Origin of the sequence: Alloalcanivorax balearicus MACL04, assembly GCF_025532145.1 — a bacterium.
GTDB classification, from domain to species: Bacteria; Pseudomonadota; Gammaproteobacteria; order Pseudomonadales; family Alcanivoracaceae; genus Alloalcanivorax; species Alloalcanivorax balearicus.
Genome location: NZ_ARXS01000015.1, coordinates 56,872 through 110,207 on the forward strand (window position 1 = coordinate 56,872; position 53,336 = coordinate 110,207).

General features: G+C 62.6%; 47 protein-coding genes and 1 pseudogene (1 of these 48 running past the window's edge). 26 read left to right on the forward strand and 22 right to left on the reverse strand.

What is annotated here, in order from left to right; all coding sequences use genetic code 11:
• Nucleotides 1-501 carry the 5' portion of a Crp/Fnr family transcriptional regulator gene (locus MA04_RS13515; RefSeq protein ID WP_014992920.1) on the reverse strand. The gene continues 189 nt to the left of window position 1, outside the view, so only the first 501 of its 690 coding nucleotides appear in the window; it begins with the start codon at nucleotides 499-501; the stop codon falls past the left edge of the window.
• Nucleotides 502-761: 260 nt separating this feature from the next.
• Here MA04_RS13515 and MA04_RS13520 point away from each other — a divergent pair, with 260 nt between their 5' ends.
• Together MA04_RS13520 and MA04_RS13525 are read left to right on the forward strand one after the other, a co-directional pair.
• The gene (locus MA04_RS13520) at nucleotides 762-1,370 is read left to right on the forward strand and encodes an HD domain-containing protein (protein ID WP_163122914.1); all 609 of its coding nucleotides are present in this window, start codon (nucleotides 762-764) and stop codon (nucleotides 1,368-1,370) included.
• A 148-nt stretch (nucleotides 1,371-1,518) separates the two neighbouring features.
• Nucleotides 1,519-3,441: a LamG-like jellyroll fold domain-containing protein gene (locus MA04_RS13525; RefSeq protein ID WP_262460958.1), complete on the forward strand. Its 1,923-nt coding sequence runs from the start codon at nucleotides 1,519-1,521 to the stop codon at nucleotides 3,439-3,441.
• Between the two features lie 57 nt (nucleotides 3,442-3,498).
• Here the strand turns inward: MA04_RS13525 and MA04_RS13530 are convergent, their stop codons facing one another.
• The 9 genes from MA04_RS13530 to MA04_RS13570 form a co-directional block, all read right to left on the reverse strand.
• Entirely contained in the window at nucleotides 3,499-3,939 is a 441-nt protein-coding gene (locus tag MA04_RS13530) for a MarR family winged helix-turn-helix transcriptional regulator (RefSeq protein WP_163122920.1), read from the reverse strand.
• A 201-nt stretch (nucleotides 3,940-4,140) separates the two neighbouring features.
• Complete coding sequence (locus MA04_RS13535; protein WP_262460961.1) at nucleotides 4,141-6,027, reverse strand: choice-of-anchor I family protein; 1,887 nt, start codon at nucleotides 6,025-6,027, stop codon at nucleotides 4,141-4,143.
• 111 nt (nucleotides 6,028-6,138) lie between these two features.
• Nucleotides 6,139-7,812: a class I adenylate-forming enzyme family protein gene (locus MA04_RS13540; RefSeq protein ID WP_262460962.1), complete on the reverse strand. Its 1,674-nt coding sequence runs from the start codon at nucleotides 7,810-7,812 to the stop codon at nucleotides 6,139-6,141.
• 163 nt (nucleotides 7,813-7,975) lie between these two features.
• Nucleotides 7,976-8,872 carry an ABC transporter permease gene (locus MA04_RS13545; RefSeq protein ID WP_262460964.1) on the reverse strand — a complete coding sequence of 299 codons (897 nt, stop codon included), beginning with the start codon at nucleotides 8,870-8,872 and terminating at the stop codon, nucleotides 7,976-7,978.
• Nucleotides 8,869-9,828: an ABC transporter permease gene (locus MA04_RS13550; RefSeq protein ID WP_014992929.1), complete on the reverse strand. Its 960-nt coding sequence runs from the start codon at nucleotides 9,826-9,828 to the stop codon at nucleotides 8,869-8,871. Before MA04_RS13550 ends, MA04_RS13545 begins: the two co-directional genes overlap by 4 nt.
• Before the next feature lie 49 nt (nucleotides 9,829-9,877).
• On the reverse strand, nucleotides 9,878-11,476 hold the full coding sequence (locus tag MA04_RS13555) for an ABC transporter substrate-binding protein (protein WP_262460966.1): 1,599 nt from the start codon (nucleotides 11,474-11,476) through the stop codon (nucleotides 9,878-9,880).
• Between the two features lie 6 nt (nucleotides 11,477-11,482).
• Nucleotides 11,483-12,523, reverse strand: coding sequence for an ABC transporter ATP-binding protein (locus tag MA04_RS13560; protein WP_262460968.1), 1,041 nt, complete (start codon nucleotides 12,521-12,523; stop codon nucleotides 11,483-11,485).
• A gap of 2 nt (nucleotides 12,524-12,525) precedes the next feature.
• The gene (locus MA04_RS13565; RefSeq protein WP_163122936.1) at nucleotides 12,526-13,536 is read right to left on the reverse strand and encodes an ABC transporter ATP-binding protein; all 1,011 of its coding nucleotides are present in this window, start codon (nucleotides 13,534-13,536) and stop codon (nucleotides 12,526-12,528) included.
• A gap of 85 nt (nucleotides 13,537-13,621) precedes the next feature.
• Complete coding sequence (locus tag MA04_RS13570; protein ID WP_163122938.1) at nucleotides 13,622-14,266, reverse strand: TetR/AcrR family transcriptional regulator; 645 nt, start codon at nucleotides 14,264-14,266, stop codon at nucleotides 13,622-13,624.
• Between the two features lie 163 nt (nucleotides 14,267-14,429).
• On the opposite strand from MA04_RS13570, the gene MA04_RS13575 reads away from it, so the two are divergent.
• Nucleotides 14,430-17,726 carry a carboxyl transferase domain-containing protein gene (locus MA04_RS13575; RefSeq protein ID WP_262460972.1) on the forward strand — a complete coding sequence of 1,099 codons (3,297 nt, stop codon included), beginning with the start codon at nucleotides 14,430-14,432 and terminating at the stop codon, nucleotides 17,724-17,726.
• Between the two features lie 108 nt (nucleotides 17,727-17,834).
• Here the strand turns inward: MA04_RS13575 and MA04_RS13580 are convergent, their stop codons facing one another.
• The gene (locus MA04_RS13580; RefSeq protein WP_240342675.1) at nucleotides 17,835-18,764 is read right to left on the reverse strand and encodes a 2-hydroxyacid dehydrogenase; all 930 of its coding nucleotides are present in this window, start codon (nucleotides 18,762-18,764) and stop codon (nucleotides 17,835-17,837) included.
• A 243-nt stretch (nucleotides 18,765-19,007) separates the two neighbouring features.
• Here MA04_RS13580 and MA04_RS13585 point away from each other — a divergent pair, with 243 nt between their 5' ends.
• Nucleotides 19,008-20,096 carry an aminotransferase class V-fold PLP-dependent enzyme gene (locus MA04_RS13585; RefSeq protein WP_262460974.1) on the forward strand — a complete coding sequence of 363 codons (1,089 nt, stop codon included), beginning with the start codon at nucleotides 19,008-19,010 and terminating at the stop codon, nucleotides 20,094-20,096.
• A 96-nt stretch (nucleotides 20,097-20,192) separates the two neighbouring features.
• Nucleotides 20,193-20,642 (forward strand): DUF2147 domain-containing protein, encoded by a 450-nt coding sequence (locus MA04_RS13590; RefSeq protein ID WP_262460976.1) that lies wholly within the window; start codon nucleotides 20,193-20,195, stop codon nucleotides 20,640-20,642.
• 112 nt (nucleotides 20,643-20,754) lie between these two features.
• Here MA04_RS13590 and MA04_RS13595 read toward each other — a convergent pair whose 3' ends face one another.
• Entirely contained in the window at nucleotides 20,755-21,366 is a 612-nt protein-coding gene (locus MA04_RS13595) for a TetR/AcrR family transcriptional regulator (RefSeq protein WP_262460978.1), read from the reverse strand.
• Between the two features lie 119 nt (nucleotides 21,367-21,485).
• Between MA04_RS13595 and MA04_RS13600 the strand changes: the two genes are divergently transcribed.
• The 5 genes from MA04_RS13600 to MA04_RS13620 all read left to right on the forward strand — a co-directional run bounded on the left by MA04_RS13600 (nucleotide 21,486) and on the right by MA04_RS13620 (nucleotide 26,259).
• Nucleotides 21,486-22,331 carry an SDR family NAD(P)-dependent oxidoreductase gene (locus tag MA04_RS13600; RefSeq protein ID WP_262460980.1) on the forward strand — a complete coding sequence of 282 codons (846 nt, stop codon included), beginning with the start codon at nucleotides 21,486-21,488 and terminating at the stop codon, nucleotides 22,329-22,331.
• A gap of 29 nt (nucleotides 22,332-22,360) precedes the next feature.
• Complete coding sequence (locus MA04_RS13605; protein ID WP_262460982.1) at nucleotides 22,361-23,290, forward strand: ferritin-like domain-containing protein; 930 nt, start codon at nucleotides 22,361-22,363, stop codon at nucleotides 23,288-23,290.
• Between the two features lie 52 nt (nucleotides 23,291-23,342).
• Nucleotides 23,343-25,010: a flavin-containing monooxygenase gene (locus MA04_RS13610; protein WP_262460984.1), complete on the forward strand. Its 1,668-nt coding sequence runs from the start codon at nucleotides 23,343-23,345 to the stop codon at nucleotides 25,008-25,010.
• A 454-nt stretch (nucleotides 25,011-25,464) separates the two neighbouring features.
• A complete protein-coding gene (locus tag MA04_RS13615; RefSeq protein ID WP_163122955.1) occupies nucleotides 25,465-25,689 on the forward strand; it encodes a hypothetical protein in 225 nt (74 codons plus the stop codon).
• 27 nt (nucleotides 25,690-25,716) lie between these two features.
• The gene (locus MA04_RS13620; protein WP_163122957.1) at nucleotides 25,717-26,259 is read left to right on the forward strand and encodes a CbrC family protein; all 543 of its coding nucleotides are present in this window, start codon (nucleotides 25,717-25,719) and stop codon (nucleotides 26,257-26,259) included.
• A 14-nt stretch (nucleotides 26,260-26,273) separates the two neighbouring features.
• On the opposite strand, the gene MA04_RS13625 is transcribed toward MA04_RS13620, so the two are convergent.
• From MA04_RS13625 to MA04_RS13635, 3 genes are all read right to left on the reverse strand, one after another.
• Nucleotides 26,274-26,591, reverse strand: a complete 318-nt coding sequence (locus MA04_RS13625) for a CcdB family protein (RefSeq protein WP_163122959.1) — start codon at nucleotides 26,589-26,591, stop codon at nucleotides 26,274-26,276.
• Nucleotides 26,591-26,836, reverse strand: a complete 246-nt coding sequence (locus tag MA04_RS13630) for a type II toxin-antitoxin system CcdA family antitoxin (RefSeq protein WP_163122961.1) — start codon at nucleotides 26,834-26,836, stop codon at nucleotides 26,591-26,593. Before MA04_RS13630 ends, MA04_RS13625 begins: the two co-directional genes overlap by 1 nt.
• Nucleotides 26,837-26,937: 101 nt before the next feature.
• On the reverse strand, nucleotides 26,938-28,182 hold the full coding sequence (locus MA04_RS13635; RefSeq protein ID WP_262460988.1) for an acyl-CoA dehydrogenase family protein: 1,245 nt from the start codon (nucleotides 28,180-28,182) through the stop codon (nucleotides 26,938-26,940).
• Nucleotides 28,183-28,389: 207 nt separating this feature from the next.
• Here MA04_RS13635 and MA04_RS13640 point away from each other — a divergent pair, with 207 nt between their 5' ends.
• Together MA04_RS13640 and MA04_RS13645 are read left to right on the forward strand one after the other, a co-directional pair.
• On the forward strand, nucleotides 28,390-29,259 hold the full coding sequence (locus tag MA04_RS13640) for a CHAD domain-containing protein (protein ID WP_262460990.1): 870 nt from the start codon (nucleotides 28,390-28,392) through the stop codon (nucleotides 29,257-29,259).
• Between the two features lie 269 nt (nucleotides 29,260-29,528).
• A complete protein-coding gene (locus MA04_RS13645; protein WP_262460992.1) occupies nucleotides 29,529-31,028 on the forward strand; it encodes a flavin-containing monooxygenase in 1,500 nt (499 codons plus the stop codon).
• A 3-nt stretch (nucleotides 31,029-31,031) separates the two neighbouring features.
• On the opposite strand, the gene MA04_RS13650 is transcribed toward MA04_RS13645, so the two are convergent.
• The 5 genes from MA04_RS13650 to serB form a co-directional block, all read right to left on the reverse strand.
• Nucleotides 31,032-31,892: an alpha/beta hydrolase gene (locus MA04_RS13650; RefSeq protein ID WP_262460994.1), complete on the reverse strand. Its 861-nt coding sequence runs from the start codon at nucleotides 31,890-31,892 to the stop codon at nucleotides 31,032-31,034.
• 9 nt (nucleotides 31,893-31,901) lie between these two features.
• Nucleotides 31,902-34,310: a TonB-dependent siderophore receptor gene (locus MA04_RS13655; RefSeq protein WP_262460996.1), complete on the reverse strand. Its 2,409-nt coding sequence runs from the start codon at nucleotides 34,308-34,310 to the stop codon at nucleotides 31,902-31,904.
• Between the two features lie 224 nt (nucleotides 34,311-34,534).
• Nucleotides 34,535-35,509 carry a FecR domain-containing protein gene (locus MA04_RS13660; RefSeq protein WP_262460998.1) on the reverse strand — a complete coding sequence of 325 codons (975 nt, stop codon included), beginning with the start codon at nucleotides 35,507-35,509 and terminating at the stop codon, nucleotides 34,535-34,537.
• 2 nt (nucleotides 35,510-35,511) lie between these two features.
• Entirely contained in the window at nucleotides 35,512-36,087 is a 576-nt protein-coding gene (locus tag MA04_RS13665; RefSeq protein WP_394356153.1) for a sigma-70 family RNA polymerase sigma factor, read from the reverse strand.
• A gap of 175 nt (nucleotides 36,088-36,262) precedes the next feature.
• Nucleotides 36,263-37,492 (reverse strand): phosphoserine phosphatase SerB, encoded by a 1,230-nt coding sequence (gene serB / locus MA04_RS13670; protein WP_014992952.1) that lies wholly within the window; start codon nucleotides 37,490-37,492, stop codon nucleotides 36,263-36,265.
• Between the two features lie 152 nt (nucleotides 37,493-37,644).
• On the opposite strand from serB, the gene MA04_RS13675 reads away from it, so the two are divergent.
• A complete protein-coding gene (locus tag MA04_RS13675) occupies nucleotides 37,645-38,868 on the forward strand; it encodes a hypothetical protein (protein ID WP_262460999.1) in 1,224 nt (407 codons plus the stop codon).
• On the opposite strand, the gene MA04_RS13680 is transcribed toward MA04_RS13675, so the two are convergent.
• Together MA04_RS13680 and MA04_RS13685 are read right to left on the reverse strand one after the other, a co-directional pair.
• A complete protein-coding gene (locus tag MA04_RS13680; protein WP_262461001.1) occupies nucleotides 38,793-39,608 on the reverse strand; it encodes an ATP-grasp domain-containing protein in 816 nt (271 codons plus the stop codon). The two genes, MA04_RS13675 and MA04_RS13680, sit on opposite strands and share 76 nt — an antisense overlap.
• A 94-nt stretch (nucleotides 39,609-39,702) precedes the next feature.
• Nucleotides 39,703-40,011, reverse strand: a complete 309-nt coding sequence (locus MA04_RS13685) for a GNAT family N-acetyltransferase (protein WP_022994360.1) — start codon at nucleotides 40,009-40,011, stop codon at nucleotides 39,703-39,705.
• A gap of 113 nt (nucleotides 40,012-40,124) precedes the next feature.
• On the opposite strand from MA04_RS13685, the gene hisB reads away from it, so the two are divergent.
• The 13 genes and pseudogenes from hisB to MA04_RS13750 form a co-directional block, all read left to right on the forward strand.
• Nucleotides 40,125-40,730 (forward strand): imidazoleglycerol-phosphate dehydratase HisB, encoded by a 606-nt coding sequence (gene hisB, locus MA04_RS13690; protein ID WP_014992956.1) that lies wholly within the window; start codon nucleotides 40,125-40,127, stop codon nucleotides 40,728-40,730.
• A gap of 11 nt (nucleotides 40,731-40,741) precedes the next feature.
• The gene (gene hisH / locus MA04_RS13695; RefSeq protein ID WP_262461005.1) at nucleotides 40,742-41,383 is read left to right on the forward strand and encodes an imidazole glycerol phosphate synthase subunit HisH; all 642 of its coding nucleotides are present in this window, start codon (nucleotides 40,742-40,744) and stop codon (nucleotides 41,381-41,383) included.
• A 51-nt stretch (nucleotides 41,384-41,434) separates the two neighbouring features.
• Nucleotides 41,435-42,175, forward strand: coding sequence for a 1-(5-phosphoribosyl)-5-[(5-phosphoribosylamino)methylideneamino]imidazole-4-carboxamide isomerase (gene hisA, locus MA04_RS13700; protein WP_262461006.1), 741 nt, complete (start codon nucleotides 41,435-41,437; stop codon nucleotides 42,173-42,175).
• Between the two features lie 14 nt (nucleotides 42,176-42,189).
• The gene (hisF, locus tag MA04_RS13705) at nucleotides 42,190-42,963 is read left to right on the forward strand and encodes an imidazole glycerol phosphate synthase subunit HisF (RefSeq protein ID WP_163122995.1); all 774 of its coding nucleotides are present in this window, start codon (nucleotides 42,190-42,192) and stop codon (nucleotides 42,961-42,963) included.
• The gene (locus MA04_RS13710; protein WP_262461007.1) at nucleotides 42,960-43,424 is read left to right on the forward strand and encodes a YaiI/YqxD family protein; all 465 of its coding nucleotides are present in this window, start codon (nucleotides 42,960-42,962) and stop codon (nucleotides 43,422-43,424) included. Before hisF ends, MA04_RS13710 begins: the two co-directional genes overlap by 4 nt.
• Before the next feature lie 93 nt (nucleotides 43,425-43,517).
• Nucleotides 43,518-43,931: an alternative ribosome rescue aminoacyl-tRNA hydrolase ArfB gene (gene arfB / locus MA04_RS13715; RefSeq protein WP_163123001.1), complete on the forward strand. Its 414-nt coding sequence runs from the start codon at nucleotides 43,518-43,520 to the stop codon at nucleotides 43,929-43,931.
• A gap of 40 nt (nucleotides 43,932-43,971) precedes the next feature.
• Nucleotides 43,972-45,765, forward strand: a complete 1,794-nt coding sequence (locus MA04_RS13720; RefSeq protein WP_262461009.1) for a toxin-antitoxin system YwqK family antitoxin — start codon at nucleotides 43,972-43,974, stop codon at nucleotides 45,763-45,765.
• 65 nt (nucleotides 45,766-45,830) lie between these two features.
• The gene (locus MA04_RS13725; protein WP_262461011.1) at nucleotides 45,831-46,712 is read left to right on the forward strand and encodes a bile acid:sodium symporter family protein; all 882 of its coding nucleotides are present in this window, start codon (nucleotides 45,831-45,833) and stop codon (nucleotides 46,710-46,712) included.
• Nucleotides 46,713-46,989: 277 nt separating this feature from the next.
• Nucleotides 46,990-48,333 carry an MFS transporter gene (locus MA04_RS13730; protein ID WP_262461013.1) on the forward strand — a complete coding sequence of 448 codons (1,344 nt, stop codon included), beginning with the start codon at nucleotides 46,990-46,992 and terminating at the stop codon, nucleotides 48,331-48,333.
• Between the two features lie 25 nt (nucleotides 48,334-48,358).
• On the forward strand, nucleotides 48,359-49,825 hold the full coding sequence (nirB, locus tag MA04_RS13735) for a nitrite reductase large subunit NirB (protein ID WP_262461014.1): 1,467 nt from the start codon (nucleotides 48,359-48,361) through the stop codon (nucleotides 49,823-49,825).
• Complete coding sequence (locus MA04_RS13740; protein WP_262461016.1) at nucleotides 49,822-52,518, forward strand: nitrate reductase; 2,697 nt, start codon at nucleotides 49,822-49,824, stop codon at nucleotides 52,516-52,518. Before nirB ends, MA04_RS13740 begins: the two co-directional genes overlap by 4 nt.
• Nucleotides 52,518-53,111 (forward strand): molybdenum cofactor guanylyltransferase MobA, encoded by a 594-nt coding sequence (mobA, locus tag MA04_RS13745; protein ID WP_163123017.1) that lies wholly within the window; start codon nucleotides 52,518-52,520, stop codon nucleotides 53,109-53,111. Before MA04_RS13740 ends, mobA begins: the two co-directional genes overlap by 1 nt.
• Before the next feature lie 2 nt (nucleotides 53,112-53,113).
• A pseudogene (locus MA04_RS13750) lies at nucleotides 53,114-53,336 on the forward strand (GTP 3',8-cyclase MoaA); the annotation flags it as partial.

The window sequence follows — 53,336 nt, forward strand, 5'->3', positions numbered from 1 at the left end:
GCCGTCCAGGGTTTCCGCCAGAAACAACAGGCGCCGGCCAAGCCGGCCCGGCATATCGCGCAGAGCGTTGTCCTCGATCACGGAAATGGCCGACCACAGACGACGGCTGAGCATATCCAGAGTACGGGGATAGGCCTCTGGATAGCGGCTCAGCAGGGCCCGATAATCCTGGCCGGGGATTTCCAGCAGTTCGCCATCGCTGTGGGCGGTGGCGCCGAACACCCGGGGCATACCCGGTGAGAACACGGTGTCGCCGAACCAGGCGCCGGCCTGGAACAGGGTCAGGATGACTTCGCGCCCCTCGGGATTGGTGGAACTGATCCGCACATTACCGGTGCCCACCACCGACAGGGTCGATTGCACCTCACCCCGCTCGTACAGCACCTGGCCGGTCCGGAACGGCCGGATGCGGGCCGCCGTGGCGGCTTCCCGCAAGGCCGATTCGGGTAATCCGGAGAGTAAGGAACAGCTGCGCAGAATGGCCAGGGCCCGGTCACTCATGGTCGTTTCCCCGTCGCTCTCTTGCCATTCTTTCCGCCTCTTCTTTTGTCATCTCCCAAGTGTAAAGAAATTGACAGTTTGTCGCCGCCCCCGGACCTAGACTGAACCCACGGTTCCATTGTTTGGCGCCCACCGTGGCGCGGACCGATACCCAATAACGTTCAACAATGACCCGTCGCGCCAGCCCGCCGCCACCGCGACCCGCTCTCCGGGCCGTGTCATCGGTGGCCCCCCGCGCCGGGGTTCGGGAGAACCACATCATGCAAGGTCAGCACGACGAACTCAGAGCCGGCTTCACTCACATGGAAGACGGCAAGGCCGAAGACTGGCAGATCATTTCCGATGCCTTTGGCGGTTTCGCCCGGGAACTGCCGGACCGGGTGATCGAACACCTGCGTCTGCTGGAAGGCGATTGCGGCGGCTTCCCGGTGGACCGTCTCACCCATTGCCTGCAGACCGCCACTCTGGCTCATCAGGACGGCAAGGATGAGGAGTATGTGGTGTGCGCGCTGCTGCATGATATTGGCGACACCCTTGGTCCGTACAACCACGCCGACATTGCCGCCTCCCTGCTGGAGCCGTTCGTCAGCGAAGAAAATCACTGGATGGTGAAACACCATGCCATTTTCCAGGGCTACTATTTCTTCCATCATCTGGGGCTGGATCGCAACCTGCGTGACCAGTTCCGGGACCATCCGTGCTTCGAACGTACCGTGGAGTTTTGCGCGAAATACGACGGTGCCGCCTTCGATCCGGAAGCGGAAACCCTGCCTTTGTCGTTCTTCGAGCCGATGCTGCGGCGGGTAATGGAAAAACCAAAACGCTCCCTGTACAAAAAGACCTTCGATAAACAGGAAGCCACCGCCTGATCATCGCCCGCCTGATCGCCAATACCGATGGACATACCTGTCGGTATTGGCACTTCTGTTATTGAAATGACATTTCATCGTCACTGCTTGGTCACCTCCGTTTTCTAAAGTACGCGCCCTGTCCTTATCGTGATTGCGGAGCTTGCTGATGAATGCGTTGAGACCCGTCGGGTGGCGTGCCACCTGGCTCGTTATTCTTTTGTCTTTGTTTCTGACCGCCTGTGGCGGCGACAGTAGCGGCCATTCCGGAGGTGAGCCTACGCCACCGGATAGCGGGAACGGCGACAATGGTGGTGATGGAGACGGTGGCGGTGATGACGGTGGGGAAACCGGCCAGAACTTCACCGTGGCGGTGATCCCGGATACCCAGAAGTATTCCCGTTATTCTCCGGAACGTTACATCGCCCAGACGCAGTGGATCGCGGACAATTACCAGGAATACAACATTCCCTTCACTCTGCATCTGGGGGACGTGGTCGACCTGCCCCGCGAGGATTCCGAATGGGCGGCGGCGATGGAAGCCATGCAGATTCTCGACGTCAATCCGGAAACACCGTACAGCATCCTCGCTGGCAACCACGATGTGCTGAACAGCGGGCAGTGGGACGCGGACCGGGATCTGGCCGCCGAACCTTTCCCGCGGTACTTCTCCGCGGCCCGCCAGGCCGGCAACTTCTCCACCTTTCAGGGTGCGGACAATACTGGCTTCAACAGTTATCACATCTTCGAAGCCGAAGGGCGTGAGTATCTGGTGCTGGCCCTGGACTGGCGTGTATCCGATCAGTCGCTGGAGTGGGCCCGTGGTGTGCTGGACGCGCATCCGGATGTCCCCACCATTCTGACCACGCACCAGTTGCTTAACATCGCCGGTGATGGCGAAACCGCCATTTTCACCGAGCATGGCGCGCTTTTGTGGGAGCAGCTGATTCGCAGCCACGATCAGATTTTCCTGACTTTCAACGGCCACCACCACGGCGAAGCCATGATGGTGGGCAAGAACGACTACGGCCGTGACGTGGTCATGGTGGTGGTGGATTACCAATCCGGCTTCTGGGGCGGTAATGGCATGATGCAACTGGTGACGTTCGACCTCACCAACGACGAACTGGATTTCATGTCCTACTCCCCCTGGGTGGCGGCCATCGACGAAGCCAGCCGTCAGCCCCAGGACGAATTGTCGCGCTGGGAATTCAGCGTGCCGATGGATTTTGAGCAGCGCTTCGCCGATCTGAACCAGGGCGAGGGGATCGTGGCGCCGGGCAGCATCGAGGGCACTCAGGCCTACTGGATTCTGGATTCGGAGCACCAGATCACCGCCACCGACAACAGCGTGAAGTTCATGGATGCGTCCGGTAACGGCAACACCATGACGCTGGTGCCCTATAACGATTCGGAAGGTAACGATCCGCAAGGTGCACTCTCCGACTTCTTCCAGGTCACCGCGGACGCGCCCGCGTTCGGCTACGCCACCGGCAGCGCCCGCTTCATGGGGCGCAACGAAATCGGAGGCTATTACCTGACCACCGACGGCCCGGGCCTGACCTTCGAGCAGAGTGCAGCTGGCGAGCAGGGCTTCCTGCCCCAGTACACCATCGAAGCCATCGTCCGTCTGCCTGGAGACTGGACTCCCGAGAACAATCAGTGGTCCGGTATCCTCAACCACCAACCGGGCATTACCCAGGTGTGTAACTATCACTCGGTTTCCTGCTCAGGCAGCGACGCTTCCCTGGGCCTGAATGTCTCTTCCCTGAAAGAGTTCCAGTGGGTGAGTACCTCCCAGAACGGCAAGGGCCAGGACAACTGGTCCTGGGAAGTGAGCAACGGGTACTGGTATCACATCGCGTTGGTAAATGACGGTGAGCGGGTGCAGATGTATGTGGACGGCTCCCTGGTCATGCGCACCGGTGTCGATGAGCAACAGGGTCTGCTGGTGGAGCCGGGCCAGCCCTGGTCCATCGGCGTGAACAGCTGGCAGGGCAACCCCAGCAATCTGTTCGCCGGCGATATCGCTGAGATCCGTATTAACAACCGCGCCTTGGGACGGGACGAGTGGTTGTATAACCAGAGATAACCATAAAAGTAACTACCCTCATTTTCAGGGCGCCAGATGGCGCCCTTTTTTTCAGACTCAGCCGCCCAATCGCCGTGCCATGGCCTCCATGACACGGCGCCAGCCTTCGTGATCATCGCCGGTCTCGGCGAAGGACTCTCTTAACAACTGGTGCTGGATGCCGGTGAGATGGGCCTGCAGGGCCTTGCCTTGCTCGGTCAGGGACAGGCGCTTGATGCGTTTGTCGTTGTCGTCCCGGCGCACGTCCACGTAACCCTGCTCGGCCAGAGTCTTCAGAGGTTTGTGAATGGCCTGCTTGGTGAGGCGCATGGCTTCCACTAGCTCATTGACGCTGAGGTCGTTGTAGCGGTTGATAAAGAACAGCAGACGGTGATGGATACGGGACAGGCCATAGGTCTTGAGGATGGCGTCGGGTTCCGCGACCAGGCCGCGAAAGGCGAAATGGAGGGTCTCCAGGGTGGCGTCCAGATCTTCGGGGGAAAGGCTCTCTGTCATCATCGACTCACTGTCTCGATTGGCTGAGGGTCATTGGTCAGAATGATTGACTTTCTTGGGGGTATTATGCAACCCGGTTGGGGCTAAAAGATGAGTCAGGAGCGTGCGCGGACAAGTAAATAATACGATATTAATGAAATGCGGGAGTAAAAATAGGGGGCGGCGCCGGTGGTAACCGGCCGCCGCCCTGGGCAGGATCGGGTATTAGTCCGCCAGCTTGGACTCTACCCGGTAGATGGCGGTGGTGCCGCTGACTTCGTTGCCCACGATTAGCAGCGCCTCTTCATTGGGAGACTGATCCGCGGGGATGAATGCCAGACCTTCCGGGCCCAGATCGCCGGCTTCCACCGTGGAAGGGTCTTCGGTTGTCCAGTCTTCACGGGTGTTCAGATAGTCCTGGAAGATCGGCGCGGCGGGGTCGGTGATGTCATACACCAGAATGCCGCCCATGCGCTCCAGGCCCAGGAACAGGAAGTGCTTTTCGCCGATCTGGCCGATGGTCAGACCTTCCGGCTCCGGCCCTTTGTTGTCACTGCGGCTTTCCAGGGCGTTGCCTTCGTCGTGATTGCTGTTGAAGAAGTCCTTGCACGGAATATCGCGATTGCTGCCCAGCATGCACTCCTCGCCGGCCAGGAACTGTTCGATGGCGTCGCCGGAATCCCATACCAGAGCGCCTTGTTCGTCCCAGATGGAGAACGAGCGGCCGCCAAAGGCGTACAGGTTGTCGTACATGAGGCGGTCGCCGTTGGCGTCTTCCAGACCCTGGTCGTTGAACATCACCGGGTTGCCAGCCTCGTCGGTGCGATAGCCTTCGGTCCAGGTGATGTTGAGACGGCCGAGTTTTTCATCGTCACGGCAGGTGCCCGGGTCGCCGGCGGTGGCGCCGCAGTAGCTGAAGGTTTCCGGATTGAGCAGTGCTCCAGCGGCCAGGGCGCGCAGGTGGGCCGGCAGGTCGTCGCCGCAGCGGCGATCGAAGCCGTTGGCGTGCACCAGATGTTTGACGCGCCATTCCTCGACGAAGCCCTGGGTGACGTCGCCGTCGCAGGGCGCGGCGTCCTCGGTGCCGAAGTAGGCGGCGTTGTCTTCGCCCCAGGCGCGGGCGTCACCTTCGTTGGCGGTGACCAGATAGGTGGCGCCACCGGATGGGTAGGCGGCGATGGCATCCGGCAGGTACAGACCTTTGACACCGGGCCAGGTGGTGATGTTGATGGCGCCGTCGTCATCGGAGACGTCGAGCCCGTTGCCGTCTTCACCATGGTCCTTGGCGCCCAGCGCTACAATGTTGGTGACCTTGGCGTCGGCGATGTCGACAATCGCCAGAGCGTTGTTTTCCTGCAGGGTGACCCAGGCCTTGCCGCTGTCGGTGGAAACCGCGATGTATTCCGGTTCCAGGTCCATGGCCACGGAGGCGCCGGGGCCGTAGATGCGCACGCCGGCGGCCAATAGCTCGTCCTTGCGGTCATCAAAGCCGGTGAAATCCGCGGTGTTTTCCTGCGGGCTGGCCGGGTCGGTGATGTCCACGACACTGATGGAGCCTTCCGGATCCACGCTGTAGTCATCGCTGGGTTCGCCTTCGTTGGCGAGCAGAACGTACCGGCCGTTCGGAGTGAAGGTCACCATGTCCGGTTGAGCGCCAACCGATGTGGTGGAGATCAGGTCGAAAGTATTGGCGTCATACAGCGCCAGATGGCCAGGATCGGTCTTGGTGGGGGCCTCCACCGCCAGAGCCACCAGATCGCCATGCACGGCGACGCTGTTGACCACGGTGCCCTCGCCAATGTTTTCGGTGGTCAGGGTGTCGGCGTGAACCGGGTTGGCCGGATCGCTCAGATCCAGCACATCCACCGCGCCTTTCTGTGCGTTGACCACGAAGGCTCGCTTGGTGCCGGCATGATAGGCGGTGATTTCCGCCGCGCTGACGCCGAATTCCTGGCTGCTGTAGCGGCCCAGCAGTTGCAGGCTGATGCTTTCCGGGGTGATTACCGGCGGATCCACCGGTCCCGGGTTGTCGTTGTTGTCACTGTCTCCCCCACAGGCACTGAGGGCGGCAGCCAGTACCGTGGTGGTGGCCAGAAGTCGCCAAGTCGCCATGAATCGTCTCCAGTTGTCATTTTGGTCGCCCTTGGGGTGTACAGAACGGCGATGACAATGGCGTGACGAAACGGTGACCGCCGCATGACGGCGGCCACCGTGAACAGGCTCTTAATCCTTCAGTAGACGGCGCAGTACCTTGCCGGCGGGGGTGGCCGGCAGACTGTCGATAAAGGCAATGTGGCGCGGGTACTTGTACGCCGCCATGTGCTCCCTGGCCCAGTCGATCAGGTCCTGCTCGCTGACCTTGCCCTTGTGGTCGGGTTTGAGCACCACGAACAGTTTTACCGTCTCGCCGCGTTTGTCATCGGGGATACCGATGGCGGCGCTCTGGGCGATGGCGGGGTGGTCCTGCATCAGCGCTTCCACATCCTCGGGGAACACGCTGTAGCCCGAGCACTTGATCATTTCCTTCACCCGGCCGGTGAAGAACAGGTAACCGTCCTCGTCCAGGTAACCGACATCGCCGGTGTGCACCCAGCCGTCACGCAGCGTCTCCGCGGTGGCTTCGTCCCGCTTCCAGTAGCCTTTGAACACCGCCGGGTTGCGCACCACGATCTCGCCGCTCTGGGTGGGCCCCAGTGGCACTTTGCTTTCCATATCGAGAATGCGGATCTCGTTGCCCGCCACCGGTACACCGCAACTGCCCCACTTGATGCGATCCTTGGGCATGAAGGTGTCGGAAGTGTGGGTTTCGCTCAGGCCATAGGAGGCTTCGTGCATCTGACAGCCGGTCAGCGCCTTCCATTCCTCGGCCAGTTTTTCCGTCACCGGCATGCCGAAGCTGGTGGCCGGGTTATTGATCAGGCTGCTCAGGTCGTAGTCGCGGATGTTGGGCATGTCCAGCAGTGCCCGATTCATCGGCGCGATGGAGTACCACATGTCGCAACGGTATTGGTGCAATGCCTTGGCGGTGGTTTCCGGATCGAAGCGTGCCAGGATCACGGTGGTGCGTCGGGCGTATACCGGCATGTACACGCCCATGTTCATGCCGGCGATATGGCACAGCGGCGCGATGGCCAGACCAATGCCATCCGCCTTCAGGCGGTTGGCCTGGAATGACGCCGCCATTTTGAACAGGCTGCTGCCGTAGCTGAGCATGGCGCCCTTGGGGCGGCCGGTGGTGCCGGAGGTGAAGGTCATCAGGCCGATGCCGTTCCACAGATCGGCGGGCGGCAGTTCGGCCAGCGGCGCGGTGTCACGCAGTACCTGGCTCAGGTCCACGGTATCCGCCGGTGCCTGGTCCGGTTCGTCCAGCAGTTCGCCGGGAATTTCCAGGGTGGGCTCCGTCGGCAGGTAATCGCCATAGGCGACGGTCAGGATGGTGTTCAGGGTCGGGACCTGATCCCGTGCCTGCGCCACGTTCGGGTACAGATTGCGCGCGGCGATCAGAGCGCAAACCTCGGCGTTGCTCAACTGGTAGGCAATTTCCGCCGCTTTGTACTGCGGGTTCACCGGTGTCACGATGCCGCCCAGGCTTTGTACCGCGTAGTGCGCAATGATGTATTGCGGACAGTTCTGCATGTACAGCGCTACCCGGTCACCTTTGCCGACGCCTTGCTGGCTCAGGTAGGCGGCAAGGCGCCGTACCTTGTCACCAATCTCTCCCCAGGTCAGTTCGGTGCCGTAATAGATGTAGGCGCGGCGATCGGGCACCTCCTCGGCGTGCTGTTGCAGGTATTCATGCAATGGCTTTTCACCGCGCAGGTACTCCACGGTTTCCCCGGCCCAGGCGGAACCGGGGACCGCTACCGGATTGAATTCGGCTTGGGTCTGGCTGGACATCTGCTTGCTCTCCTTATCGGCCTCATCGGCCTCGATCAATACAAAGAGCGCCCCGACCTGCCTCTGACGGCGGGGCGCTAAAAAATGGCCGGGAGCCATTTTCAACGTCGCTTCAGCGACGGCCCTATGGGTGGCCGTCATGGACGGCGGCCATAAAAAGGGGTTATCCGTGGCCCTGGGTGGTTGGGTCGAGGGCCGATCGCAGGGACTCGCCGAGGGCGTTGAAGGCCACCGCGGTGATCATGATCAATACCCCGGGGGCGTACATTTGCTCAGGCACGATGGACATGTACAGGTAGCCACGGGCGATCATCGAGCCCCAACTCACCTCGGGCAGCTGCACGCCGAGGCCAAGAAAACTCAGGCTCGCTTCGGCCAGCAGGGCCACGGCCAGCAGTAGGGTGCTCTGCACGATCACCGGCTGTACCGCATTGGGCAGTACGTGTTTGATCAGCAGCCGTGCCGGCGAGGCGCCGAAGCAGCGGGCGGCGTCGACATAAAGTTCCTGTCGTACCACCAGGGTGCGGGCGCGAATCAGGCGGGCTATCTGCGGCGCGAACACCAGTCCCACGGAAAACATGGCGTTGGTCAGGCCAATTCCCATGGCGCCGGTCACCGCCACGGCCAGGATGATGGCCGGGAAGGACAGGAAGGTATCGACCAGGCGACTGATGGCGGAATCCACCCAGCCGCCGGTGAAGCCGGCGATCAGTCCCAGCGGCAGGCCGATAGCCAGCGCCACGGAAACCGCCAGGAGCGCCGCATAGAGAGAATTGGCGCCACCATGGATCAGACGGCTTAACACATCACGGCCGAGGTCGTCGGTGCCGAGCCAGTGCGCGGCGCTGGGACCGGCCAGTATCAGTTCGTCGTTCTGATCCGTGGGTGAATAGGGGGCGATCCACGGCGCCAGCAAAGCGGCGCCAAGAATGATCACCAGAATACCGAGGCTGATGGCGGCGCGGGGATCGCGACGCAGCCAGCGCAGCAGGCGAACTGGCAACGCCGGCTCTTCCCAGTGCGACAAAGGTTCCGCTTCGGATAGCGTCAGATTGGTCATGATGCGTTAATCCTCGGGTCAAGAAGAGTGCACAGCAGGTCGGTCAACAGGTTGACCACGATGACGGTGACCACCATGGCCAGTACCGCGCCCTGCACCACCGGGAAATCACCCTGCAGTACCGCGTTGACGATGCTGCTGCCGATGCCGGGGATGGCGAACACCGCTTCCACCACCACGGTGGCGGCGAGGATTTTGTTGAACAGCAGCCCGACCACGGTGAGCAGATTGACGCTGACGTTCTTCAAACCGTGCAGCCAGAGGATACGCGCCGGGCTCAAACCCTTGGCGTGCAGGGTGCGTACATGTTGGGAGGACTGGATTTCCACCAGGGAGCTGCGGAGCTGTCGCGCCACCTCGGCGATGCCATTGGTGCACAAGGCCAGGGCCGGCAGAGTGGCGTACCACAGCGCCTGGCTAAAGTCCTCAAACGGAGAAACGAAGCCGGTGGCCGGGAACCAGCGCAGGGTCAGCGCGAAGAACAGCACCAGGATCATGCCGAACCAGAAATTGGGCAGGGCCACGCCGAGCGAGGCGGCGCCCATGATGCCGCCATCCAGTTTGGAACCGGAGCGGGTGGCGGCGAGTATGCCCAGTGGTACGCCGATCACTATCGACAGCAGGGTAGCGTATACGGCCACCAGCAGAGTGTTGGGGAAGGTCCGGGCAATGGTTTGCGCCACCGGCTCACCAGACAGCAGCGCCGTGCCAAGATCGCCGCTGGCGGCTTGCCACAACCATTGGCCGTATTGCACGAAGAACGGCTGATCCAGACCATAGGCCTGACGAATCTCGGCGATCCGTTCCACCGAGGCATTTTCGCCGGCCAGAGTGACGGCCACGTCACCGGGGATCAACTGCATCAGGCAGAACACAATAAAGGTGGCCAGCACCAGGATAGGCAGCGCCTGCAGCAGGCGCGATATCACCATCCGTTGTTTTACACGAGTGACCATGGGAACAACTCCCGCCCGGCAACGCGCCCCGGAGGGCGCGTTACGGACGTCAGGCTTTCAGGGAAACGTTGTTGAACTTGGGTTTGCCCAGCAGGTTGTTTTCGAACCCCTGCACCTGAGCGGTGGTGGCAACGATGCTCTGACGGAACGCCAGCGGCACCACCAGGGCGTTCTCCATGACGATACGCTGTACCCGGGCCAGGGCCTGCTGCCGCTGGCTCTGGTCATCGCTACTGCGTGAGTCCAGCAACGCCTGGTCGAAACCTTCCGGCGGCTTGACCTGGCCGGCGTTGAAGTAGGAGGTGCCGCTATAGAGCAGGCTGTAGCTCAGGCTGGGATCGGGGCGGCCGGTCCAGGCGGACAGCAGCATATGGCCGGCTTTTTCCTGGCCAAAGTAAGCGGCGGACATATCTGCGATGGTGCCGGTACGGAAGCGGCCACGGATGCCGACCTTGGAGAATTGCTCCATCAGCACTTCCTGCATTTGTACCGAGGACTGATCGTTGTAGCCGCGCAGGTCCAGCTCGATGCCGTCGGCGTGGCCGGCTTCCTTGAGCAGCGCCCGTGCCTTGTCCGGATCATGGGAATAGAGCTTGGCGGTTTCCGGATCATAGGCCCAATGGCTTTTCGGCAGGTTCATATAGGCTGGTTCGCCGGCACCAGCCATGGCGACGCGGACGAAGGTCTCGCGATCCACAGCGTAGTTGATCGCCTGCCGCACCCGTACGTCATCCAGAGGCTTGCGCGCCATGTTCATGTAGAACTGATAGCAGTAGATGGTGGGATCGGCGAAGCCCTGCAGGGTGGGCAGTCGCTCGATCATCTGTTTCTGCCGGCCGTCCAGGTGGTAGGCCATCTGGGCCTGGCCGGACATCACCGAGCGCAGGCGGGTGGCGCTGTCGGTGATGATCTTGAAGCTGATGGCGCCCACCGCGAGTTTGTTGGGGCCGTTGTAGTCGGCGTAACGGGTCATCGCCACTTCACTGCCGTCGTCCCACTTCTGGAAGCGCATGAAACCGGCGCCCACCGGATTGCGGTCCACCCGGTTGTTGTTGTCGGCCAGAGCCTTGGGGCTGACCATCATGCCGGCCCGGTCGGAAAGAATCAGCGGCAGGGCGCTGTCCGGGTTCTTCAGATGCAGGGTCACCACATGCTCGCCGCTGACCTCGACGTGATCCACGGAGCTCAGATCCTGGCGGATGTTGGAAAACTCGGCGGTACGGCTGCGGTCGATATTGGTTTTCACCGCTTCGGCATTGAACGGCGTGCCGTCATGGAAGGTCACGCCCGGGCGCAGTTCCAGCACGAGGGTTTTGGGGTCCGGGAAGGACCATTTTTGCGCCAATCCAGGGGTGGCGCTGAGAGTGGCCGGATTCCAGTTGACCAGAGTGTCGTACATCGGGAACAGCAACACATGATCGGAGCCGGAGCCGCCGGTGGCGGGGTCCAGGCTGGAAGGGTTGGCCGGTGCGCTCACGGTCAGAGTGGCTTGTCCTCCTGCCTGTGCCCAACTCCATGAGGGCGACATCAGGGTGCCGGCTGCCACCGCGCCGGACAGCATACCGAGAAAAGCACGGCGTCCCATGGGCACGCCGTTGATGATCAGATCGTCGTCGTCGTTGTGATAATGGTTGTCGTGATGGTTCATGATGCCCTACCTGTTGTTGTTGTGCTGAATGGATTGCTCCCGGTCCAGCGGACCGCCTTCGCTATCGGCGAAATGACAGGCCACCCAGTGTTCGGGGGCGACTTCCCGCCAGGCCGGCTCCTGCTCGGCGCAGCGGGCCTGCGCCGCCGGACAGCGGGTGCGGAAGCGGCATCCGGAGGGTGGCGCCAACGGACTGGGAATTTCCCCTTGCAGGCGGATGGCGCGGCGTTGGTCGCGCTGGTCGCTGGGCAGTGGCAGAGGCTCCGCCGACAACAGTGCCTGGGTGTAGGGGTGAATGGGTTTTTCGGTGACCGCCGCCGCCGGGCCCACTTCCATCAAGCGGCCCAGATACAACACGCCAACGCGATCGCTGACGTGGGACACCACCGAGATGTCGTGGGTAATGAAGGCATAGGTGATGCCCAGTTCTTTCTGCAGATCGGCGAACAGATTCAGCACCGAGCCGCGAATGGACACGTCCAGTGCCGCCACCACTTCGTCGCAAACAATGAAGCGGGGCTTCAGGGTCAGAGTGCGGGCGATGTTCACCCGTTGCTTCTGGCCGCCGGACAGTTCGTGCGGATAACGCCTGCCGATTTCCGCCGGCAGGCCTACCCGTTCCAGCGCTTCCTTGGCGACCCGCTGGCGCTGACGGGCGTCGCCGTCGCGCAGGATCTCCATCGGTTCCATCACCGATTGCAGAATGGTCATGCGCGGATTCAGCGCGGCATGCGGGTCCTGAAAAATAATCTGGTAATCCCGGCGGATCTGGCGCTGCTCGGCCTTGGACAGGGCCGCCGGTTCCCGGCCCTGATAGCGGATGTGACCGTCAGTGGCTTTGAGCAAACCGGCCAGGGCCCGGCCCAGGGTGGTTTTGCCGGAACCGGATTCGCCGATAATGCCGAAGGTTTCCCCGGGGCGAATATCGAAGCTGACACCGTCCACCGCCTTCACGGTGCCGGCGCGAGTGTGGAAATGAATCACCAGGTCGTCCACCGAGACGGTATCGTCACGGTTGTCGATGGGATTGGAAGCCAATGCGTTCATATTCATACCGCTCCCGTCAGCGTCAGTTCGTCCTTGCGCCAGCAGCGCACTTCGCGGGGGCCCTGGAACGGCTCCAGCTCCGGATGCTGTTCACATAAAGGCGCGGCGTGGGGACAGCGCTGTTGGAAGCGACAGCCCGCCGGCATCTGATCCGGCGCCGGCACCCGGCCGGGAATCGAAGGCAGGCGGCTGCCGCGCTCGCTCAGCCCGGGCAGGGAGCGCAGCAGGCCCGAGGAGTAAGGATGGCCCGGGCGCAGCAAGACATCGTCCACCGGCGCATTTTCCACCACCTCGCCGGCGTACATGGTCAGCAGCCGGGAACAGGTTTCCGCCACCACGCCAAGATCGTGGGTGATGAACAGCAGGGCGGTGCCGTGGCTGTCGCTGAGCGAGCGCAGCAGATCGATGATCTGCGCCTGCACGGTGACGTCCAGGGCGGTGGTGGGTTCGTCGGCGATAACCAGCTTCGGCCGGCAGATCAGCGCCATGGCGATCATCACCCGTTGCCGCATGCCGCCGGAAAACTGATAGGGGTACTCGTCGATGCGAGTGTGGGGAGACGGAATGCCCACCTCCTCCAGAGCGGCGATGGCCCGCTCGCGGGCCTCCGCGCGGCTGACTTTTTCGTGGCTGCGCAGTGTCTCTGTGAGTTGCTCGCCGACCGTGAACACCGGATCCAGGGCGCTCATCGGTTCCTGGAAGATCATGCTGATGTCACGGCCGCGCAGGCGCCTGAACTCCCGCGCCGGCATGGTCAGCAAATCCCGGCCCTGAAACAGAATCCGCCCGCGAATCCGGGCGGTACGGCGTGGCAGCAGACCCAGCAGGGCGAGGCCTGTGACGGTCTTGCCGCAACCGCTTTCGCCGACCACGCCGACCCGTTCGCCGGCGTTCACATCGAACGACACGTTGCGAGTGATCGACGTTTCGCCACCGGGCCGGGCGAAGGAAATACTCAGATCACGCACTTCCAACAGCGGACTGTCGGTGCGCGCTTCCGATGTTTGCGCCATGTTTGCCTCCGGCACTGGCCCGCGTGCTGTGTTGTCGCGGGCCTGTTGTTATCTGAATGTGTGCTGGGCCCTGTCGCGCGTGGGGTTACGCGTCGTCAGGTGCGCCATAGGCCGCGTTGATGGTGGTGCGCACCGCGGCATAGTGGTCCATCAGTTTTTTCAGGCCGCTGTGTTGGGTCAGCAGCGAGCCGAAATTCCATATCGGCGAGATCATCAGAACGATGGTGCGGACCGGCGCATCGTGGCGCAGCTCGCCGTTGCCGATGGCCAGCTTCACCGCATGGGTCACGTAGTCCTCGAAGCGGCGGGACATATTGGAAATGCCGGTCTGCACCCTGGGCGAAATATGCTGGCTGGTGAAACGGGCCTGGGCGGAAAGGCTCCAGGGCCGGCGGCCTTTTTCGTGATCGTTGAACTGGTAAAAGCGCTCCGCGCTGTCCTTCGCGGTCAGCTCTATACGCTGATCCAGGGTCAGGCCGGGCTTGGCCCAGATCTCCTGGAAGGTGTTCTCGACGCTGTCGAAGGTCTCCTGGAACACCGCTTCGATCAGCGCTTCTTTGTTGCCGAAGTGGTAGTGCAGGTTGGCCCGGGTGGTATTCACCACCTCGGCGATATCGCCGTAGCTGACGTCACCGATGCCGCGCTGGATAAACAGATCCCGGGCCACCTGTTTGATCTGTGTCTTCATGGGCGGCTGGCCGAGTCGTGCTTTTTTTTCCGGGCGTCCCACGGGGCGATCTCCGACTGGTCCAAATTGGATTCCTAATCTGCAAGTAAATAAAAACCCTGTCAATACTAATTGACGTGTAAGTAAATAAATCGCTATCGTCGTACCCCGTGACCGGTGCTCCCTGATGTAGGCACCCATTCGAATAACAGGACGGACCAGCCCCATGACCATTGCCAGACTGCTGATTGCCAACCGTGGAGAGGTGGCGGTACGCATAGCCCGAGCCGCCGCCGATCTGAATATCGCCACCGTGGCGGTGTACCCCGAGGACGACGCCACTTCCCTGCACACACGCCTGGCGGATCAGGCGGTGGCTCTGGAAGGGCGTGGCGTGGCGGCGTACCTGGATGGTGAGCAACTGTTGCGGGTGGCCAGGGAACACGGCTGCGACGCGGTCCACCCCGGCTATGGCTTCCTCAGCGAAAGCCCCACCTTCGCCGCCTTGTGCGAGCAGGCCGGCATGACTTTCGTCGGCCCCTCCTCGGAAACCCTGTCCCTGTTGGGGGACAAGGCCCGGGCCCGGGAGCTGGCGCAGGAATGCGAGGTGCCGGTGGTGCCTGGCACCAATGGCGTCACCTCGCTGGAACAGGCCCGGGCTTTCCGGGCGCAACTGGGCGAGGAGGGCACGGTGATCGTCAAGGCCATCGCCGGTGGCGGGGGGCGTGGCATGCGTATCGTTGGCCCGGAAGACGATCTCGACGAAGCCTATCGCCGTTGTCAGGCGGAGGCCGCCTCCTCATTCGGCAACGACGCGGTCTATGTGGAGCGCTTCGTGGCGCGGGCCCGTCATATTGAAGTGCAGATCGTTGGTGATGGCGGTGCCGAGCCGGTGCATTTGTGGGAGCGCGAATGCAGTGTGCAGCGCCGCAATCAGAAGCTGCTGGAAATCGCGCCGAGCCCTACCCTTTCGGAAGGCATGCGCCAGCAACTGCTGGACGCTGCCCAGCGTATCGCCGCCAAGGTCGGTTATCGTGGCCTCGGCACCTTCGAGTTTCTGGTTGACGCGGATGAATCGCGCTTTGCTTTCATCGAAGCGAACCCGCGCTTGCAGGTGGAACATACCGTCACCGAGGAAGTCACCGGCGTGGACCTGGTGCAGACGCAATTGCGCCTGTTCGGCGGTTGCTCCCTGGCTGAAATGGGGCTGGTATCCGGGCGCGAGCCGGCGCCGGCGGGATACGCGATCCAGTTGCGTATCAACATGGAAACCATGAGCGCCAACGGCGACACCCAGCCCAGCGGCGGCACTCTGACCACCTTCGAGGCGCCGGGCGGCCCCGGCGTGCGCGTGGATACCTTCGGTTATCGCGGCTATCGCACCAGTCCCCACTACGATTCCCTGCTGGCGAAGCTGATCGTGCACAGCCGCGGCGCCGACTATGCGGACGCCGTGGGCCGCGCTTATCGGGCCTTGTGTCAGTTCCGTATTGAGGGCGTGGAAACCAACATCGGTTTTCTGCAGAACCTGCTGCAACGGGATGAAGTGGTGAGCAATACGCTGCACACCCGCTTCGTGGATCAGCATATGGCGGAACTGGTGGGCGATGGCGAACACCGGCGGTTGCACTTCAGCAGCGGCGCCGAGGAGCAGGCCGCCACCGCTCAGCGGGTTCAGGGACCCGCGGGCACCGAGCCGGTGATCACGCCGATGCAGGGCGTGCTGGTGGAATACATGGTGGCGGAAGGCGATACCGTGCGTGAAGGTCAGCCGGTGGCCTTCGTCGAGGCAATGAAGATGCAGCACCAGGTGGTGGCCTCGATGAGCGGCATCGTGCGCCTGTGCGCGTTGGACGTGGGCGACGCGGTTGGCAAGGACGAACCGCTGTTGTTCGTGGAGCCGGCGGAAGTGGGCGGCGAGCAGGGGATCGAGGAAGAGGACATCGATCTGGATTACATCCGCCCGGACCTGGCGCGGCTGAAACAGCGGCTGGCGCTGCTGGAGGATGAGAACCGTCCCGACGCGGTGGCCAAGCGCCGTCGCACCGGCCAGCGTACCGCCCGCGAGAACGTGGCGGCGATTTGTGATGCGGACAGCTTCATCGAATACGGCGGGCTGACCATCGCCGCCCAGAAGGCCCGCCGCAGTGTCGAGGATCTGATCAAGAATACCCCGGCGGATGGCATGGTCACCGGCATTGGTTCGGTGAACGGCGATCTGTTCGACGACAGCAACAGCCGCTGCGTGGTGCTGGCCTACGATTACACCGTGCTGGCCGGTACCCAGGGCACCATGAACCACAAGAAAACCGACCGTATTCTGGAGGTAGCGGAGAAGCACCGGCTGCCGGTGATCTTCTTCGCCGAAGGCGGCGGCGGCCGTCCCGGTGATACCGACAACGCCACCAAGGTGGCGGGTCTGGATGGCCCCAGCTTCCTGCAATACGCGCGCCTCAGCGGTCTGGTGCCGCGCATTGCCGTGGTGTCCGGACGCTGCTTCGCCGGCAACGCGGTGTTCGCCGGCTGTAGTGATCTGATGATCGCCACCGAGAACGCCTGCATCGGCATGGCCGGCCCGGCGATGATCGAAGGCGGTGGCCTCGGTTCCTTCCGCCCCGAGGAAGTGGGGCCGGTGTCGGTGCAGCGCCACAACGGTGTGATCGACTGCGTGGTCAAGGATGAGGAAGAAGGCGCCGCCCTGGCGAAGAAGCTGATGGGCTACTTCCAGGGGCCGGTGGCCAACTGGGACTGCGAGGATCAGCGCTGGTTGCGCCGGGCTATTCCGGAAAACCGGCTGCACGCCTACGACGTACGCTCGCTGATCCGCACTCTGGTGGACAGCGATTCCTACCTGGAACTGCGGCCGGACTTCGCGCCGGGCATGATCACCGCCTTTATCCGCATCGAGGGCCGTCCGCTGGGACTGATCGCCAACGACCCGAAAGTGCTGGGGGGCGCCATCGATGCGCCGGGGGCGGACAAGGCGTCCCGCTTCATGCAACTGTGCGATGCCTTTGGCATCCCGATGTTGAGCTTGTGCGATACCCCCGGATTCATGGTCGGCCCGGACGAAGAAAAGACCGCCACCGTGCGTCACACCTGCCGCATGTTCGTCACCGCCGCCAGCCTGTCCGTGCCGCTGTTCTCCATCGTGCTGCGCAAGGGGTATGGATTGGGCGCCCAGGGCATGACGGGCGGTTCTTTCCATGCGCCGTTCTATTGCGCTTCCTGGCCCACCGGCGAATTCGGCGGCATGGGGCTGGAAGGAGCGGTGAACCTGGCGTACCGCAAGGAACTGGATGCCCAGGAAACGCCGGAAGAACGCCAGGCGTTGTACGAGAAACTGGTGGCTCAGCTGTATGAGAAAGGCCAGGCGCTGAGCATGGCCGCGGCGCTGGAAATCGATGCCGTGATCGATCCGGTGGATACCCGTGCCTGGGTGATGCGCGGCCTGCGCGCGCAACCGCCGGAAGGCATGGCGCCGATCGCCGGCAAGCGGCGGCCGATGATCGATACCTGGTAAAAAGAGACGCCACCACGCAACACGCAATCACGCTGGTACGCGACCAATCGACTTTTGTTTTTCCTGCGTGTAAGCGTGTTGCGTGGTGGCGTGTATGCGTTTTGGGGCTCAACTCACTATATTCAACAATGGCTCCCCCCGCGCGATCCGCCCCACCTGGTCGCGCAGGAACGCCGACAGCCGGGGTTTCAGTGCCTCGCTGCGGCCGCCCACGTGTGGTGTGATCAGGGTGTTCGGCGCGTCCCACAGCGGATGATCCCCAGGCAGGGGCTCCGGCTCCACCACATCCAGAGCGGCACGCAGCCGTCCGCTTTGCAGTTCCGCCAGCAGGGCATCAGTGTCCACCACCGGGCCTCGTGCCACGTTCACCACCAGTGCGCCATCGGGTAGCCGCGCCAGAAAATCGGCGTTCACCAGATGGTGGGTGGCGTCGTTAAGCGGGGTGATCAGCACCACGATTTCCGCTTGCGGCAGCAGTGCCGGCAATTCGGTGTTGGCCTGGATGACGCCCAAATCATCTTCCCGGGCTTTCTGTCCCACCCGCAGCAATGTCACGCCGAACGGCAGCAATCGTTCGGCGATGGCACGGCCGATACCGCCAGCGCCGATGATCAGTACGGTGCGGTCCACCAGTCCCGGTGTTTGTTTCGGCGCCCAGCGATGGGCTTTTTGATCCACGGCAAAATCAAAGAGTGACCGCTGGCCCGCCAGGATCAGGCCCAACGCCAGTTCGGCGGTGGCTTCCGCGTGCAGGCCATAGGCGTTGGCCACGGTGGCGCCGCCGGCGGCCTCGACAAAGCCGTCATAACCGGTGGATTGAGTCTGCACCAGTTTCAGATTGGGGAGTTGCCCCAGCCGCGCCAGCCCGGCCTCGCCGGCGGGATGATGAAACACCACCGCGTCGATCTCCCCAGCCGGGATCGGCGGGTCATCGCGCAGATCCCACTTCACCAGACGTAGCGGTCCCGCCACATCCTGCACGGTATCCATATGCCAGGAGGTGGGCAGGGCAAGGGTGTTGATGTCCAGAGTGGTCATGATGGTTTCCCTTTGGCGGCAATAGGACAAGAGGGTTTCCATTGTAGGGGAAGTGGGGATCGGGTACAGCGCGGGCGAACCGGTCCTGGGGAAAGGATCAAAGGTTCCGTCCGCCAGCCGAATGCTCTATAACGAGGGGCTGTTGCATAACGATAGCGGAGAGAGCTTGTGTCTGAACGGCCCATATCAGAACGGGGAGCAGAACGGAGAGCAGAGCGGGCAGACGAGGTCGACCCGGAGGGCTTGCTTGAGTATTCCGTGGTCTTCACCGACCGCTCCCTGAACCATATGTCCCAGGCCTTCCAGGCGGTGATGCGGGATATTTCCGGGACCCTGCGGCAGGTCTACAACGCCGCCTCGGTGGCGGTGGTGCCCGGAGGGGGAAGTTACGGCATGGAGTCAGTGGCCCGTCAATTCGCCACCGGCAAGAAGGTGCTGGTAATCCGGAACGGATTTTTCAGCTATCGCTGGAGCCAGATCTTCGAGATGGGCGCGATTCCCGCCGAGGAGATCGTGATGAAGGCGCGGATGGTGTCCGATCAGCCCCAGGCGCCGTTCGCCCCGCCCCCCATTGATGAAGTGGTGGCGCGTATTCGCAGCGAAAAGCCGGATCTGGTGTTCGCCCCTCACGTGGAAACCGCCGCCGGCCTGCTGTTACCGGATGACTACCTGCAAGCCGTGGCCGCCGCGGTGCACGAGCATGGCGGCCTGTTTGTCCTGGACTGCATTGCCTCGGGGACTTTGTGGGTGGATATGGCCGCCAACGGTGTCGACGTCCTGATCAGCGCGCCGCAAAAAGGCTGGAGCTCCTCGCCGTGCAGCGCCCTGGTGATGTTCGGTGAAGAGGCGGCCAAACGTCTGGAGGAGACACAAAGCACCAGCTTTGCCATGGATCTGCTCAAGTGGCGGCGGATCATGGAAGCCTACGAAAACGGTGGTCATGCCTACCATGCCACCATGCCCACCGACGCCTTGCGCAAATTCCGCGATGCCATGCTGGAAACCCGGGACGCCGGCTTTGAGGCGGTCCGCGAGAAGCAATGGGAGCTGGGGCGCCGGGTGCGGGAGCTGTTCGCGGAACGGGGGCTGGCCAGTGTGGCGGCGCCGGGATTCGAAGCGCCGGGTGTGGTGGTGTGCTACACCGAGGATGACGGGATGCATAACGGCAGCAAGTTCATCGCCGAGGGCTTACAGACCGCCGCCGGTGTGCCGCTGATGTGTGATGAACCGGCCGGATTCAAGACTTTCCGCGTGGGCCTGTTCGGCCTGGACAAGCTGGGTGACGTGGACCGGGCGGTGCGGCGTTTGGCCGAGGCGTTGGACAACATTTAACGATCCGATGCGGTAATCATGATGTCGCGCAAGGACAAGTCGGCGTAATTGGTATACTCTTTCTCGCACTTTGTATACGCGTGCGGAGGTTCCAATATGCTGAAAGTCCTGGCCAGCAGTGTTTTGCTGCTCATGAGTGTGTATGCCTACGCCGGCGCCGATGCGATCCAGGGTATCTGGGAAACGGAAGACGGCGGCTACGTCTATATCCACCCGGAAGGCGACACCTGGGTGGGTACCGTAGTGGGGTCCCGGGCCGGTGAAGCTCGCTACGATGCCAAGAATCCCGACGAGAACCTGCGTGACCGGCGCCTGCTGGGTGTGAACGTGGTCACCGGCCTGAAGTACGATGGCGACAACCGTTGGGACGATGGCGAGGTCTACTCGCCGGATAACGGCAAAACCTACGATCTGAGTGCGGAGCTGAAGGATCAGGATACCCTGAAGGTGCGCGGTTACATCGGTATCAGTCTGCTTGGCCGCAGCCAGACCTGGCAGCGCATCGACGAAAGCGCGCCGCACGTGCAGAAGGAATTCCTGCAGTAATATTGGCAACACGCGTATTCGCTGCCAAGGCAGCTCCCACAAGAGGGCTACGAAGCCGCTGTGGGGAGCTGCCTTGGCAGCGAATGGCGTGCTTGCGGGCAGCCCTTCTCCCTTAACCCTCCTTCCTCAATTCCCCTTCCACGAAGTGCGCGACCATGTCGCCCAGCCCTTTGACCAGTTCCTCGAAACCGATGGTGGGGTTGGGCTCGCTCAGATAGCGCAATACCGTGAAGACGCCGCCATTGATCATGATATAGCCCATCGCCGGCAGATTGCCCAGACGCGCCAGTTGCGGGTGATGAATCACATACTGCAGTAGCAGGTTCATCAGCAGCCGCTGGATCGGCTCCATGTAATTGCGGGGCGCGAAGTAGGCGGCGTAGCTCATGTAACGCAAGTAGCGGCCGTGGTTTTTTTCCAGCAGGTCCCGGAACCCGAACAACAATTCCTTGATCAGGTCGCGGATTTCCATCTTCACCAGCGCCGGTGTCATCGGTTCCACCATGGCCACCACCTCCGCCACCATGTGGTGGTGCATGGCTTCGAACACCTCCTCCTTATTGGCGAAGTACTCGTAAAGTGAGCCAACGCTCACTCCCGCCAGATCCGCTATATGGCGCGTGGTCGTGCCCTGCACCCCGTGCTCCGACAAGGACAGGAAGCCAGCCTCGACAATGGCATTGACGGTGGCTTTGGCGCGCGGCTGGCGGGGCGTGCGTGGCATCTGAGCTCCTCATTGGCGTTAGCGGCGGGAATCCGAATTGAATCCGAACAAACAGTCGGCTTAATTTGCCATTACTGAATGTGACGGTCAATTTGTCATCGTTGTCGCGAGGAGCCGGCATGCCCCAACAACATTTGTCCCATGGCGCCCGCGCGGTGGTAACCGGAGCAGGTAGCGGCATTGGTCGTGCGTTCGCGCTGGCTTTGGCCAAGCGTGGAGGCCGCGTGGTCTGCGCCGATCTGAATATGGCCGCCGCGGAGAATACGGTGGCGATCATCGAGCGGGCGGGTGGCCACGGTCTGGCCGTGTCCTGCGACGTGTCCGAACTGGCGGCGGTGGAACGCCTTGCCGCCGAGGCCGTCGACTGGTTCGGAGAGTCTCCCAATCTGGTGATCAACAACGCCGGCGTCGGCGCCGGCGGCAAGGCCATCGGCGATATGTCGATGGCGGACTGGAAGTGGGTTCTGGATGTGAATATGTGGGGCGTGATTCACGGTTGCCATGTATTCACGCCGTTGCTGCGCGAGCTGCCGCGGGCGGGCGTGATCAATGTCTGTTCCACCGCCAGCTTCGCCGCCGCGCCGCGCATGGGCGCTTACAACACCAGCAAGGCCGCGGTACTGGCGCTATCGGAAACTCTGGCGGCGGAAAACGCCGGCAGCGGTCTGCGCGTGACCGCTCTGTGTCCCACTGTGGTGAAAACCAACATCTTCAGCGCCGGTCGCATCGACCAGGCACTTACCCCGTTCATGGACCGGATTATCTCGCTCACCGGCGTATCCGCCGAGAGTGTGGCGGCCACGACTCTGAAAGCCCTTGATCGTGGCCGCTTCTATGTCATGCCGCAATTTGATGCCCGGCTGATCTGGCGTGCCAAACGCTTCCTGCCGGTGACCTACACCCGTGGCGCCAGCCTGCTCGGCAGGCTGGTCAGCGAACGCCTCAAAACCAACCCGGCTCAGTAACAGGCCCACTCAGTAACAGGAGAGCCAAAATGGCGAATATCGATCTGGACAAAATGCTGGCCAAGGTGAAAAGCAGCCAGTGGGCGCTGGCGGACATCGACTGGGACGCCCCTGGCGCGGACCTGATCACCGCAGAACAGTGGCCGAAACTGAAAGCGTTCATGGCCGACCTGATGTGGATCGAACATGTGGGCGCCCGTGGTTTCGCCGCCATGGCCAAGAAGGCGCCGGATGACACCCTCAAGCAAATCTATACCTATTTCCACGCCGAGGAGCAGCGCCACGCCAATGCGGAAATGGCATTGATGAAACGGTGGGGCATGCTCGATGGCGATGAGCTGCCGGAACCCAACAAGAACCTGAAGCTGGTGATCCAATGGCTGGATAAATACAGCGATGACATGCCGCTGGAAGTGCTGGGGTCGGTAATCCCGATGCTGGAGATTGCCCTGGATGGCGCGCTGTGCACCTTCCTGCTGGATACAGTGGACGATCCGGTGTGTCACCAGGCGTTTGCCCGTATCAACGACGATGAATCCCGGCATCTGGGGGTTGGTTTCCACGTTCTGGAAATGCAGGGGCGCGGTGACCTCTATATCAAGGCATTGAAAACCGTGGCCACGGTGCTCGATCCACGTCTGATTCTCGGCATCGCGTCCTATGTACCGCTGCTGAATCGCATGCGTGACAACGTGGTGGCCATGGGGCTGAGCGAAGAGAAGCTCTATGCCTGCATGAAAAAGTTCGAGCGCATCGGCGGACGCACCGCTCAGGGGCGCCGCAATCCCTGGTATCAAATCATCAGCCGCCACGGCCGCATGGTGGTGAACCGCGATAACCGGACTTATCACGCTCCGGTGGATCTGATGGTCCGGTTGACGGATTACATTCCGGAGCGGCTCATGCCCTCGCGGGTACCCACCTGGGTCAAGGGCATCAGCTACCGGCCCACCGCCTGAGCCCGGATGCGCCATCCACTATCCGATTGTCTGACACATTGAACGGATCGTCATGAGCAACGAGAACCAGCAGAATCAGGACACTACCGCGCCGGCTCCAGCGGCGAAAAAGAAAAAGGTCGCCACTCGCAAGACGGCGGCCAGGCCGGCGGCGAAGAAAGCCGCCGTGAAGCGTAAAACCACGGCAAGGAAGAAAGCCACGGCCGCCAAATCCAGCCGCCGTAGCACCGCCCAAAGCAAACGCAATGTGGTGAAAGAGGCGTCCGTGGTCATCGTCGGCGCCGGCTTTGCCGGTCTGGGCATGGCGATCCGGCTTCGTCAGGCGGGCGTGGATGATTTCGTGCTGTTGGAGCGTGCCGAGAAGGTGGGCGGCACCTGGCGTGACAACACCTATCCGGGCGCCGCCTGCGATATTCCTTCTCACTTGTATTCCTATTCCTTCGCGCCGAATCCGCATTGGTCCCGGCACTTTTCCGGCAGTGACGAGATCCTGGGTTACATCGAGCACCTGGTGAAACAGTACGGTTTGCGTGACAAGATTCACTTCCAGCAGGACGTCACCGATGCGCGCTTCGATGAAACGAAAGGCCAATGGCGTGTGGATACCCGCCAGGGCGATGTCTGGCAGGGACGGGCGGTGGTCATGGCCCAGGGGCCGCTGTCCAATGCCAGTTTCCCGGACATCGAAGGTCTGAGTGACTTTAAAGGCAAGCGCCTCCACAGTGCCCGCTGGGATCATGATTACGATTTCTCCGGCAAGCGGGTGGCGGTGATCGGCACTGGTGCCAGCGCTGTGCAGATCGTTCCGGAATTGGCGAAAACCGCCGGTATCCTGAAAGTGTTTCAGCGCACTCCGGCCTGGGTGATTCCACGCCCGGATTACGCCACTCCGGACTGGAACAAAGCGCTGTTCGAGAAGCTGCCGCTGACCCGTAAGGCCATGCGCCAGGCGCTGTACTGGACGCATGAAACCATGGCGCTGGCGGTGATCTGGAATTCGCCGCTGACGCGCCTGGCGGAGCGACTCAGCCTGATACACCTGCGTAGCCAGGTGAAGGACGACTGGATGCGCCGGCAATTGACGCCGGATTTCCGCATCGGCTGCAAACGGGTTTTGCTCTCCAACGATTACTATCCGGCCCTGCAACGGGACAATGTGGACCTGATCACCTGGCCCATCGCCCGCATCGCCGAGAACGGTGTCCGCACCTGTGACGGCATCGAACACCAATTCGATTGCATCGTCTTCGCCACCGGTTTTGATGTGCCCAAGAGCGGCACGCCGTTCCCGATCCGCGGTCTCAATGGCCGTGAGCTGGGAGAGGAGTGGTCCGGCGGCGCGCGGGCCTACAAGAGCGTCAGTGTGGCCGGCTATCCGAACCTGTTCTTTACCTTCGGACCCAACTCCGGTCCCGGTCATAATTCGGCGCTGGTTTATATGGAAGCGCAACTGGACTATGCGGTGGCGGGCATTCGCCGCATTCTCGACCATGACCTGAAGATCCTGGACGTGCGCGAGAGTGTTCAGCAGCGCCATAATCGCCATTTGCAAAAGCGGCTGGCCAGGACCAACTGGAACTCCGGGTGTAAAAGCTGGTACCTGACGGAAGATGGCTATAACGCCACCATGTACCCGGGCTTCGCCAGCCAGTACCGCCGTCAGATGGCCCGGTTCGTGGATCAGCACTATCGGCGGGTGCCGCAAACCGGGAACGCGTGAGTCGGGGGACTCTTATCAGGGAGGGAGAGCCGGCGGTCAGCGTTCCAGGACACGGAGAAGCACGGTCCTGGAACGCTGACCGCCGGCTCTCCACGAGCTCTGAAACCCTTCGCTTCGAATCAACCCGGACAAGCTCCTACAGCGGCCTTGTAGCCAGGTTTGTGGCACGACGAATCGTTCGAGGGTTATAAGCGGTTTACGTATACTCTCTGAAACACGGCGCTACGAGCGCGGGGTGGAGAGGAGCCTGAGGTGGAACTTCCGGAAAGCATGGAACTGATTCGCCGCTTTTCCAGCGCGGGGTTTGGCCTTGGGGAGTCCACGCGCTCGCACAGCGAGGTCCTGGAAAAGGAAAAGAAGCGGAGATTGCCCGAGGAGTTCCGTTGCTATATCGACCAGTTCGCCCCTGAACAGAGCCAGTATTTCACCAAGGTGGGAAACCCGCTTCTGCTGTATGGGGGAGCGTCATTGTCCCATTGCGGATTCCATCGGGCAGTTTCTGGTCTGCTCCGCGGCGATGCATCATGCGCTGGAGGAAATTCCGGTCGACGATCCGATCATCGACGATGAGCGTGGTTTCAATCTTTGTGATCAATGCGCGGACTGGCTTTTTCCGTTCATGAAGACCCATGCCGGGCGGTATTATGACGACTGGGTGTCGATCTTCGACAATCATTGATACAGGAACTGGTTTTCAGGGTGGGGCATGGGACAACGCTTCAGACACATCGCGGACAGTGCTCTGGAACCCTGTGAAGGCACGGTCTGCCATCATTGCGAGCGTGACGACCGTCCGATCTTCGAATACTCCGGCCGAATTGTTGACCCGAAACTGGCCGCCGATCCGGCGCTGGCCGAGGAGGAACCGGAGGTGTCGGAGTTATGTGCCGACTGTATTCTCGGCGGTAATGTGGTGCGTGACATGGATGACCGTTTGCGCGCCTTGGTCGACAAACTCTCCGATTCGCGGCGGCTATGGCGGGAGTTTCAGCAGTTGCCGGAGATTCCGCTGTTTCTGCAGGGGTTCGACTGGCCTCTGTGTTGTGGTGATTGGTGTGAGTTGGTCGGTTGCGCGGACAACCCTCGGAGTTTGGTTGAACGCCACGAGCAATCCCGCGCCTGGGATCGGGGGCCCACCTCCTATCGCCGTGATTTCAGGAGAGACGGCGCTCCGGAATCCCTGCGGGAAATTTCGTTCTTCCGCTGCCACCATTGCCGGCGGGAAACGCACATCGACCAGTTCACCTGATTCGAATGTCCCACTCAAATACCGGTAACCGCGAAATCCAGGGCCGCGATGATGTTTTCCTTGAAATGCGCAAGAGAACCGACGGGGGCATCGAGACGCTTCACCGGCAGGGAAGAAATCTGAGGTGTCAGCAACAGTAGCACCTCATCTTCAAAATGGATTTCCGGGGTCAGTCCCCGCATGGACTGGTCGCCAAAGGCAGAGCACTTGGCCAACGGAATGACGATGCGTGTCGCCAGATCGGCCAGAATGGGACTCTGTATATCCACCAGGTAGGGGTAGAGGGTTCTGCTGGTATTGCTCGGATTGCGGTAAACGTCGAACTGGGCCATCAAAATTCCCGAAACTCATCTCCGAAACAGCCGTGCTGCTCAACGCTCTCGTTATACTTCCTGATTGCTGCCCGGTTCTCCTCGACCCAGCGAGCGCCCTCGTGCCGGGCCAGTTCTTCCCTGAGTGCCCGCTCCAAAGTGGCTGACAGATTGATATTGAGGGCTCGGGTCTTCTTGAGAAGGTCACTGTTGATGGACAAATTAGCTGCTTTCTTGGGGGCCGTGGTGTCGTAGATGTCGTCCATTGCAGCCTCCATGAGCGCTGTGGGTAACGTTCCTGAAGTGTATGCGCATTGGTATGCGCATAAAAGACGCTGGCGGCGGGACGCTCTGCCGTCGCCAGACATCACAGCGTGAAATACACCGCCGTGGCACCGCGGTTTTCCCGCGCCCGGCGCAGTTCTTCCCGTGCCACGGTGCGCAGATGCACCTCATCCGGACCGTCCATGAAGCGCAGGGCGCGGCCCCAGGTCCACAGATAGGCGAGCGGTGTATCGGGGCTGAGGCCCATGGCGCCGAAGATCTGCATGGCCCGGTCCAGTACCCGGGTTTGCAGGCGTGCGGCCACCACCTTGATGGCGGATACCGCCACCCTGGCGGCCGGGTTGCCGTGGTGGTCCATCCGCCAGGCCGCCTGGAGAACCAGCAACCGGGCCTGATCGATCTCCAGCCGGCTCTCGGCGATCCAGTCGCGGATGTTGTCGAAATCGCACAGAAACCTGCCGAAGGCGCGTCGCTCCAGCGCCCGCTCGCACATCATCTCCAGAGCCAGCTCGCATTGCCCGATGGTGCGCATGCAATGGTGCACGCGGCCCGGGCCGAGCCGGGCCTGGGCCATGGCGAAGCCGGCGCCGGGCTCGCCAAGCAGAAACTCCACGGGCAGCCGCACCTGACGAAACAATAACTCGCAGTGACCTTCCGGGGAGTGGTGCTGCAGGATGGGAATGTTGCGTTCCACGCTCACACCCGGGGTATTGAGAGGCACCATGATCATGGAATGCTGGTGGTGGGGGCCGCCGCCGTCATGGTCATCACAACGCGCCAGCACGATGGCGAAATCGCAGCGGGGGTGGGCGGCGCCGGTGATAAACCACTTGCGGCCATCCAGTACATAGTGATCGCCCTCCCGGCGCAGAGTGGTGGCGATGTTGGTGGCGTCGGAGGACGCCACGTCCGGCTCGCTCATGGCGAAACAGGATCTTACCTCGCCTTCCAGCAGGGGGCGCAGCCAGCGGTCGTACTGCGCCGGGGTGGCGAAACGGTGCAGTAATTCCATGTTGCCGGTGTCCGGAGCGCTGCAATTGAACACCTCCGCGGCCCATGGGATGCGGCCCATGATTTCCGCCAGCGGCGCGTAGTCCAGGTTGTCCAGGCGGGTGCCGGGTTCCTCCTCGCGAAGCTCGGGCAGGAACAGGTTCCACAGGCCGTCTTCCCGGGCCTGGAGCTTGAGCGGATCGATCACCGGGAGAGGGTATTCTCCGGCGTTGGCCAGCCGGTGCCATTCCGCGTTGCGGGGCAGCACCCGGCGTCGCATGAACTGCTGCATCACGTCCTGGACCTGGCGGCTGTATTCGGAGAATTCGAACTCCATGGGGCGCTCCTCGCTGATTGGACTCTTCAGCCTAGGGCAGCGGGACGGCGGGCCTTTTGATGATGATCAAGAAAGCGGCCGGCACGGCGGGTTCGAGTGTGACCTACCGGCTGGCAGGTATGGCGGTCACTGTCATTTCCTTGTCACGGTAATCCCGCCGGGGGCCTGCCATAATCGAGCGGCTTTTTGCACTCCCCGGAGGTATCCATGAGTTCCCCCATGCTGGAACGGCTGGTGGCCGTGGCCTGTGACCAGGATTGTCAGGCCCTTGCATCGTTGATGGATCAACAGCAATTGACACCGGAACAGGTTCACTCCTTACGTGTGCTGATCAAGCGGCAGCGCGCGTTGTGGCAACTGATATCCACCCAGGGAGAGAGCAAACGCGCGCAGAAACAGGACAAGGCCCTGCGTGCCGGAGCCAGACTGCTGGCCGCTTCCCGTGATCGCCAGGTCACCGAGGAGACGCTGGCCGCGTTGAAGCAGACCACGCGGCGGGATTATGAGCTGGAGGCCCTGGAGCGGGTGACGGCCTGGCTGGCGGAGGAGCAAAGCGATCCGATGGCGCCGTCGGTGCCGGAAGCGCTGCCGCTGGTGTTCCAGGAAGACCTGGACGCCTGGCAGGCACTCAAGCGCAAGGGGGAGGATCAGGATGTAATCCGCAAGGGTTACCTCACTCTCTATCGGCAATTACGCCAGCAGGCTCTGGAGACGCTGTCCGAGGGCAAGGATGAGGACTGGCACCGTCTGCGCCGCGACGTGAAATACCTGCAGTATCAACTGGAGCCCCTGGGCGGCACGCTGGCGGACGCCGAGGTGGATATAAAGCGGATTCGCAAACTGGGCAGCCAGCTTGGCGACTTGCACGATCTGCATATGCTCGGTGACCAGCTCAAACGCCGCCTCAAGAAAACCGGAGACGCGGAGCTCCGTGAAGCCTTGGTCTGTGTACGCCAACTGACGGCCCGTCGCGAAGAGAGGGTGATGACGGAGTGTCGGCAGCGTACCCGCCGTGTGTTTGAACTGAAGCCGAAAATGCTACGACAGGCCCTGGAGCAGCTCGCCCTTCCCGTCTGAGCTTTCTCCGGGGTGATCGGCGGTCGGAATGGCTCCGGCGCCGGTCCGGTTCCGGCGTCCTCATGGCGCAAACGTCCTTTACATCAGTCAATGTCATGGACATTGGCCGCAGCGCCCCGATTGGGCCACCCGCTTGGCCGTAGCGCCGATGATTCGGCACCATCCGACCTTCCGATCCCCCTTGGGATACCCGCATTATGGGCCAATGTCACGAGCCACTGCCCCGCCCGCGCGAGGAGGACGGCTCAGCCCATACGGCGGAGAGAATCATGTCCAACAACCACTTCGATGTTCTGATCATTGGCGCCGGCCTGTCCGGTATCGGCGCCGCCTGTCATTTTAGCCGCCAATGCCCGGAGCGCAGCTACGCCATTATCGAGCGTCGTGAGCGCATGGGAGGCACCTGGGACCTGTTCCGTTATCCGGGGATCCGTTCCGACTCGGACATGTTCACCCTGGGCTACAACTTCCGTCCCTGGACCGAAGCCAAGGTGCTGGCGGACGGGCCGTCGATCCGCAATTACATCGTCGAAACCGCCAAGGAATACAAGGTCGAAGATAAAATCTGCTACGGCCGCAAGATGACCGGCGCGCGCTGGTCCTCATCACAGAACCGCTGGACCGTGGACCTGGTCCGCGAGGAAGACGGCGGTGCCGAGCAGGTCACCTGCCAGTTCTTGTATTGCTGCACCGGTTACTACAACTATGATGCCGGCTATACCCCGGATTTCCCCGGCGTGGACGACTTCAAAGGTCAACTGGTCCATCCGCAGAAATGGCCCGAGGACCTGGATTACTCCGGCAAGAAAGTGGTGGTGATCGGCAGCGGCGCCACCGCCGTGACGCTGGTGCCGGCGATGTCGGAGAAAGCGGGCAGCATTACCATGCTGCAGCGCTCGCCCACCTACGTGGCCACGGTGCCACAGGAAGACCCGATCTCCGTCAACCTGCGCCGATTTCTGCCGGAAATGGCGGTGTACCGTCTGGCCCGGGCGCGCAATATCGCGCTGCAGCGCATGGTCTTCAAACTGTCCAAGCAGCGGCCGAAGCTGGTGCGGCGCGCCCTGCTGGCCGCCGCCCGCCGTCAGCTGGGCTCCGAGTTCGACATGACCCACTTCAAACCCCAGTACAACCCTTGGGACGAGCGCCTGTGCGCGGTCCCCAACGGCGATTTGTTCAAGGTGCTGCGCAAGGGCAAGGCGGACGTGGTGACCGATCATATCGATACCTTCACCGAGAAAGGCATCCGTTTGAAATCCGGCAAGGAACTGGAGGCCGACATCATCATTACCGCCACCGGTCTGGATCTGCAGTTGCTGGGCGGCGCCAGCCTGACCGTGGACGGCGAAGAGGTGGTGCCCAAGGACACCCTGGTGTATCGCGGACTGATGCTGCGTGACGTGCCCAACATGGCGCTGGTGTTCGGCTACACCAATTCCTCCTGGACTCTGAAGGCGGATCTGGTCAGCGAGTATGTATGCCGCCTGCTCAACTATATGGCGCGCAATGGTATTGAACGGGTGACGGCGCGTGATGAGGAAGGCTGCGATACCGACGATAATTTCGTCGGCCTGCAATCCGGCTATGTACAGCGCGCCGCCGATCGCCTGCCCCGCCAGGGCAGCAAGGCGCCCTGGCAGGTGCTGAACAACTACTTCAAGGATCTGCCGGCGTTACGGTTCGGGCGCATCGAGGACGACACCCTTGAGTTCTCGCCAGCCCCGGCCAGCCGCCGTCGTGGTGGTTTGCTGGCGATGCTGCGTAACTGACGCTTACCGCCGCCGCGCGGTCAGCACTTCGCGTAACACCAGGTTCTCGATGCGGAACGGCACCGACATGTGATCCTCGTCCTCGATCACGGTGACGCTGCTGCGCAACCCGTGCGCCGATAGCGGCTGCAGCCGCTTTTGCAGCGCCACGGTGTTTTGCACTTCCTGAGGCGAATCCCGCTCCGCCACGATCAACGCCAGACTGGTATGTGTCACATCGATCGTCCGGTCCATCACCTGTTTGGTGAAACGCCGCTCCGGTGGCAACAGATAATGGTCGTGCCACCACAGGCTGGGGCTGGCGGAAACGATGTGATCGAACAGCTCCGGCCGGGAGAACAGCGCGTAAACCGCGAACATGCCGCCAAATGAATGGCCATAGAGGCTTTGTTGATCCTCGTCCACGGTGTAGTGCTTTGCTACTTTTGGCATCAGCGTCCGCTCAATGAAATCCAGCAATTGATCCTGGCCGCCCTGGGGCGGGTCATTGCGATCCTCGGGAACCGGCGGTGAAAAATCATAGGAACGGCGCAGAAAGTTGAGCGGTTTATCGCCGGGGTAACCGATGCCGACGATGATGGCCTTCCGGTACGCCTTTTGTGCCCGTTTCGCCTCGTGCAGCGATGCGAAATAGGCGTTGGCGTCCAGCACATACAGCACCGGGTAGCCACCGGTGTAGGGCAGTTCCCCTTCCGGTTCGCTGATCATGATGCGGTAGGGGTGACCCTCGGCATTGGTGAGCCGCCATTCCTTGGTGCCGCTCAAGGTTACCGGGGCGTCGCTGGCGGAGGCGTTTAACGCTACCAGCCCGGTGCAGCAGAGCAGGGCGATCAAGCCGCCGCGGATAATAAACACAACAGACATGGGACGCTCCTACCAGCGATAGCTGACGCTGCCGATCACGCTGCGGCCTTCACCGCGATAGCAGTAGCCGGCCTCGCAGGCGATGTATTGTTTGTCGAACACATTTTTGGCATTGACGCCGATACGGAAGCCGGCGAGTGCGCCGTGCAGATCATAGTGGGCGCCGAGATCCACCAGCGTGTAGGCCTCGTTCTTGTCGTCGTTATTGCTGTCGCTGTAGTTGCTGCCCACATAGCGGGCGCCACCGGCCACGCCGAGGCCATCCAGGACACCGCCGTACTGGCGATATTCCAGCCACAGGCTGGCCAGATGGCGGGGTCGGTTGATCGGGTCCTTGCCTTCGTCGCCGTCGTTGCTTTTGGTCACCTCGGCATCGTTGAAGGCATAGCTGGCGGTCATGCGCAGCGCCTCGTTGATGTCGGAAACCGCTTCCAGCTCAACGCCCCGGGAACGCTCCTCGCCGGTCTGCAGGTGGTTCAGTGCATTGTCGGGATCACGGGTAAGAACGTTGGTTTGCGTGAGTTGATACACCGACGCGGTGAGCAGGGTGCGGCTGCCCGGCGGCTGGTATTTCACGCCCAGCTCGAACTGTTCGCCCTCGGTGGGTTTGTAGTCCTCACCGTAGAGGTTGGCGCCATTCTCGGGGAGGAAGGACTGGGCGTAACTGGCATAGGGGGCAATGCCGGAATCGAACAGATAGAGGACGCCGGCCTGGCCAGTGGTTTTGTCGTTGTGGCTTTTGTCATGGCTGCCGGCGAGATGGTTTTTCTTGTCGGTGGCGCTCCAGTCCTGGCGGATCCCGGCGGACAGGCGCCAGTTGTCGAGCGCCATTTGATCCATCAGGTACAGACCGCCGCGGTGGGAGGTCCCGGTCTGATCGGTAAACACCGTGCCGGTGGTGGGGTTGGGGACCGGTTGATGGTAATCCGGGTTGGTAATGTCGATGGAGGGCGCCGGCCCGGACGCGTAGACCACGTCGTAATTCAACCAAGTGTAGTCGATACCGGTGAGCAGCGTATGGCGGACCGGCCCGGTATTCAGCTCGGTGACCAGACGGGTGTCGGAGGTAACCGATTCCATGTCTTCGTAGACACCGTAACTGGATCGCGGCAGCAGATTCGGCGTGCTGCTGTCGACGGTGCCGACGGAGAGATACTGGTTGGTGGTATCCACGTTGCCGTAGCGCAGGTTGTGCTGGAAGCGGACACGGTCACTGAAAGCGTGTTCGAATTCGTAGCCCAGGCTCCATTGCCGTTGATCCAGCTTGTCGAACTCTTCGTCGCCGGGCCAGAAACGGGTCAGGGTGTCGCCCTGTTGATAAGGGCGCGGCGCGCCGCTGGTGAGGCGGTCACTGTACTGCGCCAGCAGCGTGAGGTGGGTGTCATCGTCGATGCGCCAGCTCAGGGATGGCGCCAGCAGGGTAATGTCGTTGTCCACTTGCTCGATGTCGGTTTCGGCGTCACGGGCGACACCGACCAGCCGGTAAAGCACATCCGCGTTCTGGTCCAGTTTGCCGCCGACATCGAACTGGCCCTGCAGGTGATCATTGTTGCCGGCCTGCAATTCCACTTCCTTGCGTGCCGACAGGCTGGGTCTTTTGCTGACCCGGTTGACCATGCCGCCGGGGCTGATCTGGCCGTACAACACTGAAGCGGGGCCCTTGAGAATTTCCACCCGCTCCAGCGCATAGGGTTCACTGGTGTAGTAGGACAGCCAGCCGGTGTTGGGCTGGCGCAGCCCGTCCAGGAAATCGGCGTTGGTGGTGGCCGGGTAGCCGCGCACATTGATCTGGTCGAAACGCGGATCCAGGCCGGCGCCGCCGACGCTGACTCCGGCGGTGTAGGCCACCGCTTCCTCGACACTGGTGGCTTTGCGGTCGGCGATCTGATCGGCGGTGACCACGCTGATACTCTGCGCGGTTTCCAGAACAGGGGTGTCGGTTTTGGTGGCGGTACGGCTGTAGCCGGCCTGATAGCCGTCCACCGGATCGACACCATTGGCGCCGCCGGGCTGTCCCCGCACGGTGACCGGATCCAGTAAGTGCGGCCGGGTGTCCTGTTGGACCGGAACCACCACATAGCCGCTGCGGCCCTGCTCCACGGTGAGCCCGGTGCCGGCCAGTAATTGCGCCAGGGCTTGCGCCACCGAGGCGGGCCCTTGCAGGCCCTGGGTCCGCCGGTCTTTGACCAGGTCCGGGGAAAAGGACAGGGTGATGCCGGTTTGCTGGGCGAACCGGCTCAGCGCGGGCGCCAGTGGGCCGGCGTCAATGCGGATGTCGCGCAGGGCCGTGGAGGGCGGCGTCTGCACGGAGTCAGCGGCCAGCGCGGGGCCGCAGCCCAGGGTCAGCGCCAGCATGGAGGCGAGGGCGCGCCGGCGCCAATGGCGGTCGCCGGGGCGTTGAGAAGAAGAGAAAAGCATGGTGTCGTTCCGCTGTCGTTTAAGGACGTGTCATCCCGTTAACCGAACGACAGGGGAAAAACCGACAAACTTTCTGATTTCCTGCCAACACCGATGTCTACAACTCGGCGATTGCTGTGGAGCCGCTGTGGGAGCTTGCCTGCAAGCGAATTGGGGACATTTCCAGGAATTCGCTTGCAGGCAAGCTCCCACAGCGGCTTTGTGGTCCCGGCGGTGCTCCGGCGTCATGCTTGGGCCACCACCCGGACCCACAAGGAGGTACGCCAGACCACCTCCACCGGCAGCAGGCGGTCGAGGTCATCCATCAAGGCGTCGGGATGGTCCAACTGGAATACTCCGGAGAGGCGTAAATCCGCCACCGCCGGATCACAACCGGTGTGCCCGCTACGGTAACGGGCCAGTTCGGCGACGAATTCCTCCAGGCGCATGTTGTCCACCACCAGCATGCCGCGAGTCCAGGCGGCCGGCGGATGCGTCGGTGTGGCCAGCGGAGTGACGGCGAAGTCGCCCAGCCGCCAGCGCTCACCGGAGGCGCAAAGCTGCTGTTGGCCCGCGGCGGTGACAGCAGTGACTTCGCCCTGCTCGACCCAGAGGGTGGCGAAATCGCCCTGGTGGTCCCGTAACAGAAACCGGGCCTGCCCGGCCTCGCAGTGACCGAAACGATGTTCCACCCGCAGCGGACGGGGCAGGGCGTAGCCTGCGTCCGTCCCGCTTTCCACCCACATTTCGCCGTGATTCAGCACCAGGCGCCGCTCGCTGTCGCTGTAGCGCACATCCAGGGACGAGCGGGTATTGAGCTGGATGCGGGTACCGTCATCCAGAGTCAGGCGCTGCTGTTCTCCGGCACCGGTACGGTAGTCGGCGTGTAGTGGTGAGTGCCGGTAGGCCAGCCAACCGCCGGGTGCTCCGACCAACAGCGCAAGCAGACTCTTCAGCGTGCGGCGCCGATGCAGGTCGGCGCCGGCGTTGTTCAGCACCGGTAACGCCATGTCCTTGTCCGGCAGGGCATCCAACAGTGAACGGAATTCGCCACGCAGATCGCACAGACGTTCCCAGGCCAGAGCATGGTCGGGATGGCGTTCGCACCAGTCGCGGATGCTCCGCCGCAGGGCCTGGCGATCATCGGTGCCATCCAGGCGCAATTGCCATTGGATGGCGGTGTGCACCACCGATTCCGGCAGGGTCCGGTCGTGGGGCATGGTCAGGCGCCGCCCTGTTCGAAGCGCAGCCGGTAGCAATGCATCAGGGCTTCGGCCACATAGCGCTCGGCGGTGCGGGTGGAGACGCCCAGCTGCTCGGCCACCTGGCGATGATTCTGGCCACCCAACTGATAAAGCAGGAAGGCTCGACGTACCCGGGTCTTCAGGCCGTCCAGCATGGCCGCCACCCGCTCCAGCATTTGCAGGGCCTCGTTACGGGTTTCGGCGGAGGGCGCGTATTCCCGAGGCAACTGTGCCAAGGCTTCCAGGTAGGCTTTTTCCAGAGCGCCGCGGCGCCAGAAATCGACCACCAGCCCCTTGGCGATGGTGCCGAGAAAAGCCCGCGGCGCTTCGTCGGTGACCGGCTTTCCGCGCACCAGCACCCGCACGAAGGTGTCCTGGGCAATGTCGGCGGCCTGCTCGGTGCAACCCAGCTTGCGCCGTAGCCAAAGATGCAGCCAGCCATGATGGTCACGATACAGCTCGGCCAGATGAGACGAATCGATGTCGGTGGCGGGCATGGACAGAGACAGGTGAGTGGCGAAAGTGCGATGCCTGGTAACAGGCGTTGAAAGCACACATTAAACGCGAATCAGTCTCATTACAAGGGCTGGCGATGGGAACGGCCCAACGCGGTTCTTTTCAGTATGAAGAGTCGTGGAGGCCAGGTGCAAAGTTGTTCGCTGGCAAGCCAGCTTCCCACGGAGGTTCAAGAAAGCCACTGTGGGAAGCTGGCTTGCCAGCGAATACGGACTAGTTCAGCAGTTCCGCCTGATCCTTGTCGCGTACCCCGATCAGATAGAGGATGCCGTCCAGGCCCAGCGTGGAGATGGACTGCTCGGCATTCTTCTTTACCAGCGGCTTGGCGCGGAAGGCGATACCAAGACCAGCGGCGCCCAGCATCGGCAGATCATTGGCGCCGTCGCCCACGGCGATAACCTGCTCCAGGTTGATGTTTTCCTGCTTGGCGATCTGTTTGAGCAGTTCCGCCTTGCGTTCGCCGTTGACGATCTGGCCCACCACCCGGCCGGTGACCTTGCCGTCCTCGATTTCCAGTTCGTTGGCGTAAACGTAGTCGATGTTCAAAGTGCGCTTGAGCCATTCGCCGAACCAGGTAAAGCCGCCGGACAGAATGGCGGTGCGGTAGCCCAGGGCCTTGAGGGTGGGGATCAGGCGCTGGGCCCCTTCGGTCAGCTCCAGGCGGTCGCGCACCCGTTCCAAAGCGCTTTCGTCCAGCCCCTTGAGCAGGGCCACGCGAGAGCGGAAGCTCTCATTGAAGTCCAGCTCGCCGCGCATGGCCCGTTCGGTGATGGCGGCCACCTGCTCGCCGACGCCGGCCTCGGCGGCCAGTTCATCGATCACTTCCGAGCGGATCAGGGTGGAGTCCATGTCGAACACCACCAGCCGCCGATTGCGGCGGAAAGCACTGTCACGCTGGAAGGCGATATCCAGGTTGCGTTCGTTGGCGATGGACAGAAAAGCGGCGCGCATGGCCGCCGCGTCCCGGGGCTCGCCGCGCACGGAAATTTCCACGCAGGCGCGGGTGTCCGGGTTTTCCAGCTCGCCTTCCAGGCGAACCCGGCCGGACAGACGGGTCATGCTGTCGATGTTGAGGCCATTGTCGGCCACCACGGTGGTGACCTCGGCCAACTGCTCGGCGGTGATCTTGCGTGATAGCAGGGTGATGATATGACGGTCCTTGCCCTGGCCGGACACCCATTCCTCGTAGCGGTCCTCGTCGATGGGACGGAACCGCACCGAAATATTACGTTTGTGGGCTTCGAACAACAGGTCCTTGAGCAGCGGCGACGCTTCCCCTTCCGGTGGTACCTCCACCAGAATGCCCAGGGACAGGGTGTCATGGATCACCGCCTGGCCGATATCCAGTACGTTCACCTGGTAGCGGCCCAGTATCGCGGTGAAGGCCGCGGTCAAGCCAGGCCGGTCGTTGCCGGACACCTGGATCAGAATGATCTCGCGCACTAGTTGTGTTCCTTGGACCCGGGTAAAAGGTCGGCGTAGCGTAGCAAAAAGCGCCGGCCAGCGGCAGCCCGGTTTGGCGCCACGGGCAAGCCCGATGGCTCCTTAAACAGGTATACTCGGCCCCGCGATTCGCCCAACAGGAAATACGGACCATGTCCCTTTGGCAACGATGGCGCCCGTGGCTGCGCCAGGAGCGCGTTCTGCTGGTGGAACTGGCCACCATGCTGCTGATGGCGCTGGTGATCGGCGTCTACTTTCTTGAGCACTTTTCCGCCCGCCTGGAGGAGCAGCAACGGCAGGAACTGACCTCCCTGGCCCGGCAGACCGCCCTGCGCGCGGCGGAATCCATGGTCGGTGATGACCTTATCAGTCTCAATGTCATCGCTCGTGAAACCCGCGCTCTGGATACCGTCAGTGAGGCGCGTTTCCTCAGTGTGGCCCGGCAGCCGCTGGCCGGCGGCGAGCTGCCTTCGGCGGCCACGGTGAGAGTGGAAGTTCCGGTGGCGTTGGCGGATGGCGAACCGGCCGGAGCCCTGGTGCTGGCGGCCCGCCCGAGCACCGCCCGCGAGGGGCTGGAATCCGGCTACGTGCTGGTGGTGCTGGGCGTGTTGCTGCTGCGAGTGGCCGGGGAAGTCATGTGGCGGCGAATCCAGCGGGGGCAGCCCGCCAGGGCCGGCGATGAAACGCCGGGAACGGGTTTGGACAGCGACGAAGCTGAAGCGCTGGATGGCGCTCCACCGTCCATCGTGTTTCGGCGTCCGCAAGGCAATGGGGGCCCGGGCGGCAGCGATCTGCGCCTGAGTATCGTCAATTTCGATCACTTCCGGCAGCGCTATACCGCCGATGCCTTGCGGGCCTTGCTGGACGACTATCACCATCTGCTGAGTGAAGTGGCGCGCCTGTACGGCGGCCAGGTGGAGCGTGGACTGGGTGATCGCGCGCTGGTGCGCTTCCCGGGACAGCCGTTGTCGTCCACCTCCTTCGCCGCGCTGTGCGCGGGCTTGCTGTTCCTGCGCCTGACGCGGTTGCAGGGGCCCCGCCGCAAGTCGCATCAGGCGCCGGCGCTGGAGTTCAAGGCGCTGGTGTGTGATGACTTCGGTGAAGAGGAAAGCTGGGCGCTGTGCGTGGCCGGCGTGCCCGGCCGGTTACAGGTGCCGGAAAGCCAGCTCACCCGTGGTGAACTGGATGTGAAAGCCCTGTATCAACCGGAGCGGGCGCTGACGGTGATGTCCGGTGAGCGCCAGGTGCGGCTGCAGCCGGTGGAGCAATTGGCTTATCGCTATCAGGCGCTGTTGCGCAGTCAGGCGGAAGCGGTGATGGGCGACGGGTTGGGTTCCGGCCCGGCCGGCGAGGACGGCGTTTCGCCGAGCAGATAATCGTTCATTGCCGAGGCGATGCGCTGCGGCAGATCGGGCATGCCCTGATTGCCGAACAAGCGGTTGAACTCCAGCACATAAGGATGGCCATCCACCCAGGCCACGTCGAAGCCGGCGTAATCGATACCGAGGCGCAGGGCCAGATCGTGCACCAGTTCCACCGCGGCCTCCGGCACCGGCAGGTCATGACGTACACGGCCGCCGCGTGCCACGTTATTGAGGAACCCCTCGCCCTCGCGCCAGTAAGCGGCGATCACCTTACGACCCACCACCACCACGCGCAGATCGCGCACGATCGGCAGCAGCTTCTGGATGTAGAGCACGTCGTTCTGCGCGGCGAACGCCTGTAATTGCTGGCGGTTCTCGATCAGGAAAACGCCCTCGCCACGGCTGGAACGGACCTGTTTGCCCACGAACGGGAACGTCCAGGTGTCCAGGATACGGCTTACCGAAGTGCTGTCGGAGGGCAGTACCTCGGTGGCTGGCAGATGTTGAGGACAGGCCAGTTCCAGGGCCCGGGTCATTTCGATCTTGTCATGGCCCAGATGATAGGAAGCAGGGCTTGGGAAAATCGGCCGCTGCAACACGTAGTGCAGGCCGTGCAACTGCCAATACGCGGGGAACAGCAGCCAGTCGGCATCACTCAACTCGCTCACATGGGCGGCGGCGTGTTCCGGTTTGATGTAGCGAACCGAAGCCAAGCCCAGAGTGCGGAAGGGATCAAAGGTGATCAGTTTCAACGCAGGACAGCACCATTCAGCCGTAACGGACGATTTTATAGGGCCAAATCGGGTGTCTCGGCAAGCAAATTCAGCGCTGTCCCGCGGCGGCGATTCAGCCCGGCCGGCGGCACTCCGGCGGCAGGGACAGGGGGCCACCCTGGTGCTGTTCCAGCAGGCGTAGAAAATCCTTGCCGACGCCACGTCCCCGGGTGGACGGATGCACCACCATCCACAGCAGCGCCTCGCCGTCCAGGGCGGCCACCGCCACCGGCTGGCCGTTGAAATGGGCGCCGGCGATGGTGTGCCCCGCGGCGATGGCCTGGCGCAGCGCCCGGGCGTGGTCGGGATCATCGCGCAGGGTTTTGGCGAAAGTGTCGTTGACGCTGTCACTGGCGGCGTGAATCTGAAGCTGAATCGGCATGCGGTCTCCCGGAGGCGATGAAAAAACGTCCGTACCCCGCCGGTCTCGGCGGGCCACGTAGGCTAAAGGGTCGGTTCCCTAGTATACTACCCGCCTCAATCTTGGAGGTACCGATGAGCGAACGTCGCGCCACTGTCGAGCGCAACACACTGGAAACCCAGATCCGGGTCGCCGTGAATCTGGATGGCACCGGCGCCTGTAAGCTGGACACCGGCCTGCCGTTTCTGGAGCACATGCTGGATCAGGTGGCACGCCACGGTCTGATCGACCTGGACATCGTCGCCAACGGGGATTTGCATATCGATGCCCACCACACCGTGGAGGATATCGGTATTACCCTGGGGCAGGCGCTGTCCCGGGCCTGGGGCGACAAGAAAGGCATTCGCCGTTATGGCCACGCCTATGTGCCGCTGGACGAAGCCTTGTCCCGGGTGGTGATCGACCTGTCCGGCCGTCCCGGCCTGGAAATGCATGTGCCGTTTACTCGCGGCATGATCGGCGGCTTTGACGTGGATCTGTTCCACGAGTTCTTCCAGGGCCTGGTGAACCACGCCATGATCACCGTGCACGTGGACAACCTGCGCGGCAAGAACGCTCACCACCAGGCGGAAACCGTGTTCAAGGCCTTTGGCCGCGCGCTGCGTGTGGCGGTGGAGAGGGATCCGCGCATGGGCGATATCACTCCCAGCACCAAGGGCACCTTGACGGAAACCGAATGAGGAACCCAGGTATGAGTGAAACCGTCGCCGTGGTCGATTACGGCATGGGGAATCTGCACTCCGCCGGCAAGGCGCTGGAGAAAGTGGCTTCCGGTCAACGCATCGTGGTTACCGGTGACCCGGACCAGGTCCGCCACGCGGACCGGGTGGTGTTTCCCGGTGTCGGCGCCATTCGTGACTGTATCCGGGTGATCACCGAGACCGGGCTGGACCGGGCCATTCTCGATGTGATCGATGCGCGCAAGCCGCTGCTCGGCGTTTGTGTGGGCATGCAGGCGCTGCTGGATCACAGCGAGGAAAACGACGGCGTCGACTGCCTGGGTGTCTTCAACGGCCGGGTGGCGCATTTTGGTGAGCAGTACGGGGAAACCGGAAACCGCCTGAAAGTGCCGCACATGGGTTGGAACGAGGTGCGCCAGATGCACCCGCACCCGATGTGGGCCGGCATCGCCGACAACAGCCGTTTTTATTTCGTGCACAGCTACTGTGCCTTGGACGTGCCGGAAGAGAATATCTCCGGCATGTGTCACTACGGCCGCGATTTCGCCGCCGCGGTGATCAAGAAAAATGTCTTCGCGGTGCAGTTCCATCCGGAAAAAAGCGCCGACGCCGGCCTGCAACTACTGGAAAACTTCCTGCGCTGGCAGCCCTGACCGTCGCCGTGCCGACAAAACGCCGATATACGTTGATAGAAAGAGACTTTGATGCAACTGATTCCCGCCATCGACCTTAAAGACGGTAAGTGCGTCCGCCTCAAACAAGGGCGCATGGAAGACGACACCGTCTTCTCCGAAGACCCGGTGGCCGTCGCCACTCACTGGGTGGAACGGGGCGCCCGCCGCCTGCACCTGGTGGACCTCAACGGGGCCTTTGCCGGCGAGCCGGTGAATGGCGAGATCGTCAAGGCCATTGCCAAAGCCCACCCGAATCTGCCAATCCAGATCGGCGGCGGTATCCGTACTCCGGAAATCATCCAGGCCTACCTGGACGCCGGGGTGCAGTGGGTGATCATCGGCACCAAGGCCGTCAATGAGCCGGCCTTCGTCAAGGCAATGTGTCAGCGTTTTCCCGGCCATATCATCGTCGGCCTGGACGCCAAGGACGGCAAGGTGGCCACCGACGGCTGGGCCAACGTCACCGATGTGGATGTGATCGACCTGGCCCGGCAATTCGAGAACGACGGTGTCTCCGCCATCGTTTACACCGACATCAGCCGTGATGGCATGCTGCAGGGCGTGAATGTGGAAGCGACCGTGCGGCTGGCCCGGTCCATGAGCATCCCGGTGATCGCCTCCGGTGGCATCACCAACCTGGACGACGTGCGCAACCTGTGCGCGGTGGCGGACCAGGGCATCAGCGGTGCCATCACCGGCCGTGCCATTTACGAGAACACCCTGGACTTCGCCGAAGGCCAAGCGCTGTCCGACCAGCTCACCGGCGCCTGAGCGCGGAGACAACCATGAGCCTTGCCAAACGTATCATCCCCTGCCTGGACGTGGACGCCGGCCGCGTGGTCAAGGGTGTCCAGTTCGTCGATATCCGCGACGCCGGTGATCCGGTGGAAGTGGCGCGCCGTTATAACGAAGCCGGGGCGGACGAGATTACCTTCCTGGACATTACCGCCAGCCACGAAGGGCGGGACACCACCCTGGAAACCGTGGAGCGCATGGCCAGTCAGGTGTTCATCCCGCTCACCGTGGGCGGTGGCGTGCGCACCCTGGAAGATATTCGTAATCTGCTCAATGCCGGCGCCGACAAGGTCAGTATCAACTCGGCGGCGGTGAAGAATCCGGAATTCGTCCATGAGGCCGCGCAGCGGTTCGGCTCCCAGTGCATCGTGGTGGCCATCGATGCCAAGAAAGTCAGCGGCGAAAGCGAGAACAATCGCTGGGAGATTTTCACCCACGGGGGCCGCAAGCCCACCGGTATTGATGCGGTAGAGTGGGCGCGACGCATGACCGATTACGGCGCCGGTGAAATCCTGCTGACCAGCATGGATCGCGACGGCACCAAAAACGGTTTTGATATCGCCCTGACCCGGGCCATTGCCGATGCCGTGCCGGTGCCGGTGATTGCCTCCGGCGGTGTCGGCAATCTGCAGCACTTGGTGGACGGCGTGATCCAGGGCGGCGCCGATGCGGTGCTGGCGGCGTCGATCTTCCACTTCGGCGAGTACAGCATTGCCGAAGCCAAGAAATACATGCAGCAAGCCGGCATTGAGATGCGCCTGTGAGTGAGGCGGCGCCGTGTATCTGGGTGGACGCGGACGCTTGTCCCGGCGCGATCAAGGAAGTGCTGTTTCGCGCCGCCCAGCGTCGTCATCTGCACACCCGGCTGGTGGCGAACCATGCCATGCGCGTGCCCCGTTCCCCGTTTATCCGTCTGATCCAGGTCCCTTCTGGTTTTGATGCCGCCGACGATTACATCGCCGAACAAGTCAGTCCCGGTGATCTGGTGATCACCGCGGACGTGCCGCTGGCGGACCGGATCGTGGCGGCGGGCGCCATCGGCCTCAACCCACGCGGCACCCTTTACACCAAGGAGACGGTGCGCGAGCATCTCAACCGTCGCGACTTCATGGAAGAAATGCGTTCCGCCGGTCTCGCCAGCGGCGGCCCTTCCGCACTGGACAAGCGCCAGGTCCAGGCCTTCGCCAACGCCCTCGACCGGTTCCTCGCCACAGCGGCGTTGTAGCATGATCTGTGGGAGCCAGCCTGCTGGCGAATGGCACGGAGGTTGCGTGGCCCCGCTGTGGGAACTGTCCGGACAAATTGAGAGCTCGTTCCCATGCTGAAAATCTCCAACAACGTGACCATCCCCGAAGCGGAGATCGAATGGCATGCCATCCGTGCCCAGGGCGCGGGCGGCCAGAACGTCAATAAAGTGTCTTCCGCTATCCATTTGCGCTTCGACGTGCGGGCATCGACCTTGCCCGAGTTCTACAAGGAGCGGCTGCTGGCCTTGGGCGACCAGCGCATCACCGCCGACGGTGTCATCGTGATCAAGGCGCAGCGGCACCGGACCCAGGAAAAGAATCTGGACGACGCCTTGCAGCGTTTACGTGCATTGATTCTCGACGCCACCGTGGTGCACAAGAAACGCAGGCCCACTCGTCCGTCGAAGTCGGCGCGCAATAAACGCATGGACAAGAAAACGCGGCACGGCCAGACCAAGGCGTTGCGCGGCAAGGTGCGCCCCTGATTCCCCGATCCCCACTGTTCCGATTCAAGGAAGGATGCCCATGATGCTCCGATTAGCGATGCTGGCCGGTGTGCCGGCCCTCTTGTTGAGCGCGTTGGCTGGCGCCGATACCCGTGCCCTGGACAATGACTGGTTTTTGACTGACGGCGATCCGGCCTTCCGGTTGCACTGGCCTCTTGAGCAAACGGACTCAGGCTGGCGGGTGGTGATCGACAAGCCCGACGGCACTCCGTTTTTCAAGAGCCAGATCGCTGATCCGGAGGCGCTACACCTGCTTAACACCAGCAACCGTCGTGGCCCCTTCGCCTATTACCACGCTAACGGCCAGGTGGAACTGGAAGGCCACTATGATGACCAGGGAAGAATCACCGGCCAGGCCCTCTTCTACTGGAACAATGGCAATGCCCGGGAAATTCGTGACTACTTGCCTGAGGGCTACCACGTGGTCAAGGCCTTCCATGAGGACGGTAGCCTTGCCATGGAGGCGCTGCCGGACAAGGGCGAACACACCGACCGGGCGAAGTACTACCGGGAAGACGGGTCGCTACGGTCCCGCATCTACACCCGGCCCGCCGAAAAGGGCGGCCTGGCGGATGTGCGGCTGAACTACGACCCGCAGGGCAACATCGTTGCCCGCGTGGAAGCCAATGATGACGTCCAGGTCAGCGAGACGATCAAGAGCGGTCACTTGGTGGAACGTCTCACCTTCGACCGGGCCGGAACCTGGTCGCTCCGGGAGCGCTTCAACGAAGACGGTGATCTGATACGGCGGGACCGGAATCTGTTGCCCGACTACCAGCGAGACGGGGAACAGATTTTTGTCACCGACGAGGGCGTGCGCCGGGTGTCCCATTACCGCAAGGGTAAGCAACATGGTGCTTCCTCCAGCCGCCGGGGGGACACCTGGCTGGCACAGGGCTTCTACCGGAACGATCAGCCGGTGGGCCGCTGGTTCAAGGTGGATGAGGACACCGGCGAGGTCACCGTGACCCGCTACGATGACCAGGGCAGGTTCCTGGGCCGTTATCACATCGGCGCCGATCTGGTGGTTCATGGCGACGACGGCAAACCGATGGCGCCGGCGGCGCTGCGCGAAGTCGAACGCAGTCTGCCTCCGGTGGGTACCTCCTGGCTGTACCAGCTCAATGACACACAACCAGTGGCATTGACGCTGGCGGCGATAAACGGTGGCCGGGCCGATTATGAGGTGGGAGAGAGCGGCATCACGCTTCGGGAGGAGCTGGACGCCTATCAGCCGGAGGGTGCCGAGGCTGGCCCCACACTGCGCTTCCCGCTGCATCCCGGTGATGTGTGGCGCTATGACACCGAGTCCACGGTGGCAGTGCCGGTGTCGGAGGAGGCCCGCTGGCAATACCGCTACCGGACCAGGGTGATCAGCCGGGTGGACGCCCTGGAAAAAATTCAGGTGGGCGCCGGTACCTTCGCCGCCTTGCGCATCAGCCGTGAAATTGCCTGGCGCAAGGATCAGGCTCGTGGCGAAGGGGCGGGCCTGGATAAAATCCGCAACGGCGGCGATGGCCTGGTGGAGGGCTTCACCCGCGAGTTGCTCTGGTATGCCCCGGAAGCCGGTCGAGTGGTGCTTAAGGCGCACATGGAATCCGGTGACCCGAATCTGCTCCAACGTCCCGCCGCGCAACTGCTGGAGAATGCCGCCACCTGGTTCACCGAGTTGCTGACATTGGCTGCCCCCGGCGAGAAACCGCATCCCGGCGAGCCCCGTTACGCGCGCGAACCGCGGGCGGGCTGGATCGGTTTCGCAATGCATGCCAACGATACCTGGGAATATCGGATGCAGAATCACGCGGTTGAATGAGTCGGCGTGGCCATGTTTGCGAGGTAAAGGTACGATCGTCCTAATAATGACAAGAGGACGAGCGCATGGATCAGGCAACATTGATTGCGGTGGGGCTGCCGGCGGCCCTGTTTTTGATCATGGTGGGTATGGGGCTGACCCTGACCCCGAAGGATTTTCGCGAAGTGCTGGTGGCGCCCCGGGCCACCTTGTATGGCTTGGTGGCCCAGATTCTGTTGTTGCCGATGGTCGGTGTGGGGCTGGCGCTGTGGCTTGACTTGTCGCCGGCGCTGGCGGTGGGGCTGGTGGTGATCGCGGCCTGTCCCGGTGGCACCACTTCCAATCTGTTTGCCTTTCTCGGCCGGGGTGACGTGGCGCTGTCCATTGTCCTCACGGTGGCGGCGAGTCTGATCACCATTGTCACCCTGCCGATGTTCACCAGCTGGGCGCTCGGTCATTTTCAGGACAGCGAGCGGGTGCTGGAATTACCGATACTGCGCACCATCATCACTCTGTTCGTCATCATCCTGGTTCCGGTGATCCTGGGCATGACCTTGCGTCATTTCCGCCGTGATTGGGCGGAGAAAGGCGAAAAAATGGTGAGCGTGTTCGGGCTGCTGGTGCTGGTAGTGGTGATTGCGCTGTTGCTGATTGATCTCGGCGAGGAAGCGCTGGTATTGCTCAAACAGGGCGGGGCGGCGGTGATTTTGCTGAATGTCGTTGGCCTGGCACTGGGCATGCTGGGAGGACGGTTGATCGGTCTGGATCGGCCCCAGGCGTTCACCGTGGCGATCGAGCTGGGAATCAAGAACGGCACCCTGGGGCTGATGATCACCTTGACCTTGTTGCAATCCGAGGCAATGTCGGTGCCAGCGGCGGTGTATGGCGTGCTGATGTTCTTGTTCGGCTTCCTGATGCTGGGTTACAGCCGGGTTACCGGGATTGGCCGGCCACGGACGGCGACATAGCCGGCGGTAATGCACCGGGTGCACGCACCGGGTGCATGAAATTTGCACCCGATATGGGCATGGTCCGGGGCGGACCGGTGGCGCCGGGCTGTCTTCCAGGGGCCCTTCTATGTGGTTGGTTGTCGCCGGTTCGGGCGGCCTAATTCCTTGTTTTATAAATAAAAAATATTAAGGCTGGGGGCGGGTGGACGGTCCCCCACTGCCATCCTCCTGGGTCTTGGTTGGCCGTGGCATGGTCCTTGCGAGTTGCGGTGTGTTCTGGTGAGGAATTCAGACCATGCACACTGATAAAGCAACCCGTTTGCAACTTTTTGATTTGCGCCTGGTACAGACCCGGGTGTTCCATCTGACCTGGATGGCGTTCTTCGTCTGCTTCTTCGCGTGGTTCGCCTGCGCTCCTCTGATGCCGGTGATTCGCGGTGAATTCGATCTGACCACCAAGCAGATCGCCAACATCAACATCGCCGCCGTGACGATCACCATCCTGGTCCGGCTGATCATCGGCCCCCTTTGTGATCGGTACGGGCCGCGCAAGACCTACACCGGCTTGATGCTACTCGGCGCCATTCCGGTGTTCGGCGTGGCGGCGGCGCAAAGCTATGAGAGCTTTCTGTTCTTCCGCCTTCTGATCGGTGCCGTGGGCGCCAGCTTCGTGATCACCCAGTACCACACTTCGATCATGTACGCGCCCAACGTGGTGGGCACCGCCAATGCGGCGGCGGCGGGCTGGGGCAACGCCGGTGGTGGTGCCGCTCAGGCGCTTATGCCGCTGGTGCTTGGCGCGGTGTTGATGTTTGGCGTTGGCGAGGCGTTTGGTTGGCGCCTGGCTTTGCTGGTGCCCGGTGTGTTGATGCTGGTGATGGCGTTTCTTTACTGGCGTTTCACTCAGGATTGCATGGACGGTAACTACAGCGAGCTGCGTGCCGCCGGGACCATGCCGGACACCGGCAAGAAGGGCGGTTGGGACAGCTTCAAGCTGGCCGCCGGCAACTATCGGGTATGGATGTTGTTCGTCACCTACGGTGCGTGTTTCGGCGTTGAGATTTTCATGCACAACGTGGTTGCCACCTATTTTCTCGATAACTTCGACCTGTCATTGAAAACCGCCGGGCTGGTGGCCGGCAGCTTCGGCTTACTGGCCCTGTTCGCCCGTGCCCTCGGCGGCTGGGTGTCCGATCAGGTGGCGCGCCGGGGAGGTCTGGATGCGCGCGCCCTGGTGCTGTTCGTCCTCATCGTCGGTGAGGGGCTGGGATTGCTGTTGTTCTCGCTGATGGACAGTTTCCAACTGGCGGTGCTGTCGATGCTCGCCTTTGGTTTGTTCACCCATATGGCCTGCGGCGCCACCTACGCCCTGGTGCCGTTCATCGACCGTCAGGCGCTCGGCGGCGTGGCCGGCATTATCGGCGCCGGCGGCAACGTCGGCGCGGTGGCCGCCGGCTTCCTGCTGCTGTGGGTGGGGGAAGTGCAGCACACCTTGTTCCTCCTTGGCACCCTGGTGCTGGTCAGCGCCCTGTGCGCCATCGCCGTGCGTTTCTCCGCCGCGCACAAAGCCCGCGAAGAGGAACTGTACCAGGAAGCCCTGGCGCAGCGGTCCGCCCAGGTCGCCGGCAGCAACGCCTGAGACACCGGATCCGATGGAGGTCGTGATGAAACAGGAACGGTTAGTGGTGATTGGTAATGGCATGGTGGGGCAGAAGTATCTGGACCACTTGGTGGCGGACGGGCTGCATCAGCGTTATCAGGTCACGGTGCTGTGCGCGGAATCGCGTCCGGCCTACGACCGTGTTCACTTGTCGGATTTCTTCACCGGCCGCAGCAGCGAGGACTTGTCTCTGGTGCCAGCGCTTTTTTTTGAGCGCCACGGTATTGAGCTGCGTTTGAGTGAGGGCGCCGCCAGCATCGATCTGCAGAACAAGACGATCCGGACCGCCAAGGGCGCCACGCTGGACTATGACAAACTGGTGCTGGCCACCGGCTCTTACCCGTTCGTGCCGCCGGTGCCGGGACGGGGCCGCCCCAGCTGTCTGGTGTACCGCACCATCGAGGATCTGGAAGCGATCATGGCCTCCGGGCGGGATGCGGAAGTAGGCGTGGTGATCGGCGGTGGTCTGCTCGGACTGGAGGCGGCCAAGGCCCTGCGCGATATCGGTCTGCAAACCCATGTGGTGGAATTCGCGCCGCGCCTGATGGCGGTGCAGGTGGACGATGGTGGCGGCGCGCTGCTGCGCCGCAAGATCGAACAGCTTGGCGTGTTCGTGCATACCGGCATGAACACCACGGAAATCATCGACGGAGAGTTTTACCGTCACCGTCTCAACTTCGCCGACGGCGAGCACCTGGAAGCGGATCTGGTGGTGTTTTCCGCCGGTATCCGCCCCCAGGACACGCTGGCCCGTGACGCCGGGCTGGCGGTGGGGGAGCGCGGCGGGATTGTCATCGATAATCACTGCCGCACCTCCGATCCCGATGTTTACGCCATCGGCGAATGCGCGCTCTGGGGCGGGCGCATCTATGGTCTGGTGGCACCGGGTTACCAGATGGCGAGTGCCGCCGTCAGCCATTTGCGGCATCGGCGTGATGAAGCACTGGCGGTACCGTTCACCGGCGCCGATATGTCCACCAAGTTGAAATTGATGGGCGTGGACGTGGCGTCCCTGGGGGATGCTCATGCCAGTACGCCGGGGGCGTGTTGTTATCGCTACGAGGATGAGCGCAAGCAGATTTACAAGAAGCTGGTGGTGAGCGAGGACGGCCGGCGCCTGCTGGGCGGCGTGCTGGTAGGGGACGCACGGGAATACAACACGTTGTTGCAACTGATGCTCAATGACATGGCGCTGCCGGAAACACCGGAGCAATTGATCCTGCCCGCCGCCCGGGGCGCCGCGCCAACCCTCGATGTCACCCGGTTGCCGGACAGCGCCACGCTCTGCCAGTGCCAGAACGTGACCAAGGGAACCTTGTGTCGGGCTATCGCCGAGGGCCACTGCGATTTGGCGGCGATCAAACAATGTACCGGCGCCGCCACCGGCTGCGGCAGTTGCGAGCCCCTGGTCCAGACTCTGCTGGATACTTCCGGCGTCGCCGCGGATGCCCTGACGGAGGTGGGAATATGACCTGCACCACTTGTCCCTACTGTGGTGTGGGTTGTGGCGTGATCGCCACGCCCGGAGACGAGAGCGCACCGAACCGGTTACGTATCGAAGGTGATCCGGATCACCCGGCGAACCAGGGCCGCCTCTGCGTGAAAGGGGCGGCCCTGGCGGAGACGGTGGGGTTGGAAGGGCGCCTGTTGCAGCCCTTGATGCGCGATGACGACGGACGGGAGCAAGCCGTGTCCTGGGACCGGGCGCTGGATCGAGTGGCCACGGATCTGCGCCGCATCATCGACCAGCATGGCCCGGAGGCGGTGGCGTTCTACGTCTCCGGCCAGTTGCTGACCGAGGACTATTACGTGGTCAACAAGCTGGTGAAGGGCTGGCTCGGCACCGCCAACATCGATACCAATTCGCGACTGTGCATGTCCTCCGCGGTGGCCGGTCATAAAAGAGCTTTCGGCGAAGATCTGGTGGGCGGCAATTATCAGGATCTGGAAGAGGCGGACCTGGTGGTGCTGGTGGGCTCCAATACCGCCTGGTGCCACCCGATCGTCTATCAGCGATTGATGCAGAGCCGGCGCGAGCGGCCGGAGAAACGTATCGTGGTGGTGGATCCGCGCCGCACCGCCACCTGCGAACAAGCGGATATGCACTTGCCGGTGAAAGCCGGCTCCGATGTGTGGCTGTTCAACGGGCTGCTCACCTATCTGGAAGAGCACGGCGTGGTGGACACCGGGTTTGTCGCCAACCATACCGGCGGTGCCGCCGAAGCGCTGGCCGTTGCCCGTGCCGACGGCGGCCGTTTGGAGGCCGTGGCCAAGGCCTGTGGTGTGCCGGTGGCGCAACTGCAGGCGTTTTACGCGCTGTTCGCGCGAACCCGCAAAGTGGTGACGGTGTTTTCCCAGGGCGTGAACCAATCGTCCAGCGGCACCGACAAGGTCAACAGCATCATCAATTGCCACCTGTTCACCGGGCGGCTTGGCGAGCCCGGCATGGGGCCGTTTTCCATCACCGGCCAGCCCAATGCCATGGGCGGCCGGGAAGTCGGCGGCCTGGCCAATACGCTGGCGGCGCATCTGGAACTGGATGAGCCGGTACACCGGCAACTGGTGCAGGAATTCTGGGGCAGTCCGAGCATCGCCCGGGAACCGGGTTTAAAAGCCGTGGATTTGTTTGACGCGGTACACGATGGCCGCATCAAAGCCCTGTGGGTGATGGCCACCAATCCAGTGGTGAGTCTGCCGGACGCCGACCGGGTCCGCGACGCCCTGCGCCGTTGTGAACTGCTGGTGGTGTCCGATCTGTTTGCCGATACCGATACCGCCGCCGAGGCCCGGGTGGTGCTGCCGGCGCTGGGCTGGGGCGAGAAAGACGGTACCGTGACCAACTCGGAACGCTGCCTGTCCCGGCAAAAAGCCTTTCTGCCGTCGCCGGGAGAGGCGAAGCCGGACTGGTGGGCGGTCAGTGAGGTGGCGCGCCGGCTGGGGTTCGAAGGTTTCGGCTTTGAGCAGCCCCATCAGATTTTTGATGAGCACGCGCGGTTGTCGGCCTGGCGCAACGATGACGACGGCGTGCGGCGTGCTTTCCATATTGGCGGTTTGGCGGGTCTCGACGCCGAGGGCTATGATCGCCTGCGCCCGTGCCAATGGCCGGTGCCGCAAGCCGGTGAACATACCCCCCGGCTGTTCCAGGACCGCCGCTTTTTCCATGGGGACGGCAAGGCCCGGCTGGTGCCTACCGCGCCCCGTGCCCCGATCAACGCGGTGGATGACGAGTTCCCGCTGGTGCTCAACACCGGCCGTATTCGCGACCAATGGCACACCATGACGCGCACTGGCCGCGCCCCGCGTCTGGCCAGCCACTTGCCCGAACCGTTCGTGGAGATGCACCCTTACGAAGCCATGCTGTGCGGTGTACAGGACGGGGCCCTGGTACGAGTGGCCAGCCGTTGGGGCGCGATGGTGGCGCGGCTGCGCTGCACCGCTGATCAACCGCGCCGGACCGTGTTCGTGCCGATTCACTGGAATGATCAGCGTGCATCGGATGCCCGCGTTGGTGCATTGGTCAACCCGGTGGTGGATCCGCTCTCCGGAGAACCGGAGTTCAAGCACACCCCGGTCATGGTGTCGCCGTTCCCGGTGGATTGGCACGGGGTGGTCTATAGCCGTTCCCCCCTGCAGTTTGAAGGCAGCGAGGCGCCGGCCTATTGGGTCTGTATCCAGGGCGACGGTTTCCTGCGCTATGAACTGGCCGGCCGGGGCCGGCTTGAGGAGCCGCACCACTGGAGCCGGTCGCTGCTGGGATTCGAGCAGCAACCGCAGTGGTTGGAAGTCGGTGAAGTCAGTGCCGGTGATTATCGCGCCGCCGCGCTGGCGGAAGGTCGGCTGCTGGCTTGTGCCTATTTATCACCGCGCGCCGAGCTGCCTTCGCGCAGTTGGTTGAACCGCGTGTTCGGCAAGGAAAGGGTATCCGAGGCGGATATCGTCGGGCTCAAACTGGGGCGCTCGGTGGACCCGGCCGACGACGTCGGCGCCACGGTCTGCTCTTGTTTCTCGGTGGGACGGAATACCATCCTCGACGCCATTCGCGATAACGGGTTAACCTCGGTGGAGGGCGTGGGGCGCTGCGTCAGAGCGGGCACCAATTGCGGTTCCTGCCAGCCGGAAATCCGCGCCCTGATCGAAGAGGCGAGATTGGCGGAGGGCGCGTGATGGAGGACGTGACGGTTGCGATCCTCGCGGGTGGCCAGGGACGCCGGCTCGGCGGTGTGGACAAGGGCCTGATACCGGTGCTGGGCCGCAGCCTGGTGGAGCGGGTGCTGCAAGCCCTGCCCGCCGGCACGGCGAGACTCATCGTGGCCAACCGTAATTTGCGTGCCTACCAGGCATTGGGTGTTCCGGTGGCCAGTGATCCCTGGCCGGATTTCCGCGGGCCACTGGCCGGTATCCTGGCCGCGTTGCGCACGGCCTCCACACGGTGGGTGCTTATTCTCCCCTGTGATGCGGTGACCTTGCCCTATGACCTGCTGCCCCGTTTAATGATCCAGGCCAAGAAACGGGACTTACAGGCGGTGTATGCTGAGGCTCATGGACAGGGCCAGTATTTGTGCTGCTTGCTGAACCGCGATCTGGAAAGCGGGCTCGCCGAAGCGCTGGAGCGTGGCGAGCGGGCGCCGCGTCGCTGGTTCGCCACCATCGGTGCGCGGCCGGTGGACTTTTCCGACGTGCAGCCGGAGCCGCTGTGGAGTTTGAACAACCCCGCGGAAGTGGCCGACGCTTGTGCCCGTCTGAGCCGGGGAGACTGATCATGGGCATAGCCTTTGAGCCGTTGTTAGTAAAGGAGCCATTGCAGGACCGTTTCGGCCGGGTCAAACGCAAGCTGCGTTTGTCACTGACCGACCGCTGCAACTTCCGTTGCCGGTATTGCATGCCGGAACACCCGCAATGGCTGCCCGGGCGGGAGCTGATGGACCGGGAGGAGCTGTTGCGGCTGGCAACCCTGTTCGTGGACAACGGTATTGAAGAGCTGC

Bases quoted from the DNA above. Each gene is read 5' to 3' on its own strand.
- MA04_RS13545 (WP_262460964.1), bottom strand. From the start codon at position 8,872: ATGACCAATCTGACGCTATCCGAAGCGGAACCTTTGTCGCACTGGGAA.
- MA04_RS13630 (WP_163122961.1), bottom strand. From the start codon at position 26,836: ATGGACGACATCTACGACACCACGGCCCCCAAGAAAGCAGCTAATTTG.
- mobA (WP_163123017.1), top strand. From the start codon at position 52,518: ATGGAGGACGTGACGGTTGCGATCCTCGCGGGTGGCCAGGGACGCCGG.
- MA04_RS13655 (WP_262460996.1), bottom strand. From the start codon at position 34,310: ATGCTTTTCTCTTCTTCTCAACGCCCCGGCGACCGCCATTGGCGCCGG.
- MA04_RS13520 (WP_163122914.1), top strand. From the start codon at position 762: ATGCAAGGTCAGCACGACGAACTCAGAGCCGGCTTCACTCACATGGAA.
- MA04_RS13685 (WP_022994360.1), bottom strand. From the start codon at position 40,011: ATGCCGATTCAGCTTCAGATTCACGCCGCCAGTGACAGCGTCAACGAC.
- MA04_RS13595 (WP_262460978.1), bottom strand. From the start codon at position 21,366: ATGCCACGCACGCCCCGCCAGCCGCGCGCCAAAGCCACCGTCAATGCC.
- MA04_RS13660 (WP_262460998.1), bottom strand. From the start codon at position 35,509: ATGCCCCACGACCGGACCCTGCCGGAATCGGTGGTGCACACCGCCATC.
- hisA (WP_262461006.1), top strand. From the start codon at position 41,435: ATGCAACTGATTCCCGCCATCGACCTTAAAGACGGTAAGTGCGTCCGC.
- MA04_RS13540 (WP_262460962.1), bottom strand. From the start codon at position 7,812: ATGTCCAGCCAGACCCAAGCCGAATTCAATCCGGTAGCGGTCCCCGGT.
- MA04_RS13725 (WP_262461011.1), top strand. From the start codon at position 45,831: ATGGATCAGGCAACATTGATTGCGGTGGGGCTGCCGGCGGCCCTGTTT.
- MA04_RS13640 (WP_262460990.1), top strand. From the start codon at position 28,390: ATGAGTTCCCCCATGCTGGAACGGCTGGTGGCCGTGGCCTGTGACCAG.
- MA04_RS13620 (WP_163122957.1), top strand. From the start codon at position 25,717: ATGGGACAACGCTTCAGACACATCGCGGACAGTGCTCTGGAACCCTGT.
- hisH (WP_262461005.1), top strand. From the start codon at position 40,742: ATGAGTGAAACCGTCGCCGTGGTCGATTACGGCATGGGGAATCTGCAC.
- MA04_RS13675 (WP_262460999.1), top strand. From the start codon at position 37,645: ATGTCCCTTTGGCAACGATGGCGCCCGTGGCTGCGCCAGGAGCGCGTT.
- MA04_RS13635 (WP_262460988.1), bottom strand. From the start codon at position 28,182: ATGGAGTTCGAATTCTCCGAATACAGCCGCCAGGTCCAGGACGTGATG.
- MA04_RS13560 (WP_262460968.1), bottom strand. From the start codon at position 12,523: ATGAACGCATTGGCTTCCAATCCCATCGACAACCGTGACGATACCGTC.
- MA04_RS13580 (WP_240342675.1), bottom strand. From the start codon at position 18,764: ATGACCACTCTGGACATCAACACCCTTGCCCTGCCCACCTCCTGGCAT.
- MA04_RS13600 (WP_262460980.1), top strand. From the start codon at position 21,486: ATGCCCCAACAACATTTGTCCCATGGCGCCCGCGCGGTGGTAACCGGA.
- MA04_RS13650 (WP_262460994.1), bottom strand. From the start codon at position 31,892: ATGTCTGTTGTGTTTATTATCCGCGGCGGCTTGATCGCCCTGCTCTGC.
- MA04_RS13610 (WP_262460984.1), top strand. From the start codon at position 23,343: ATGAGCAACGAGAACCAGCAGAATCAGGACACTACCGCGCCGGCTCCA.
- MA04_RS13565 (WP_163122936.1), bottom strand. From the start codon at position 13,536: ATGGCGCAAACATCGGAAGCGCGCACCGACAGTCCGCTGTTGGAAGTG.
- MA04_RS13645 (WP_262460992.1), top strand. From the start codon at position 29,529: ATGTCCAACAACCACTTCGATGTTCTGATCATTGGCGCCGGCCTGTCC.
- nirB (WP_262461014.1), top strand. From the start codon at position 48,359: ATGAAACAGGAACGGTTAGTGGTGATTGGTAATGGCATGGTGGGGCAG.
- MA04_RS13605 (WP_262460982.1), top strand. From the start codon at position 22,361: ATGGCGAATATCGATCTGGACAAAATGCTGGCCAAGGTGAAAAGCAGC.
- MA04_RS13550 (WP_014992929.1), bottom strand. From the start codon at position 9,828: ATGGTCACTCGTGTAAAACAACGGATGGTGATATCGCGCCTGCTGCAG.
- MA04_RS13625 (WP_163122959.1), bottom strand. From the start codon at position 26,591: ATGGCCCAGTTCGACGTTTACCGCAATCCGAGCAATACCAGCAGAACC.
- MA04_RS13615 (WP_163122955.1), top strand. From the start codon at position 25,465: ATGGGGGAGCGTCATTGTCCCATTGCGGATTCCATCGGGCAGTTTCTG.
- MA04_RS13525 (WP_262460958.1), top strand. From the start codon at position 1,519: ATGAATGCGTTGAGACCCGTCGGGTGGCGTGCCACCTGGCTCGTTATT.
- MA04_RS13575 (WP_262460972.1), top strand. From the start codon at position 14,430: ATGACCATTGCCAGACTGCTGATTGCCAACCGTGGAGAGGTGGCGGTA.
- hisB (WP_014992956.1), top strand. From the start codon at position 40,125: ATGAGCGAACGTCGCGCCACTGTCGAGCGCAACACACTGGAAACCCAG.
- MA04_RS13530 (WP_163122920.1), bottom strand. From the start codon at position 3,939: ATGATGACAGAGAGCCTTTCCCCCGAAGATCTGGACGCCACCCTGGAG.
- MA04_RS13740 (WP_262461016.1), top strand. From the start codon at position 49,822: ATGACCTGCACCACTTGTCCCTACTGTGGTGTGGGTTGTGGCGTGATC.
- MA04_RS13720 (WP_262461009.1), top strand. From the start codon at position 43,972: ATGATGCTCCGATTAGCGATGCTGGCCGGTGTGCCGGCCCTCTTGTTG.
- MA04_RS13535 (WP_262460961.1), bottom strand. From the start codon at position 6,027: ATGGCGACTTGGCGACTTCTGGCCACCACCACGGTACTGGCTGCCGCC.
- hisF (WP_163122995.1), top strand. From the start codon at position 42,190: ATGAGCCTTGCCAAACGTATCATCCCCTGCCTGGACGTGGACGCCGGC.
- MA04_RS13590 (WP_262460976.1), top strand. From the start codon at position 20,193: ATGCTGAAAGTCCTGGCCAGCAGTGTTTTGCTGCTCATGAGTGTGTAT.
- MA04_RS13555 (WP_262460966.1), bottom strand. From the start codon at position 11,476: ATGAACCATCACGACAACCATTATCACAACGACGACGACGATCTGATC.
- MA04_RS13730 (WP_262461013.1), top strand. From the start codon at position 46,990: ATGCACACTGATAAAGCAACCCGTTTGCAACTTTTTGATTTGCGCCTG.
- arfB (WP_163123001.1), top strand. From the start codon at position 43,518: ATGCTGAAAATCTCCAACAACGTGACCATCCCCGAAGCGGAGATCGAA.